At 69.9% G+C, this 57,366-nt stretch carries 46 protein-coding genes and 2 pseudogenes (2 of these 48 running past the window's edge); 27 read left to right on the top strand and 21 right to left on the bottom strand.

Annotated features, from left to right (window positions below):
* Positions 1 to 1,562, bottom strand: partial view of a phenylacetic acid degradation protein PaaN gene (paaN, locus tag OG734_RS22675; RefSeq protein ID WP_330289352.1) — the 5' portion only. Its footprint begins 145 nt before the window's first position; 1,562 of the gene's 1,707 nt are visible here — the first part of the coding sequence; its start codon is at positions 1,560 to 1,562; the stop codon falls past the left edge of the window.
* Between the two features lie 197 nt (positions 1,563 to 1,759).
* On the opposite strand from paaN, the gene OG734_RS22670 reads away from it, so the two are divergent.
* Both OG734_RS22670 and OG734_RS22665 read left to right on the top strand, forming a co-directional pair.
* Positions 1,760 to 3,274: a 3-hydroxyacyl-CoA dehydrogenase gene (locus OG734_RS22670; RefSeq protein ID WP_330289351.1), complete on the top strand. Its 1,515-nt coding sequence runs from the start codon at positions 1,760 to 1,762 to the stop codon at positions 3,272 to 3,274.
* On the top strand, positions 3,271 to 3,861 hold the full coding sequence (locus tag OG734_RS22665) for a TetR/AcrR family transcriptional regulator (RefSeq protein WP_330289350.1): 591 nt from the start codon (positions 3,271 to 3,273) through the stop codon (positions 3,859 to 3,861). The genes OG734_RS22670 and OG734_RS22665 overlap by 4 nt, the downstream gene beginning before the upstream one ends.
* 31 nt (positions 3,862 to 3,892) lie before the next feature.
* On the opposite strand, the gene OG734_RS22660 is transcribed toward OG734_RS22665, so the two are convergent.
* Entirely contained in the window at positions 3,893 to 4,393 is a 501-nt protein-coding gene (locus OG734_RS22660) for an Lrp/AsnC family transcriptional regulator (RefSeq protein WP_443064895.1), read from the bottom strand.
* A 175-nt stretch (positions 4,394 to 4,568) separates the two neighbouring features.
* Between OG734_RS22660 and pdhA (OG734_RS22655) the strand changes: the two genes are divergently transcribed.
* The 6 genes from pdhA (OG734_RS22655) (at position 4,569) to OG734_RS22630 (ending at position 11,656) form a co-directional block, all read left to right on the top strand.
* Positions 4,569 to 5,702: a pyruvate dehydrogenase (acetyl-transferring) E1 component subunit alpha gene (gene pdhA, locus OG734_RS22655; RefSeq protein WP_330289349.1), complete on the top strand. Its 1,134-nt coding sequence runs from the start codon at positions 4,569 to 4,571 to the stop codon at positions 5,700 to 5,702.
* A complete protein-coding gene (locus tag OG734_RS22650) occupies positions 5,702 to 6,706 on the top strand; it encodes an alpha-ketoacid dehydrogenase subunit beta (protein ID WP_330289348.1) in 1,005 nt (334 codons plus the stop codon). The genes pdhA (OG734_RS22655) and OG734_RS22650 overlap by 1 nt, the downstream gene beginning before the upstream one ends.
* On the top strand, positions 6,706 to 8,028 hold the full coding sequence (locus OG734_RS22645; protein ID WP_330289347.1) for a dihydrolipoamide acetyltransferase family protein: 1,323 nt from the start codon (positions 6,706 to 6,708) through the stop codon (positions 8,026 to 8,028). The genes OG734_RS22650 and OG734_RS22645 overlap by 1 nt, the downstream gene beginning before the upstream one ends.
* Before the next feature lie 55 nt (positions 8,029 to 8,083).
* Positions 8,084 to 9,016, top strand: coding sequence for an NTP transferase domain-containing protein (locus OG734_RS22640; protein WP_330289346.1), 933 nt, complete (start codon positions 8,084 to 8,086; stop codon positions 9,014 to 9,016).
* Entirely contained in the window at positions 9,013 to 10,479 is a 1,467-nt protein-coding gene (locus OG734_RS22635) for a molybdopterin molybdotransferase MoeA (protein WP_330289345.1), read from the top strand. The genes OG734_RS22640 and OG734_RS22635 overlap by 4 nt, the downstream gene beginning before the upstream one ends.
* 79 nt (positions 10,480 to 10,558) lie before the next feature.
* Positions 10,559 to 11,656: a potassium channel family protein gene (locus OG734_RS22630; RefSeq protein WP_330289344.1), complete on the top strand. Its 1,098-nt coding sequence runs from the start codon at positions 10,559 to 10,561 to the stop codon at positions 11,654 to 11,656.
* A 71-nt stretch (positions 11,657 to 11,727) separates the two neighbouring features.
* On the opposite strand, the gene OG734_RS22625 is transcribed toward OG734_RS22630, so the two are convergent.
* A complete protein-coding gene (locus OG734_RS22625; RefSeq protein WP_330289343.1) occupies positions 11,728 to 13,008 on the bottom strand; it encodes an RNA-guided endonuclease InsQ/TnpB family protein in 1,281 nt (426 codons plus the stop codon).
* A 24-nt stretch (positions 13,009 to 13,032) separates the two neighbouring features.
* Between OG734_RS22625 and tnpA the strand changes: the two are divergent.
* A pseudogene (gene tnpA / locus OG734_RS22620) lies at positions 13,033 to 13,385 on the top strand (IS200/IS605 family transposase); the annotation flags it as partial.
* A 172-nt stretch (positions 13,386 to 13,557) separates the two neighbouring features.
* Here the strand turns inward: tnpA and OG734_RS22615 are convergent.
* Positions 13,558 to 13,758 (bottom strand): annotated as a pseudogene (locus tag OG734_RS22615) (ABC transporter permease); the annotation flags it as partial.
* Between the two features lie 71 nt (positions 13,759 to 13,829).
* Between OG734_RS22615 and OG734_RS22610 the strand changes: the two are divergent.
* Positions 13,830 to 14,810, top strand: coding sequence for an NAD(P)H-quinone oxidoreductase (locus OG734_RS22610; protein WP_330289342.1), 981 nt, complete (start codon positions 13,830 to 13,832; stop codon positions 14,808 to 14,810).
* A 17-nt stretch (positions 14,811 to 14,827) separates the two neighbouring features.
* Here the strand turns inward: OG734_RS22610 and OG734_RS22605 are convergent, their stop codons facing one another.
* Positions 14,828 to 15,229 carry a hypothetical protein gene (locus tag OG734_RS22605; RefSeq protein ID WP_330289341.1) on the bottom strand — a complete coding sequence of 134 codons (402 nt, stop codon included), beginning with the start codon at positions 15,227 to 15,229 and terminating at the stop codon, positions 14,828 to 14,830.
* Positions 15,230 to 15,399: 170 nt separating this feature from the next.
* Between OG734_RS22605 and OG734_RS22600 the strand changes: the two genes are divergently transcribed.
* Positions 15,400 to 15,942: a bacterial proteasome activator family protein gene (locus OG734_RS22600; RefSeq protein WP_189149520.1), complete on the top strand. Its 543-nt coding sequence runs from the start codon at positions 15,400 to 15,402 to the stop codon at positions 15,940 to 15,942.
* A gap of 86 nt (positions 15,943 to 16,028) precedes the next feature.
* Here the strand turns inward: OG734_RS22600 and OG734_RS22595 are convergent, their stop codons facing one another.
* The gene (locus OG734_RS22595; protein WP_330289340.1) at positions 16,029 to 17,684 is read right to left on the bottom strand and encodes a protein kinase domain-containing protein; all 1,656 of its coding nucleotides are present in this window, start codon (positions 17,682 to 17,684) and stop codon (positions 16,029 to 16,031) included.
* Between the two features lie 347 nt (positions 17,685 to 18,031).
* On the opposite strand from OG734_RS22595, the gene OG734_RS22590 reads away from it, so the two are divergent.
* Complete coding sequence (locus OG734_RS22590) at positions 18,032 to 19,642, top strand: protein kinase domain-containing protein (protein WP_330293753.1); 1,611 nt, start codon at positions 18,032 to 18,034, stop codon at positions 19,640 to 19,642.
* A gap of 135 nt (positions 19,643 to 19,777) precedes the next feature.
* Here the strand turns inward: OG734_RS22590 and OG734_RS22585 are convergent, their stop codons facing one another.
* Positions 19,778 to 21,172 carry a phosphotransferase gene (locus tag OG734_RS22585; RefSeq protein ID WP_330289339.1) on the bottom strand — a complete coding sequence of 465 codons (1,395 nt, stop codon included), beginning with the start codon at positions 21,170 to 21,172 and terminating at the stop codon, positions 19,778 to 19,780.
* A gap of 125 nt (positions 21,173 to 21,297) precedes the next feature.
* Here OG734_RS22585 and OG734_RS22580 point away from each other — a divergent pair, with 125 nt between their 5' ends.
* The 4 genes from OG734_RS22580 (at position 21,298) to OG734_RS22565 (ending at position 25,545) form a co-directional block, all read left to right on the top strand.
* Positions 21,298 to 21,465: a hypothetical protein gene (locus OG734_RS22580; RefSeq protein ID WP_330289338.1), complete on the top strand. Its 168-nt coding sequence runs from the start codon at positions 21,298 to 21,300 to the stop codon at positions 21,463 to 21,465.
* A gap of 288 nt (positions 21,466 to 21,753) precedes the next feature.
* Positions 21,754 to 23,070 (top strand): pyruvate dehydrogenase (acetyl-transferring) E1 component subunit alpha, encoded by a 1,317-nt coding sequence (pdhA, locus tag OG734_RS22575; RefSeq protein WP_330289337.1) that lies wholly within the window; start codon positions 21,754 to 21,756, stop codon positions 23,068 to 23,070.
* A gap of 2 nt (positions 23,071 to 23,072) precedes the next feature.
* Positions 23,073 to 24,092, top strand: coding sequence for an alpha-ketoacid dehydrogenase subunit beta (locus OG734_RS22570; RefSeq protein ID WP_330289336.1), 1,020 nt, complete (start codon positions 23,073 to 23,075; stop codon positions 24,090 to 24,092).
* Positions 24,093 to 24,102: 10 nt separating this feature from the next.
* Positions 24,103 to 25,545, top strand: coding sequence for a dihydrolipoamide acetyltransferase family protein (locus OG734_RS22565; protein ID WP_330289335.1), 1,443 nt, complete (start codon positions 24,103 to 24,105; stop codon positions 25,543 to 25,545).
* Between the two features lie 86 nt (positions 25,546 to 25,631).
* Here OG734_RS22565 and OG734_RS22560 read toward each other — a convergent pair whose 3' ends face one another.
* A complete protein-coding gene (locus tag OG734_RS22560) occupies positions 25,632 to 26,537 on the bottom strand; it encodes a D-alanyl-D-alanine carboxypeptidase family protein (protein WP_330293752.1) in 906 nt (301 codons plus the stop codon).
* A gap of 312 nt (positions 26,538 to 26,849) precedes the next feature.
* Here OG734_RS22560 and OG734_RS22555 point away from each other — a divergent pair, with 312 nt between their 5' ends.
* Positions 26,850 to 27,512 carry a GntR family transcriptional regulator gene (locus OG734_RS22555; RefSeq protein ID WP_330289334.1) on the top strand — a complete coding sequence of 221 codons (663 nt, stop codon included), beginning with the start codon at positions 26,850 to 26,852 and terminating at the stop codon, positions 27,510 to 27,512.
* Entirely contained in the window at positions 27,509 to 28,882 is a 1,374-nt protein-coding gene (locus OG734_RS22550) for an MFS transporter (protein WP_330289333.1), read from the top strand. Before OG734_RS22555 ends, OG734_RS22550 begins: the two co-directional genes overlap by 4 nt.
* A 127-nt stretch (positions 28,883 to 29,009) precedes the next feature.
* On the opposite strand, the gene OG734_RS22545 is transcribed toward OG734_RS22550, so the two are convergent.
* A complete protein-coding gene (locus OG734_RS22545; RefSeq protein ID WP_330289332.1) occupies positions 29,010 to 29,834 on the bottom strand; it encodes a maleylpyruvate isomerase family mycothiol-dependent enzyme in 825 nt (274 codons plus the stop codon).
* Positions 29,835 to 30,092: 258 nt separating this feature from the next.
* Here OG734_RS22545 and OG734_RS22540 point away from each other — a divergent pair, with 258 nt between their 5' ends.
* On the top strand, positions 30,093 to 30,890 hold the full coding sequence (locus OG734_RS22540) for a carbon-nitrogen family hydrolase (protein ID WP_330289331.1): 798 nt from the start codon (positions 30,093 to 30,095) through the stop codon (positions 30,888 to 30,890).
* A 154-nt stretch (positions 30,891 to 31,044) separates the two neighbouring features.
* Here OG734_RS22540 and OG734_RS22535 read toward each other — a convergent pair whose 3' ends face one another.
* The 5 genes from OG734_RS22535 to OG734_RS22515 form a co-directional block, all read right to left on the bottom strand.
* Positions 31,045 to 31,530 carry an LURP-one-related/scramblase family protein gene (locus tag OG734_RS22535; RefSeq protein WP_330289330.1) on the bottom strand — a complete coding sequence of 162 codons (486 nt, stop codon included), beginning with the start codon at positions 31,528 to 31,530 and terminating at the stop codon, positions 31,045 to 31,047.
* A gap of 68 nt (positions 31,531 to 31,598) precedes the next feature.
* Positions 31,599 to 31,817: a DUF6458 family protein gene (locus tag OG734_RS22530; RefSeq protein ID WP_330289329.1), complete on the bottom strand. Its 219-nt coding sequence runs from the start codon at positions 31,815 to 31,817 to the stop codon at positions 31,599 to 31,601.
* A gap of 111 nt (positions 31,818 to 31,928) precedes the next feature.
* A complete protein-coding gene (locus OG734_RS22525) occupies positions 31,929 to 33,251 on the bottom strand; it encodes a M18 family aminopeptidase (RefSeq protein ID WP_330289328.1) in 1,323 nt (440 codons plus the stop codon).
* A gap of 226 nt (positions 33,252 to 33,477) precedes the next feature.
* A complete protein-coding gene (locus OG734_RS22520; RefSeq protein ID WP_330289327.1) occupies positions 33,478 to 35,304 on the bottom strand; it encodes an acyl-CoA dehydrogenase in 1,827 nt (608 codons plus the stop codon).
* Positions 35,305 to 35,467: 163 nt separating this feature from the next.
* Positions 35,468 to 36,337: an intradiol ring-cleavage dioxygenase gene (locus tag OG734_RS22515; RefSeq protein WP_330289326.1), complete on the bottom strand. Its 870-nt coding sequence runs from the start codon at positions 36,335 to 36,337 to the stop codon at positions 35,468 to 35,470.
* 230 nt (positions 36,338 to 36,567) lie between these two features.
* On the opposite strand from OG734_RS22515, the gene OG734_RS22510 reads away from it, so the two are divergent.
* From OG734_RS22510 to OG734_RS22500, 3 genes are all read left to right on the top strand, one after another.
* Entirely contained in the window at positions 36,568 to 37,038 is a 471-nt protein-coding gene (locus OG734_RS22510; RefSeq protein WP_330289325.1) for an SseB family protein, read from the top strand.
* A gap of 228 nt (positions 37,039 to 37,266) precedes the next feature.
* Positions 37,267 to 39,477 carry a YncE family protein gene (locus tag OG734_RS22505; protein ID WP_330289324.1) on the top strand — a complete coding sequence of 737 codons (2,211 nt, stop codon included), beginning with the start codon at positions 37,267 to 37,269 and terminating at the stop codon, positions 39,475 to 39,477.
* Between the two features lie 123 nt (positions 39,478 to 39,600).
* Complete coding sequence (locus tag OG734_RS22500; RefSeq protein ID WP_330289323.1) at positions 39,601 to 40,572, top strand: pirin family protein; 972 nt, start codon at positions 39,601 to 39,603, stop codon at positions 40,570 to 40,572.
* A 90-nt stretch (positions 40,573 to 40,662) separates the two neighbouring features.
* On the opposite strand, the gene OG734_RS22495 is transcribed toward OG734_RS22500, so the two are convergent.
* The 3 genes from OG734_RS22495 to OG734_RS22485 all read right to left on the bottom strand — a co-directional run bounded on the left by OG734_RS22495 (position 40,663) and on the right by OG734_RS22485 (position 45,215).
* A complete protein-coding gene (locus OG734_RS22495; RefSeq protein ID WP_330289322.1) occupies positions 40,663 to 41,559 on the bottom strand; it encodes a BRO-N domain-containing protein in 897 nt (298 codons plus the stop codon).
* Between the two features lie 73 nt (positions 41,560 to 41,632).
* A complete protein-coding gene (locus tag OG734_RS22490; protein WP_330289321.1) occupies positions 41,633 to 43,036 on the bottom strand; it encodes a cytochrome P450 in 1,404 nt (467 codons plus the stop codon).
* Positions 43,037 to 43,043: 7 nt separating this feature from the next.
* On the bottom strand, positions 43,044 to 45,215 hold the full coding sequence (locus tag OG734_RS22485; RefSeq protein ID WP_330289320.1) for an ATP-binding SpoIIE family protein phosphatase: 2,172 nt from the start codon (positions 45,213 to 45,215) through the stop codon (positions 43,044 to 43,046).
* A gap of 220 nt (positions 45,216 to 45,435) precedes the next feature.
* Between OG734_RS22485 and aspS the strand changes: the two genes are divergently transcribed.
* From aspS to OG734_RS22470, 3 genes are all read left to right on the top strand, one after another.
* On the top strand, positions 45,436 to 47,199 hold the full coding sequence (aspS, locus tag OG734_RS22480) for an aspartate--tRNA ligase (RefSeq protein WP_330289319.1): 1,764 nt from the start codon (positions 45,436 to 45,438) through the stop codon (positions 47,197 to 47,199).
* A gap of 216 nt (positions 47,200 to 47,415) precedes the next feature.
* Complete coding sequence (locus OG734_RS22475) at positions 47,416 to 48,315, top strand: intradiol ring-cleavage dioxygenase (RefSeq protein WP_443064894.1); 900 nt, start codon at positions 47,416 to 47,418, stop codon at positions 48,313 to 48,315.
* 148 nt (positions 48,316 to 48,463) lie between these two features.
* The gene (locus tag OG734_RS22470; RefSeq protein ID WP_330289317.1) at positions 48,464 to 49,456 is read left to right on the top strand and encodes an intradiol ring-cleavage dioxygenase; all 993 of its coding nucleotides are present in this window, start codon (positions 48,464 to 48,466) and stop codon (positions 49,454 to 49,456) included.
* A 92-nt stretch (positions 49,457 to 49,548) separates the two neighbouring features.
* Here the strand turns inward: OG734_RS22470 and OG734_RS22465 are convergent, their stop codons facing one another.
* Positions 49,549 to 49,914 carry a PH domain-containing protein gene (locus OG734_RS22465; protein WP_006373333.1) on the bottom strand — a complete coding sequence of 122 codons (366 nt, stop codon included), beginning with the start codon at positions 49,912 to 49,914 and terminating at the stop codon, positions 49,549 to 49,551.
* A gap of 231 nt (positions 49,915 to 50,145) precedes the next feature.
* Between OG734_RS22465 and OG734_RS22460 the strand changes: the two genes are divergently transcribed.
* Complete coding sequence (locus OG734_RS22460; RefSeq protein WP_330289316.1) at positions 50,146 to 50,631, top strand: hypothetical protein; 486 nt, start codon at positions 50,146 to 50,148, stop codon at positions 50,629 to 50,631.
* 15 nt (positions 50,632 to 50,646) lie between these two features.
* On the opposite strand, the gene metG is transcribed toward OG734_RS22460, so the two are convergent.
* Both metG and OG734_RS22450 read right to left on the bottom strand, forming a co-directional pair.
* Positions 50,647 to 52,365, bottom strand: a complete 1,719-nt coding sequence (metG, locus tag OG734_RS22455; RefSeq protein ID WP_330289315.1) for a methionine--tRNA ligase — start codon at positions 52,363 to 52,365, stop codon at positions 50,647 to 50,649.
* Positions 52,366 to 52,521: 156 nt separating this feature from the next.
* Positions 52,522 to 54,153 (bottom strand): VWA domain-containing protein, encoded by a 1,632-nt coding sequence (locus OG734_RS22450; protein ID WP_330289314.1) that lies wholly within the window; start codon positions 54,151 to 54,153, stop codon positions 52,522 to 52,524.
* Positions 54,154 to 54,486: 333 nt separating this feature from the next.
* On the opposite strand from OG734_RS22450, the gene OG734_RS22445 reads away from it, so the two are divergent.
* Positions 54,487 to 56,547 (top strand): PhoX family protein, encoded by a 2,061-nt coding sequence (locus tag OG734_RS22445; RefSeq protein WP_330289313.1) that lies wholly within the window; start codon positions 54,487 to 54,489, stop codon positions 56,545 to 56,547.
* Between the two features lie 18 nt (positions 56,548 to 56,565).
* Here OG734_RS22445 and OG734_RS22440 read toward each other — a convergent pair whose 3' ends face one another.
* On the bottom strand, positions 56,566 to 57,366 hold the 3' portion of the coding sequence (locus tag OG734_RS22440) for a LysR family transcriptional regulator (RefSeq protein WP_330289312.1). It continues 165 nt past the right edge of the window; 801 of the gene's 966 nt are visible here — the last part of the coding sequence; its start codon lies beyond the right edge, outside the window — the gene reads right to left on this strand; the stop codon is at positions 56,566 to 56,568.

Genomic DNA, 57,366 nt, shown 5'->3' with positions numbered 1-57,366 from the left:
AGGTTCAGCGACAACTGGGCGCACTCCTCCAGACAGGCCTCCTGGACGGCCTGTTCGAACTCCGTGTCGGTCGTGTACGCGCCGACCGTCATCGCGCCCTTGTCCCGGATCGTCCGTCGCAGCAGTTGCACCGCGTCGGCGGCCGAGTCGACCGCGACGGCGAAGGAGACCGGACCGAAGCACTCGCTCATGTAGGCGGCCTCGTCGTCCGCCCCGTCCCAATATTTCCGCGCGCCGTCGAGCTTCACGATGACGGGCGTACGGACCACCGCGTCCGGGAAGTCGGGGTTCACGATCTCCCGTGAGGCCAGGGCGACCTCGCCGAGTGCGGCCGCCGCCTCCAGCCGTGCCTTCACATCGGGGTTGACGATCGCGCCCAGCAGCCCGTTCGCGCGCGCGTCGTCGCCCAGGAGGCCGCCGACCGCGGCGGCGAGGTCGGTGACCACCTCGTCGTACGACTTGGGGCCCTCCTCCGTGCGGATGCCGTCGCGGGGGATGAGGAGGTTCTGCGGGGTGGTGCACATCTGGCCGCTGTACAGGGAGAGGGCGAAGGCGAGGTTCGACAGCATGCCCTTGTAGTTGCCGGTCGACTCCACGATCACCGTGTTGACGCCGGCCTTCTCCGTGTAGACCTGCGCCTGGCGGGCGTTGGCCTCCAGCCAGTCGCCGAACGACGTCGAGCCCGTGTAGTCGACGATGCGGATCTCCGGGCGGGTCGCCAGGGTCTTCGCGATGCCCTCGCCGGGGCGCTCGGCGGCCAGGGCCACCAGGTTCGGGTCGAAGCCGGCCTCCGCCAGGACCTCGCGCGCGACGCCGACCGTCAGCGCGAGCGGCAGCACCGCGCGCGGGTGGGGCTTCACGAGGACCGCGTTGCCCGTGGCCAGGGACGCGAACAGGCCCGGGTAGCCGTTCCACGTGGGGAACGTGTTGCAGCCGATGAGGAGTGCGATGCCGCGCGGGACCGGCGTGAACTCCTTCGTGAGGGCCAGTGGGTCGCGCTTGCCCTGGGGCTTGGTCCACTCCGCGGTGCCGGGGGTTCGGACCTGCTCCGCGTACGCGTACGCCACCGCTTCCAGGCCGCGGTCCTGGGCGTGCGGGCCCCCGGCCTGGAACGCCATCATGAAGGCCTGACCGCTGGTGTGCATGACCGCGTGCGCGAACTCGTGCGTCCGGCCGCTGATCCGCCTGAGGATCTCCAGACAGACCATCGCGCGGACCTCCGCGCCCGCGTCGCGCCAGACGCGCTGGCCGGCCTTCATGGCGGGCAGCAGCACGTCGACGTCCGCGTGCGGGTAGATGACGCCCAGCCCGATGCCGTACGGGGACACCTCGCCGCCCACCCAGTCGTCCGTGCCGGGCTGGTCCAGGTCGAGGCGGGTGTTCAGGACGGCGTCGAAGGCGGCCTTGCCGGCGGCCAGGCTCAGGCTGCCGTCCTCCCCGTAAGCCTTGGGGTGTTCGGGGTGCGGGGACCAGTACGCGCGCGTGCGGATCGCTTCCAGCGCCTGGTCGAGGGTGGGCCGGTGCTGGGCGATCAGCTGGTGCGCGGTGAGTTCGGCGGCCATCAGGGGACCAACTCCTCGTCTCAAGAGCACTTCGTTGAGCTCATGACCTGGGACACGAACTGGTGCATGAACCGGTACATGAACTGGGACATGACCTGGGCAGAAAAGGCACGACAGAGTTAGAGTAACCGAACGATCGGTCGGGACAAGGGGGTCCGCCGCATCTGTGGACAACCTCGTGCGGGAGGATCGCGCACATGACAGCACTCGACCTCAGCAGCCCCGTGGCCGTCGTCGGCACCGGCACCATGGGCCAGGGCATCGCCCAGGTCGCGCTGGTCGCCGGTCATCACGTACGGCTGTTCGATGCCGCGCCCGGGCGGGCCCAGGACGCCGTCGACGCGATCGGCGCGCGCCTCGACCGGCTCGTCGAGAAGGACCGGCTGACGGCGGCCGAGCGGGACGCGGCGCGGGGCCGGCTGCACGCCGCCGGGAGCCTCGCCGAACTCGCCGACTGCTCCCTCGTCATCGAGGCCGTCATCGAACAGCTCGACGTGAAGCAGGAGTTGATGCGTGCCCTGGAGGACGTGGTCGACGACGACTGTCTGCTCGCCACCAACACCTCCTCCCTGTCCGTCACCGCCATCGGGGGCGTTCTGCGCAACCCCGGGCGGTTCGTGGGTCTGCACTTCTTCAACCCGGCGCCGCTGCTCCCCCTCGTGGAGGTCGTCTCCGGCTTCGCCACCGACGTCACGTCGGCCACGCGCGCGTACGAGATGGCCCGCGCCTGGGGCAAGACCCCGGTCGCCTGCGCCGACACCCCCGGCTTCATCGTCAACCGCCTCGCCCGGCCCTTCTACGCGGAGGCCTTCGCGGCGTACGAGGCCCAGTCCGCCGACCCCGCCACCATCGACGCGGTGCTGCGCGAGTGCGGCGGGTTCAGAATGGGTGCCTTCGAACTGACCGACCTCATCGGGCAGGACGTCAACGAGGCCGTCACCCACTCCGTGTGGCAGGCCTTCTTCCAGGACGTGCGGTTCACGCCTTCGCTCGCCCAGCGGCGGCTCGTCGAGTCGGGCCGGCTCGGCCGCAAGACCGGGCAGGGCTGGTACGAGTACGGGGACGATGCCGAGCGAGCCGAACCGCACACCGCGGAGGAGGCCCAGGCGCCCGCGTACGTCGCCGCCGAGGGCGACCTGGGCCCCGCGTCCGACCTCCTCGCGTTGATCCGCGAGGCGGGCATTCCCGTCCGTGAGGACGAGGAGGACCACGGCACCCGGCTGGTACTGCCCAGCGGCGGTCAGCTGGTCCTCGCCGACGGGCAGACCAGCGTCGAGTTCCGTGACGTCGTCTACTTCGACCTTGCCCTCGACTACCGGCGGGCCACCCGCATCGCCGTGTCCGCCTCCCAGGACACCCAGCCGCAGACCCTCTCCGAGGCCATCGGCCTCTTCCAGGCGCTCGGCAAGGACGTCAGCGTCCTCGGGGACGCCCCTGGCATGATCGTCGCCCGTACGGTGGCCCGGATGATCGACCTCGCGCACGACGCCGTCGCCAAGGGCGTCGCCACCGAGGAGGACGTCGACACGGCGATGCGCCTCGGCGTCAACTACCCGCTCGGGCCCTTCGAGTGGAGCCGCAGGCTCGGCCGGAGCTGGGCGCACGAGATCCTCGACGAACTCCACCAGCGCGACCCGAGCGGACGGTACGCGCCGTCCCTCGCGCTCTACCGCCACGCGTACGCCACCGACAAGCGGGAGGGCACCCCATGACCACCGCCAAGCGCGACACGTACACCACGCAGACGCTGCTCCACGTCGCCGTCCAGGTGTTCAACGAGCGCGGCTACGACGGCACCTCCATGGAGCACCTCTCCAAGGCCGCGGGTATCTCCAAGTCGTCGATCTACCACCACGTCACCGGCAAGGAGGAGCTGCTGCGGCTGGCCGTCAACCGGGCGCTGGACGGGCTCTTCGGGATCCTCGACGAGGAGCACGCGCGCGTGGGGCCGGCCGCCGGACGGCTGGAGTACGTCGTACGGCGCATGGTCGAGGTGCTCATAGCCGAACTGCCGTACGTGACGCTGCTGCTGCGTGTGCGCGGCAACACCGACGCCGAGCGCCGGGCCCTGGAACGGCGGCGCGACTTCGACCACCAGGTCGCCGAGCTGCTCAAGGCGGCCGCTGCCGAGGGCGACATACGCGGTGACGTGGAGGTGCGGCTGGCGACGCGGCTCGTCTTCGGGATGATCAACTCGGTCGTGGAGTGGTACCGGCCGGACGGTCGAGGCATGGGCGAGCGGGAGGTCGCCGACGCGGTGGTGCGGCTGGTCTTCGGGGGGCTGCGCAAACCGGAGTGAGCCACCCCTTCGGGGTGACTCCGGGGGTGACTCAGGCCTGCGGTTCCAGGTCCTCCGCCTCGAAGACGAGCAGCGTGCGCGTGCTGAGCACCTCCGGGATCGCCTGGAGACGCATCAGCACCAGCTCGCGCAGCGCCTTGTTGTCGGGGGTGTGGACCAGCAGGAGTACGTCGAAGTCGCCGCCCACCAGGGCGATGTGGTCCGCCCCGGGGAGCTGCCTCAGCTGCTCGCGGACCGTGCGCCAGGAGTTCTGGACGATCTTCAGGGTGATGTACGCCGACGTGCCCTGCCCGGCGCGTTCGTGGTCCACGCGGGCGCCGAAACCGCGGATCACGCCGTCCTCGATGAGGCGGTTGATGCGCGCGTAGGCGTTGGCCCGCGAAACGTGCGCGCGTTCGGCCACGGACCGGATCGAGGCGCGGCCGTCCGCCTGGAGCATCTGCAGGATGTCCTGATCAATGGCGTCCAGCGGGCGCGGGGGCGGCAGGGCGCCGCCGCCTTCCGCGCGCTCGGCCATTTGTTCAGCTGCCATGTGCCCCCGCCTCCCTGCCATGGACGTACTGCATTCATCTCAGGCTGTGGAGAACCGTTTGTCCACAGCCTGACGGTGCCTGTAGCCAAAATGTGCCGACGACCGAACAATCGGTAGGTGAGGCGGGTCACATCCGTGGCGCGCCCGAAGCCGTCTCCCACGAGGAGGTGCCGTCATGACGGTGATGGAGCAGCGAGGTGCGTACCGCCCTACGCCGCCGCCCGCCTGGCAGCCCCGTACCGACCCCGCGCCGCTGCTGCCCGACGCGGCTCCGTACCGCGTCCTCGGCACCGAGGCGGCGGCGCAGGCGGATCCCGGGCTGTTGCGCCGGCTGTACGCGCAGCTGGTGCGCGGGCGCCGGTACAACGCGCAGGCCACCGCTCTCACCAAGCAGGGCCGGCTAGCCGTGTACCCCTCCAGCGTCGGCCAGGAGGCCTGCGAGGTGGCCGCCGCGCTCGTCCTGGAGGACCGCGACTGGCTCTTCCCCAGCTACCGGGACACGCTCGCCGTGGTCGCCCGGGGTGTGGACCCCGTACAGGCGCTGACGCTGCTGCGCGGTGACTGGCACACCGGCTACAACCCGCGTGAACACCGGGTGGCACCGCTGTGCACCCCGCTCGCGACGCAGCTGCCGCACGCCGTCGGGCTCGCGCACGCCGCCCGTCTCAAGGGCGACGACGTGGTCGCGCTGGCGATGGTCGGTGACGGCGGCACCAGTGAGGGCGACTTCCACGAGGCGCTGAACTTCGCCGCCGTGTGGCAGGCGCCGGTCGTCTTCCTGGTCCAGAACAACGGCTTCGCGATCTCCGTGCCCCTCGCCAAGCAGACCGCCGCCCCGTCGCTGGCCCACAAGGCCGTCGGCTACGGGATGCCGGGCCGCCTGGTCGACGGCAACGACGCGGTCGCCATGTACGACGTCCTGAGCGAGGCCGTACGCCACGCGCGCGCGGGTGGTGGTCCCACGCTCGTCGAGGCGGTGACCTATCGGGTGGAGGCGCACACCAACGCCGACGACGACAAGCGCTACCGGGCCGACTCCGAGGTCGCCGCCTGGCGCGAGCACGACCCGATCGACCTCCTGGAACAGGAGCTCACCGCGCGCGGGCTGCTCGACGAGGACGGCATCAGGGCCGCGCGCGACGACGCCGAGGCACTCGCCGCCGACCTGCGCGCCCGGATGAACCAGGACCCGGTGCTCGACCCCATGGACCTGTTCGCCCAGGTGTACGCCGAGCCCACCCCCCAACTGCGCGAGCAGCGGGCCCAGTTGCGGGCCGAGCTCGAGGCCGAGGCGGAGGGGTCGCACTGATGACCACCGTCGCCCTCAAACCCGCCACCATGGCGCAGGCCCTCACGCGCGCGATGCGCGACGCCATGGCCGCCGACCCCACCGTGCACGTCATGGGTGAGGACGTCGGCACCCTCGGCGGGGTCTTCCGGGTCACCGACGGGCTCGCCAAGGAGTTCGGCGAGGACCGCTGCACCGACACCCCGCTGGCCGAGGCCGGCATCCTCGGTGCGGCCGTCGGCATGGCCATGTACGGCCTGCGCCCGGTCGTCGAGATGCAGTTCGACGCGTTCGCCTATCCCGCGTTCGAGCAGCTGATCTCGCACGTCTCCCGGATGCGCAACCGCACGCGCGGGGCCATGCCCCTGCCGATCACCGTCCGGGTGCCCTATGGGGGCGGCATCGGCGGCGTCGAACACCACAGCGACTCCTCCGAGGCCTACTACATGGCGACCCCGGGCCTCCATGTCGTCACGCCCGCCACGGTCGCCGACGCGTACGGCCTGCTGCGGGCCGCCATCGCCTCCGACGACCCGGTGGTCTTCCTGGAGCCCAAGCGCCTGTACTGGTCGAAGGACTCCTGGAACCCGGACGAGCCGTCGGCCGTTGAACCGATAGGACGCGCGGTGGTGCGGCGCCCCGGCCGCAGCGCCACGCTCATCACGTACGGGCCGTCCCTGCCAGTCTGCCTGGAGGCGGCTCGGGCGGCGGAGGCGGAGGGCTGGGACCTGGAGGTCGTCGACCTGCGTTCCCTGGTCCCGTTCGACGACGAGACGGTGTGCGCCTCGGTACGCCGGACCGGGCGGGCCCTGGTCGTCCACGAGTCGGGCGGTTTCGGCGGCCCCGGCGGGGAGATCGCGGCCCGCGTCACGGAGCGCTGCTTCCATCATCTGGAGGCGCCGGTGCTGCGCGTCGCCGGATTTGACATCCCGTACCCGCCGCCGATGCTGGAGCGGCATCACCTGCCCGGCGTCGACCGTGTCCTGGACGCCGTGGGACGGCTGCAGTGGGAGGCGGAACGCTGATGGCACAGGTACTGGAGTTCAGGCTCCCCGACCTCGGCGAGGGACTCACCGGGGCGCTGATCGTGCGCTGGCTGGTCGAGGTCGGCGAGGTCGTCGCCGTCGACCAGCCGGTCGTCGAGGTCGAGACGGCCAAGGCGATGGTCGACGTGCCGTGTCCGTACGGCGGTGTCGTCACCGCCCGCTTCGGCGAGGAGGGCACCGAACTGCCCGTCGGGGCACCCCTGGTGACGGTCGCGGTCGGGACACCGGCCCACTCCGACCCGGCCGGTGACGCGGCCCAGGGCTCCGGCAACGTGCTGGTGGGGTACGGGACTTCCGAGGCGCCCGCGCGGCGGCGAAGGGTACAGCGGGAACAGACGGCGCCCGCCGCTCCGGTGGCCCTCAAGAGCACGGACGTGCAGGCCCCCGCCCCCGCCCGGGGCGACGGTCCCGTTCCGGTCATCTCGCCGCTCGTGCGCAGGCTCGCCCGCGAGAACGGCCTGGATCTGCGGGAGTTGGCGGGCTCCGGGCCCAACGGACTGATTCTGCGCGCCGACGTGGAGCGCGCCCTGTACGGCGGCGCCACGCGGACCGAGTCCCCGGCCCCGACCGCTGGTCCGGTGCCCGCGGCGCACCCCACCTCCGCCCCCACCGAGGGCACGCGTGTCCCTCTCAAGGGCATCCGTGGTGCCGTCGCCGACAAGCTCTCCCGCAGTCGGCGCGAGATCCCGGACGCGACCTGCTGGGTGGACGCCGACGCGACGGAACTGATGCACGCGCGCGTGCACATGAACGGCGGCGGGGGCCCGAAGATCTCCCTCCTCGCCCTGCTCGCCCGTATCTGCACGGCCGCCCTCGCCCGCTATCCCGACCTGAACTCCACGGTCGACCTGGAGGCCAGGGAGATCGTCCGGCTCGACCGCGTCCACCTCGGCTTCGCCGCCCAGACCGAACGCGGGCTCGTCGTCCCCGTCGTACGGGACGCGCACACCAGGAACGCCGAGGCCCTGAGTGCGGAGATCGCGCGGCTGACCGAAGCGGCCAGGGCCGGCACGCTCACGCCCGCCGAACTCACCGGCGGCACCTTCACGTTGAACAACTACGGCGTGTTCGGCGTCGACGGCTCCACGCCGATCATCAACCACCCCGAGGCGGCCATGCTCGGCGTCGGCCGGATCGTGCCCAAGCCGTGGGTGCATGAGGGCGAACTGGCGGTGCGCCAGGTCGTCCAGCTGTCGCTCACCTTCGACCACCGGGTGTGCGACGGCGGCACGGCGGGCGGTTTCCTGCGCTATGTGGCGGACTGTGTCGAACAACCGGCGGTGCTGCTGCGCACGCTGTGATCAGGGTGGCGCGCACAGATTCCCTGTGATCGGCGGCGGCCCGCATACTCGGAGGGTGACCGCCTACGAGCCCCAGCCCACAGGGACCCCCGGCGCCGACGGCTACGACGCCGTCGTGCTCGCGGGCGGGGCCGCCCGGCGGCTCGGCGGCGCAGACAAGCCCGGCGTACGGGTGGGCGGGCGCGCGCTGCTCGACCGGGTGCTCGCCGCCTGCGCCGACGCCGGCACCACCGTGGTCGTGGCCGGCCCCCGGCCCACCGCACGGCCCGTCACCTGGGCGCACGAGGACCCGCCGGGCGGCGGACCCGTCGCCGCGCTGGACGCGGGCCTGCGACACACCGACGCCGAGCACGTCGTCGTACTCTCCGCCGATCTCCCGTTCCTCGAACCGGCGACGGTACGACGGCTGCTCGGCGCCCTGCGGACGGGCGGCGCCGAGGGTGCGCTGCTCACCGACACCGGCGGCCGGGACCAGCCGCTCGTGGCCGCGTACCGGGTGTCCGCGCTGCGCCGGGAGCTGGGCGCGCTCACCCACGAACACGGCGGCCTCACCGGTCTGCCGCTGCGCCGGCTGACCGCCGCGCTGGAACTCACCCGTGTGTCCGACCCCGTCGCGTCCTTCGACTGCGACACCTGGGACGACATCGCCGCCGCCAGAGCACGCATCAGGGAGCATGGGCACGTGTTGGACGAATGGATTTCCGCAGCCAAGGACGAACTGGGCATCGACCTGGACGTCGACACCACCCTCCTCCTCGACCTCGCCCGCGACGCCGCGCACGGAGTGGCCAGGCCGGCCGCCCCGCTGACGACGTTCCTCGTCGGATACGCGGCGGGCCGGGCCGGGGGAGGCCCCGAGGTGGTCGCCGAGGCCACCCGCAAGGCCGTCGCCCTCGCGTTGCGCTGGGCCGACGAGGCCGCGGCAGCCGACGCCGAGTCCGGGGCGGGCAAATCCCCAGACAGCGCAGACAGCCCGGACGCCGGATGACCGCCCGCAGCGACCTGGACGACCTCGGCGCCGAGGAGGCGCTCGCCCTCGTGAACGAAGGCAACAACGGCGGTAAGCAGAGCGAGGGGCCGACCCCCGGGGGCGCCGGAGTACCGGCCCCCACAGGGGAGGGCGTCTACGACGTGGAGGCCGACCAGCCGGGCCGCAGCACCAGCGGAGACCTCACACCCACCCCGGCTCCCGCCACCGCACGCCCCCGGGCCACCCCCTGGCCCCAGGCCCGCGCCATCGCCGAGCGCGCCGCCCGCCAGGTTCCCCGTACCGCCTCGGCGCCCGTTTCCGTCCCCCTCGACGCCGCCCTCGGCCTGGTCCTCGCCGCCCCTCTCGCGGCCCTCACAGACCTCCCCTCCTTCGACACGTCCGCGATGGACGGCTGGGCGGTGGCGGGCCCCGGCCCCTGGGATGTGCGTGAGGCCGGTGTGCTCGCCGGGCACGCGCAGCCCGAGCCGCTCACCGACGGCGAAGCGGTACGGATCGCGACGGGCGCCCGCATCCCGCACGACACGACCGCCGTACTGCGCAGCGAGCACGGCCGCACCGACGACAAGGGCCGGCTGCACGCAACCCTCCCCCACTCTCGGCTTCGCTCGAGCGGGGGGACCCCCACGATGAGCCACGGCCAGGACATTCGTCCGCGCGGCCAGGAGTGCCGCTCCGGCGACCAGCTGCTGCCCACCGGCACCTTCGTGACCCCAGCGGTGCTCGGACTCGCGGCGGCCGCCGGGTACGACACCCTCGCCGCGATCCCTCGCCCCCGGGTCGAAGTCCTCGTCCTGGGCGACGAGTTGCTCACCGAGGGGCTGCCGCACGACGGTCTGATCCGGGACGCGCTCGGCCCGATGCTGCCGCCCTGGCTGCGCTCGCTCGGCGCCGACGTCATCGCCGTACGCAGGCTCGGGGACGACGCCGAGGCGCTCTACGAGGCACTGAGGAACTCCCCCGCCGAGATCGTCGTGACCACCGGAGGCACCGCCGCCGGACCTGTCGACCACGTCCACCCCACCCTGCGCCGCCTCGGCGCCGAGCTGCTCGTGAACGGCGTCCAGGTGCGCCCCGGGCATCCCATGCTGCTGGCCCGGTTGAAGGAGAACCAGCACCTCGTCGGGCTGCCCGGCAACCCGCTGGCCGCCGTCTCCGGGCTGCTCACCCTCGCCGAGCCCCTGCTGCGGACCCTCGCGGGACGGGCGGCGCCGGAGCCGTACACGCTGCCGCTCAAGGACGAGGTGCACGGGCATCCGCACGACACCCGGCTCGTTCCCGTCGTCCTACGCGGCGACCGTGCCGTGCCGCTGCACTACAACGGGCCGGCCATGCTGCGCGGTATCGCGGCGGCCGAGGCCCTCGCGGTTGTACCGCCCGGCGGTGCACGCGCCGGTCAGGAACTGGAACTGCTCGACCTGCCCTGGTCGGCAGCCGCCGAAGTCGGGGTGTGTTTCACGTGAAACATTCAGGCTGGAAGGGTCGGAAGGGTCGGAAGATCTCGAACAGTGCCCGCCGCAGTGTCAATGGAGGATGTTTCACGTGAAACTGCCGGGCCATGACGCCATCGCCCGCCAGGCGGACGAGCATCTGGTGACCCATCGGGTGAAACTTCCCCGGACCGTGGTGGAACGGCCGATCCGCCAGGTCGGCAAACGCGTCGCCATGGCCCTGCTGGTGCTGGTGGGGACCGCACTCATCGTCTTCGCCGACCATGACGGCTACAGCGACAACGCCGACGGATCCGTCAGCCTCCTCGACGCCTTCTACTACGCGACCGTCACCCTCTCCACCACCGGATACGGCGACATCGCGCCCGTCAGCGACGCCGCCCGGTTCACCAACATCTTCGTCATCACACCGCTGCGCGTGCTCTTCCTGATCATCCTGGTCGGCACGACTCTCGAAGTCCTCACGGAACGCACACGCGAGGAGTGGCGCCAGAACCGCTGGAGGGCGGCCTTGCGAGAGCACACCGTTGTCATCGGGTTCGGGACCAAGGGACGGTCGGCCGTACAGACCGTCTGTGTCACCGGGCTGAAGAAGGAACAGGTCGTGGTCGTCGACCCCAGTGCCAAGGCCGTGGACGCGGCCACCGCCGAGGGGTATGCCGGAGTGGTCGGCGACGCCACACGCAGCGACGTACTGCTGCGGGCCGAAGTGCAGAAGGCGCGGCAGATCATCATCGCCACCCAGCGCGACGACACGGCCGTCCTCGTCACCCTGACGGCCCGGCAGCTCAACCGCACGGCGAAGATCGTGGCCGCCGTGCGCGAGGAGGAGAACGCGCCGCTGCTCAAACAGTCCGGCGCCGATGCCGTCATCACGAGTGCGAGCGCGGCCGGGAGGCTGCTCGGGCTGTCCGTGCTCAGTCCCGCCGCCGGCATGGTCATGGAGGACCTCATCCAGCAGGGCAGCGGGCTCGACATCGTCGAACGACCGGTCATAAAGGCCGAGGTGGGCAAGGGGCCCCGAGAGACGGACGACCTCGTCGTGAGTGTCGTACGCGGGCATCGCGTGCTGGGATACGACGATCCGTCCATCGGGGAGCTTCAGGTGGCCGACCGGCTCATCACGATCATGCGGGCGACGCCGGGCGCGCATGTGGCGCCCGACATCCGTCCGATCCGTGACAACTGACGCCTGCTTTCTGCTTCCTGGCTACTTGCGGTTTTGAAGTGCTCTCCCGGCTGAAGCCGGGAGATTCCTGCTTACCTCGCGGTAGCGGGCTTGACGCGCTGCGCGCGCCTGACGACTGCCCTCCCGGCAGCCGGGATGAGCGCGAGGCCCGTCCGGTACAGGTGCAGGACGTTGCGGGCCGCGTTGTGGTCGGCGTTGCCCGACCAGCCGCAGTCCGGGTTCTTGCACACGAACACGGCCTGGGACTCCCGGCTGCCGGGCGTGGTGGAGCCGCACGCCGAGCAGCGTCGGGAGGTGCCGGGGGCAGGGACCTTGACCAAGGTGCCGCCGTGCTGGGCAGTCTTGTACGCCAGCATGGCGACCGTCCGACCCCATGCCTCCTGGCTGATGGAGCGGTTCAGCCCGGACTTCTGGGCGACGTTCTTCCCCGGCTCCTCGACGGTGCCCCTGGCGGACTTGACCATGTTCGTGATGGTGAGTGCTTCGACCACGACCGTGCCGTACTGCTTGGCGATGGCGGTGGTCGCCTGGTGCTGCCAGTCCAGGGCCCGGCGCTTGGCTTTCGCGCGCAGGCCTGCGATCTGGTCGTAGGTGCGGTGCAGCCGGCGGCTGGTGCGCTCGCCGGGCCTGCGATGCCGCTTACGCCGTGCGGCACGCTGCTCCAAGTGCAGGAGCCTGGCCTTCTCCTTGCCGGTCAGCCATGCGCCGTGCTCGTACGTTTCGCCGTCCGAAAGGGCGAGCGACACGGTGACGCCCACGTCGATGCCGACATCCGGCCCGGTGTGGGGCTCGGGCTTGACCTCCAGGGCCTGAACACGGAAGGCGAGGTGCCAGCCGAGCGCGTCCTTGACCAGCCGTGCCCCGGTGATCCGGTTCTCCGCGCCCGCACCCTTGCCGACCGGAAGGTCTTTGGTCCAGCGGAAGCGGACCCGGCCCACCTTGGGAATGTTGACCATGCCCCAGCGCCGGTGTACGCGGGTGATGTTCAGGTCCCGGCCCTGCGGAATGTCCACGGACATCACCGTGCGGATGCGGCCCTTGAAGTTCGGGGCGTCTGCGCGGCCCTCCCAGCAGTTCTTCCACGCCTGGAAGTACGTCTTGAGCACCGCTTGCGCCGCTTGGGCGGGCAGGACCGCAAGGAAGCCGATGTCCTGGCGGGCTTGCCGGATCGCGGCGTCCGCGTGTGCGAGAGTCCGCTCTTCCTTCGGCATCATCCGCCACCACGCGTGCAGCAGGTTCCACATCGTGCGGGCCGCGTGCGCCTGATCATCCGCTGCGCGAACCCCGGCAGGAGACAGCGCAAGCCGGGCACGGTGCCCGAACTGCCGCTTGACCAGGGTGTATTTACTCACAAGTCGAGAACCTAGCATTGGTTTATGTCACCGCGCTGGAACCCTCATCCCGATGTCAGAACCGGTCGCCATGTTGTCTACAACCTGCACGTTCACTTGGTTTTCGTCACCAAATACCGGCGGAACGCGTTCACCGACGCCATGCTGACCCGCACCGAAGAGATCATGCGGGAGGTCTGCGCCGACTTCGAGGCCGAGCTGAAAGAGTTCAACGGCGAACAGGACCACGTCCACCTGCCTGTCACTACCCGCCCAAAGTCCAGCTCTCCAAGCTGGTCAACTCCCTCAAGGGCGTCAGCTCCCGCAGGCTCCGCCAGGAATACGACAGCCACGTCCGCCGGTACCTGTGGGGCGGACACTTCTGGTCCGGTTCCTACTTCGCCGGATCGTGCGGCGGGGCACCCCTGACCGTTGTCAAGCAGTACATCGAGAACCAGCAGCGACCCACCTGACCGTCACCACGGACGCGCAGAGAACTCCGGCGCTTCGCGCCTCCGCACCAAGGATGCGCCTCACCCCCCGCCCTGAAGGACGGAGCACTGCGCAAGATCAGAGGTAGAGCCGCATCGTCACGGGGCCGAAGACCAGCACCAGCAGGCCCGCCCACCCCAGCGACCAGGCGATCTCGGCGGCCGGCCACTCGCCGACCATCAGCTCCCGTACCGCCGACGACACATGGGTGATCGGGCTGTTGTTGACGAAGGCCTGGAGCCAGCCGGGCATGGTGCTCGGGTCGACGAAGACGTTCGCTCTGTCCACGGTCTCTCCGTCGGACCGGGACCGCACCCCGATTTCGCCGGGGCGCGGAGTAGCGTCCCCTCATGCTTGCGATCACGATTCCCGAACCCGGAGGGCCCGAGGCGCTGGTGTGGGCCGAGGTCCCCGATCCCGTGCCCGGCGAGGGCGAGGTGCTGGTCGAGGTGGTGGCCGGCGCCGTCAACCGTGCCGACATCCTGCAACGCCAGGGCTTCTACAACCCGCCGCCCGGCGCCTCCCCGTACCCCGGACTGGAATGTTCCGGCCGGATCGCCGAGGTCGGGCCCGGAGTGTCCGGCTGGTCCGTCGGCGACGAGGTGTGCGCGCTGCTCGCGGGCGGCGGATACGCCCAGAAGGTGGCCGTGCCGGCCGGGCAGCTGCTGCCCGTGCCCGAAGGCATCGACCTGAAGCGGGCGGCGGCGCTGCCCGAGGTGGCCTGCACGGTCTGGTCGAACGTCTTCATGATCTCCCACCTCCGCTCCGGCGAGACCTTCCTCGTGCACGGCGGCTCCAGCGGCATCGGCACCATGGCCATCCAGCTCGCCAAGGCGCTCGGCGCCAGGGTCGCCGTGACGGCCGGGACGAAGGAGAAGCTCGACCGGTGCGCCGAGCTGGGCGCCGACATCCTCGTCAACTACCGCGAGCAGGACTTCGTCGAGGAGCTGAAGCAGGCCACCGGCGGCGCCGGTGCCGACGTAATCCTCGACAACATGGGCGCCAAGTACCTGGACCGCAACGTCCGCGCCCTCGCCGTCAACGGACGGCTCGCGATCATCGGTATGCAGGGCGGCGTCAAGGCCGAACTGAACATCGGCGCGCTCCTCACCAAGCGGGCCGCGATCAGCGCGACCTCGCTGCGCGCCCGTCCGCTCGCCGAGAAGACGGCGATCGTGGCCGCCGTGCGCGAACACGTCTGGCCGCTGCTCGACGCCGGTCATGTCCGGCCGGTCGTCGACCGCGAGTTCCCGATGAGCGACGCGGCGGCGGCCCACCGGCTGGTGGAGGAGAGCGGGCACGTGGGGAAGGTGCTGCTGGTCGTCCCGTAGCAGGGCGTCCTCACCGGTCACGTCCTGCGTACGCGCAGCCGCAGCGCCAGGAAGGCGAGGCCCAGGCCGAGGCCGATCAGGACCAGCCCGCTGCCGAGCGGCAGTATCCGCAGCACCGGCCCGGAGACCGTGCCGGGCCGGGCGGCGGGATCCCCCGGCTCGTCCGGGACGGAGGTGGGCTCGGGGACGGGGGCGGCCTCCTCGTACGCCGCCTCGTCGGGCGGCGCGGACTCCCGCCGCCCGGGGCGCTCCCGCCCCTCGCCCGCCAGGCTCCCGGCCCGGGAGGCGTCGGGGGCGGGCCGGGCGACGTGCGAGGCGTAGTACGGCGGTGTCGTGCCGTGCGGGGATGCGGCGAGCGTGGAGGCCGCGAGGGCCAGCAGGGTGCCGCAGGTACGCAGGGTGCGGAGCCATGGAGTCATGTCGGTGGCCTCCTCCTGCTGCGGAGTCGCCGGTCGCCGGTCACCCGGCCGGGATTCGACGGGATTCGACTGGACCAGCCTCACACGCACCCGCCTGTCCGGCATCCCGGACGGTGAGCCGGGCCGGACCCACCGGCCGACACCGCGGCTCGGTGGGAGAGAATGGCCACATGGAGATGCCGAGGAACGAAAGGTCGCCGGAGAACCCCCAGATCCTGGTCGTTGGCCAGGACGGGATGGCTCTCGGTGGTGGCGGTGACGACGACTCCCGCGAGATCCCGGTGACGGACATGGTGGAGCAGCCCGCCAAGGTCATGAGGATCGGCAGCATGATCAAGCAGTTGCTGGAGGAGGTGCGCGCGGCCCCTCTCGACGAGGCGAGCCGGGTCCGGCTCAAGGAGATCCACGCCAGCTCGGTGAAGGAGCTGGAGGACGGTCTGGCGCCGGAGCTGGTCGACGAGCTGGAGCGTCTGTCCCTGCCGTTCACGGACGAGGCGATTCCCAGCGACGCCGAACTGCGGATCGCGCAGGCCCAGTTGGTGGGCTGGCTGGAGGGCCTCTTCCACGGGATCCAGACCGCCCTGTTCGCCCAGCAGATGGCCGCACGGGCCCAGCTGGAGCAGATGCGCCGCGCGCTGCCCCCGGGTGTCGGCGGCCACGAGGGCGATGACGACCCGCGGACAGGTGGACGTACGGGCGGGCCGTACCTCTAGTCCGCCAGTCCGCCCCAGATCTCATGGAGTGGGGCCCGGTGGCCGACCGACCGGCTGCCGGGCCCCACTCCATGAACAACCGCTGATCAGGACGGCGGGTAGCCCGTCGACACCTTCAGCTCGATCACCGGCATGTCCTCCGGGTCGACGTCCTCGCCCGCGGAGGGGAACTGGTCCATGACCTGGTCCTTGCCGTACGTGTTCTCGGCGTAGGGCGTGGTCTTCATCCGCCAGCCGGCCGCCTGGAAACAGAGCTTGACCGAGGCCAGGTTCTTGTAGCGGAAGTCGGGCAGCTGGATCTTGTCCGGGTCGGTGTACGACTCCCGCGCCTCCGAGCACTCCTCCGCGTCGATCTTCTTGCTCAGGTCCGGCCCCTTGTAGCCCGTTCCCGAGCCCGTTCCCGTCGTCTGCGAGACCGAGGCGCTCGGGGTGCTGCCGCTGCCGGTCCCGCCGCCGTTGTCGGTGTCGTCCCCGCCCAGGTTCAGGGCGAGGATCAGCCCGCCGATGGCGGCGAGCGAGACAAGGATCGAGCCCACGATCACCAGGGTGTTGCTCTTCCGCCCCCCTCCGGAGGCAGGCGGGGGCGTGTGCTGCGGGGCGTACGGGCCGGGCGTCTGGTACGAGGCCTGCTGCGGATAGCCGTACGCCGGAGCCGGTGTCTGCGGGGGCGTGTGCACAGGCGCGTACGCCGGGGGCGGAGTGGGGCCGTAGGGATTCTGAGGGTGCGGGGTCGGCTGGTACGGGGTCTGTACGGGGCCCGGTGCGGGTGGGGTCGCCTGGTCGACCGGCGGGAACACCGCGGAGGCGACGCCCGCGCCGCTCGCCGTGGGGGCGCCAGGGACGATGTTCGGGGCGGCCGGGTGGAGGGAGGCGGCCACGCGCAGGCACTCGTCGCGCATGGCGACGGCGCTCGGGAAACGCTCGTTCGGGTTCTTCTTCAGCGCGCGGGCGACCAGCGCGTCCACCGCCGGGGGCAGTGCGCGGTTGACCGAGGAGGGGGCGACCGGCTGCTCCTGGACGTGCGCGTACGCGATCGCAAGCGGTGAGTCGGCGTTGAACGGCAGCCGTCCGGTGACCAGCTGGAACAGCATGATGCCGACCGAGTAGAGATCGGAGCGGGCGTCCACGGCCCGGCCCAGTGCCTGCTCCGGGGAGAGGTACTGCGGGGTGCCGACGACCATGCCGGTCTGCGTCATCGACGTGACGCCCGACTGCATGGCGCGGGCGATGCCGAAGTCCATGACCTTGACGACACCGCGCTTGGTCGTCATCACGTTGCCCGGCTTGATGTCGCGGTGGACCAGGCCCATCTCGTGGCTGATCTCCAGCGCCGCCAGCACGTCCGCGGTGATCTTCAGCGCCTTGTCGGCGGGCATCGCCCCGAACTGCCGTACGTCCGCGTCGAGCACGGAGCCGAGCGGCTGGCCCTCGACGTACTCCATGACGATGTACGGGGTCATGGTTCCCGCCACATCGTCCTCGCCGGTGTCGAAGACCGAGACGATGTTCGTGTGCGTGAGTTTGGCCACGGCCTGGGCCTCGCGGCGGAACCGTTCACGGAACGCCTGTTCACGGCCCAGTTCGGTGTGCAGCGTCTTGATCGCGACCTGCCGGTCCAGGACCGAGTCGTACGCGAGGTGCACCGAGGCCATGCCGCCCTCGCCGAGGAGGTCGCGCAGCTGGTAGCGCCCGCCGGCGAGCGCGTGCCCCGCATACCGGCCGTGTGCGCCGTCCTGGCTCATGTGTCAGCGTCCCCCGGGCTTCTCCGCAGCCGCACGTGATCGATTGGCTCGTTCCGGGTCAGTCTGCCGGAGGGCCCTGGCACGTCAAGCGCGGTGCCCGTTCCGTGACCGTACGGGTAGGAAGCGTCGCGGAAGCGTTACAGGGGTTGTACGGATGGGGTGCGGAATTTGCACGACGATACCCGCAACGGGTTTGATGGCCGGTCCGCCCGGGACCCGTACCCGGGCTTCTTCCGGAGCTCCTCCGGGATCGCCTCCCGGACCGGAGGCTTGCGCGGAGGCTGTAGCGTGGCCGACGGAGACCGTAACAACACCGCGCGCACCGCGGGCAGAAACGACGGCGAGGACTGATGGCACAGCAGCGCGCTCAGGGCCCGTCCGACCCCGAGGCGGCAGGCGGCGGTATGTCAGACGCGCCTGAGTTGTGGGGTAACGGCGGACTGGTCGGGGACGGCCGGTATCGGCTCACCCACAGACTTGGCCGGGGCGGTATGGCGGAGGTGTTCGCCGCCGAGGACGTGCGTCTGGGGCGGACCGTCGCGGTCAAACTGCTCCGCGCCGATCTCGCCGAGGACCCGATCTCCAAGGCCCGCTTCACACGCGAGGCCCAGTCCGTGGCCGGGCTCAACCACCACTCGATCGTCGCCGTGTACGACTCCGGCGAGGACACGCTGTCCAACGGCGGCTACACCGCGGGCGGCGCCCAGTCCGTCCCGTACATCGTGATGGAGATCGTCGAGGGGCGCACCATCCGCGACCTCCTCATCAACGCCGAGGCGCCGGGGCCCGAGCAGGCCCTGATCATCGTCTCCGGGGTGCTGGAAGCGCTTGCCTATTCGCATCAGCACGGCATCGTGCACCGCGACATCAAGCCCGCCAACGTGATCATCACGCACGGCGGCGCCGTCAAGGTCATGGACTTCGGCATCGCCCGCGCGCTGCACGGGGCGTCGACGACGATGACGCAGACCGGCATGGTCATGGGCACGCCCCAGTACCTCTCGCCGGAGCAGGCCCTCGGCAAGGCCGTCGACCACCGCTCCGACCTGTACGCCACCGGCTGTCTGCTGTACGAACTCCTCGCGCTGCGGCCCCCGTTCACCGGCGAGACCCCGCTGTCCGTGGTCTACCAGCATGTCCAGGACATTCCGGTGCCCCCGTCCCAGGTCTCGGACGGCGCGCCGCCGGAGCTCGACGGGCTCGTCATGCGTTCCCTCGCCAAGGAGCCGGACGACCGCTTCCAGACGGCCGAGGAGATGCGCGGGCTGATCCAGTACGGCCTGCAGATGCTGTACGACCAGGGCAGCCACACCGGCACCTGGAACACCGGGCCCGTCGACATGCACGACGGCCGGAACACCCCCTCGGGGGGCTTCGCGGGCACCGCGGTGATGAACCACCCGGGCGACCACGCCGGTACCACCCAGATTCCCCAGCAGATCCTGCCCGCCGGGTACGGCGGCGGGGACGAAGGCGGCTTCGAGGGACACGGCAACCGGGGCGGCGGCGGCCGGGGCAAGCTGTGGATACTGGCGTTCCTCGCCGTGATCGCCGTCACGGCGGGCGTCGCTCTCGCTCTTCAGGGCGGCAACAAACCGGGCGGCAGCCCCAGCACCACGGAGTCGCCGGCCACCTCGCAGTCCGCGACGACCAAGGCCCCCTCGGCGAGCCCGACCGACGAGGTCTCCGAGGAGCCGTCGAACACCGCCACGGACGACGGCACCGGCTCGGGTTCGGGGTCCTCGAATTGGACGCCCTCGTCCACACCGTCGTACACACCGTCCGTGACCCCGTCCAGCGAGCCGTCGCCCACCCCGTCGGACGTGGAGACGAGCGCGGAGCCCTCGGTGTCGGCGTCGCAGCCGTCGGAGGAGGCGACGCCGTCGGCGGACCCGACCGGCGACGGTGGTGGCGAGGAGGACAGCGGCGGTACGGAGGGCGGCGGGACCACCCCCTGACCCCCTGACCGGCCGACCGCCCCTTCGGGGGAACGAACCGTCGGCCGGTTGACGGAAAGCAGCCTCCACGCGCGCGTGCGGCCCGAAGAGGGCTTCACGCGCGCGTTCCGTTCGCCGGGTCGGCGTCGGTGGGCGTCAGTCCACGAACGCCTCGCACACCGCGTCGTACTCCCGTGTCCACCACACCGCGAGCGCCGAGGCGGCAGGGAACTGGGAGTCGGCTCGGGTGTCTCCCCGCTCGTAGTGCCAGCGCAGCATCCAGAAGTCGTTGAGGCGCTCCCACCACACCCGGTGCACGGCGGCGGCCAGCTCGGAGGGCGCGGCCCCCGCCGTGCGCCGGTACGCGCGCGCGTATGCCCGTGCCTTGGGCAGGTCGAGCGTGCCGGCGGGCCGTACGAAGAAGATCGCGGCGGCACGTACGGCCTCCTCCGCGCGGGGCCGTACACCGAGCCGGTCCCAGTCGACGATCGCGGCCGGTGCGTCCCCTTTGTAGAGCACGTTGAACGGGTGGAAGTCCCCGTGCACCCAGCCCACCGAGCCGCCCGGCGGGGGCCGCCGGTCCGCGTGCTGCTCCAGCAGCGCCCGTCGTTCCAGGAGCCGGTGGCGGGCCAGCTCGTCGAAGGCGTCGGTGGGGTGGTGGCGGCGGACGTGGGCCAGGAGGTCGTCGATGAGGGCGAAGGTGTCGGCGGGGTCGGCCGAGGGGGCGGGCAGGGGCTCGGCGGTGCTGTCGGGACCGGCAGGCTGTCGCTGTTCGGCGGGGTCGTGGGGGCGGCCGGGACGGTGAGGGTCGGCTGAGCGCGGGGGTTCGGCGAAGGTGCCGGGGGCGGGGGTCGTCGCGGAGGCTTCGGCAGGGGTGACAGTCCGGCTCCGGTCGGTGGACCCGCTCCGCCGGGCGGCGTCCCGGTGGTGGGCGACTCCGCCCGGTCGGCCGGCCTCTCCCCCTCGTCCGGCCTCTCGCCGCTGGGCGACCACGCCTGCGCCGCCTTGTTCGGGGGTCTGCGCCAGACCGGCGGTCGCCCCCTGCGGGGCGGCCCGGCCCGGTCCGGCGGCCTCGCGCCCGTCTCCGCCCGGCTCGCCCGGTGTTCGGCCCCGCGTCGGCATCACCTGTTCCAGGCTCGCGTGGACGACGCCCAGCAACGCGCCCAGCCGGCCGCACTGGACGCCGCTGAGCTGGCCGCCGTGGCGGTGGCGGCCGTCGATCCAGGGGTGCAGGGCGTAGGCGTGGCCGCCGACGACGGCGACCGTACGTCCGTCGCGGCCGGGCAGTGGCGGGGCCACCGGGACGCCGAGATCCGCGAGGCGCTGGGTCGCCCGGTGCTGACGGGCGATCGCGGCGGGGTCGGCGGTCTCGGGGTCGAAGTGGTGCTTCAGGAAGTAGTCGCCGCGGGTGGTGGCGAGCCGGTAGCCGCGGTTCAGCAGCCCTTGGTCGACGGGGGCGCAGGTCAGCGCGGACCCGGCGGAGTACTGGCGGAGGAGCGCGCCCAGAGGGGGCGCGTGGGACACAAGGGGTGGTACAGATGAGCGCGGCACGCGCCAGATGTTAGGGCACGAGCCGGGCGTGTGAGCGGGGCGCTTGTCGCAGGCAGTCACAGGTGACCGTGGGCGGTCATGGGCAGTCGGTTTCGATCGCGGAGAGCGCCTTATCGAACTTAGGTTTGATTCACAGAGGGCTGGACGCGCCCGCCACGATGCCGTCGAAGGGTGGGTGGCCGGAATCCTTCGTGGCCTCCCCGGCGGACGACTTCATGGTCATCGAGGAGAAATACGGTGATTTCTCGGCCTTCAGGCACCCGGACGGTCTCACATACCGGCTCTTCCCGTGAGCCGGGTGTGCGGGATAACGTGCCGTTGTTCCGGCCCCCTGCAAGGCTGTGACCAGGGCCCCTTCCCGACTTGCTCAATTTACTTGGATTTCCAAGCAAAATCGCAGGTCAGGGGGGTTTCATAGAAATATGACGCACTGGGTAACGTGAGCTTTGCGGGACGCTCGCCGGGGCGCCTGTCACGCCTGTTCCCGGCCGAGCGGCACCCACCCCGTGCACGGGTCTCGGGAACAGGTGACCGCACTGGTTACCCGGCAACCCCGGGGCCGGACCGACGGAGGAGTACACGTGACCGTGGAGAGCACTGCCGCGCGCAAACCGCGACGCAGCGCCGGAAGCAAGACCGGTACCACCCGCACCACCGCGCAGGGCGCCGACGCACCGGCCGTCGACGCACCAGCCACGGCCGCGCAGCCCGCCACTGCCACCGCGACCAAGGCCGCCGCCGCGAAGCGCGCCACCACCAAACGCGCCGCCACCAAGAAGCCGGCCCCGAAGCCGGCGGAGACGGCCGGGACGGGCGCCGACCCCAACCTCGTCCAGCTGCTGACCCCCGCGGGCAGGCGCGTCAAGAACGCCGCCTACGACCCGTACGTCGCCGCCCTCACCGCCGACGACCTGCGCGGCCTGTACCGGGACATGGTGCTGACCCGCCGGTTCGACGCCGAGGCCACCGCCCTCCAGCGTCAGGGCGAGCTGGGCCTGTGGGCCTCGCTGCTCGGCCAGGAGGCCGCCCAGATCGGCTCCGGCCGCGCCACCCGCCCCGACGACTATGTCTTCCCGACCTACCGCGAGCACGGCGTCGCCTGGTGCCGGGACATCGACCCGACCAACCTGCTCGGCATGTTCCGCGGGGTGAACCACGGCGGCTGGGACCCCAACAGCAACAACTTCCACCTCTACACGATCGTCATCGGCTCCCAGACCCTGCACGCGACCGGCTATGCCATGGGCGTGGCCAAGGACGGCGCCGACTCGGCGGTCATCGCGTACTTCGGGGACGGTGCCTCCAGCCAGGGCGACGTCGCCGAGTCCTTCACCTTCGCCTCGGTCTACAACGCCCCCGTGGTGTTCTTCTGCCAGAACAACCAGTGGGCCATCTCCGAGCCGACCGAGCGTCAGACCCGCGTCCCGCTCTACCAGCGCGCGCAGGGCTACGGCTTCCCCGGCGTTCGGGTGGACGGCAACGACGTGCTGGCCGTCCTCGCGGTGACGAAGTGGGCCCTGGAGCGGGCCCGCAACGGCGAGGGACCGACGCTCGTCGAGGCGTACACGTACCGCATGGGTGACCACACGACCTCCGACGACGCGACCCGCTACCGCCACGACGACGAGCGGGCGGCCTGGGCGGCCAAGGACCCGATCGCGCGCCTGCGCACGTACTTGGAAGCCTCAAACCACGCGGAAGAGGGATTTTTCGCGGAACTGGAGGCCGAGAGCGAGTCGTTGGGCAGGCGAGTACGCGAAGTGGTCCGTGCCATGCCGGACCCGGACCCCTTCGCGATCTTCGAGCACACCTATGCCGACGGGCATGCGCTCGTGGACGAGGAGCGGGCCCAGTTCGCCGCCTACCAGGCGTCGTTCACGGATGTGGAGGGGGCGTGACCATGGCGGCAGAGACTGTGACAGCGCAGACGTCGAAGGCTGTGACTTCCAAGAGCATGGCCCTCGCCAAGGCGATCAACGAATCGCTGCGCAAGGCGCTGGAGACGGACCCCAAGGTCCTGATCATGGGTGAGGACGTCGGCAAGCTCGGTGGTGTCTTCCGGGTCACCGACGGTCTGCAGAAGGACTTCGGCGAGGACCGGATCATCGACACCCCGCTCGCCGAGTCGGGCATCGTCGGTACGGCCATCGGCCTCGCCCTGCGCGGCTACCGCCCGGTGGTGGAGATCCAGTTCGACGGCTTCGTCTTCCCGGCGTACGACCAGATCGTCACCCAGCTCGCGAAGATGCACGCGCGTGCGTTGGGCAAGATCAAGCTCCCGATCGTCATCCGCATTCCGTACGGCGGGGGCATCGGCGCGGTCGAGCACCACTCGGAGTCCCCGGAGGCGCTCTTCGCGCACGTGGCGGGCCTCAAGGTGGTGTCCCCGGCCAACGCCTCGGACGCGTACTGGATGATGCAGCAGGCCATCCAGAGCAACGACCCGGTGATCTTCTTCGAGCCGAAGCGGCGCTATTGGGACAAGGCCGAGGTCGATTTCGAAGCCATTCCCGGCCCGCTCCACAAGGCCCAGGTGGTCCGCGAGGGCACCGACCTCACCCTCGCCGCCTACGGCCCGATGGTGAAGCTGTGCCTGGAGGTCGCGAACGCGGCGGCCGAGGAGGGCCGGTCCCTGGAGGTCCTCGACCTCCGGTCGGTCTCCCCGCTCGACTTCGACACCGTCCAGGCCTCGGTCGAGAAGACCCGCCGTCTGGTCGTCGTGCACGAGGCGCCGGTGTTCTTCGGCTCGGGCGCGGAGATCGCCGCCCGGATCACGGAGCGCTGCTTCTACCACCTGGAGGCCCCGGTGCTCAGGGTCGGCGGCTACCACGCCCCGTACCCGCCGGCGCGCCTCGAGGACGAGTACCTACCGAGCCTGGACCGGGTGCTCGACGCCGTCGACCGCTCGCTTGCGTACTGAGGAGAGGGACGTGACGACAATGACTGACGCGTCCGTTCGCGAGTTCACCATGCCCGACGTGGGCGAGGGACTCACCGAGGCCGAGATCCTCAAGTGGTACGTCCAGCCGGGCGACACGGTCACCGACGGCCAGGTGGTGTGCGAGGTCGAGACCGCCAAGGCGGCCGTCGAACTGCCCATCCCGTACGACGGGGTCGTGCGCTCACTCCACTTCCCCGAGGGCACGACGGTCGACGTGGGTACGTCGATCATCGCGGTGGACGTGACGGGCGGCGCCGGGGGTGCGCCTCCCGTGGAGGCCGAGAAGGCCACGGCTGCGGCGGCAGCACCCGCGAAGGCACCCGGGGAAGCGTCGGGGGAGGAGAAGCCGCAGGCCCGCCAGCCGGTCCTCGTCGGCTACGGCGTGGCCGTCTCCTCGACCAAGCGGCGCCCCCGCAAGGGCGCCGAGGTCCCGGCCCGGGAGGTCGCCGCGGCGGTCCAGCAGGAGCTGAACGGCCACAGTGATGTCATGGCCCTCGCCGGAGGGGCCACGGTGGCCTCCGCCCGCCCACTGGCGAAGCCGCCGGTGCGCAAGCTCGCCAAGGATCTCGGCATCGACCTCACGACGGTGACCCCGTCGGGCCCCGACGGCGTCATCACGCGCGAGGACGTGCACGCGGCGGTGGCACCGGCCGCCCCCGAGCCGGTGCGCGCGACGCCGGCCGCCCCCGCCGTACCGGCGCCGGTGACCACGTACGACGGCACGCGGGAGACGCGCGTCCCGGTCAGGGGCGTACGGAAGGCGACCGCGGCGGCGATGGTCGGCTCGGCGTTCACGGCGCCGCATGTCACGGAGTTCGTGACGGTGGACGTGACGCGCACGCTGAAGCTGGTGGAGGAGCTGAAGCGGGCCCCCGAGGACTACGGGATGACGGGGCTGCGGGTGAACCCGCTGCTCCTGATCGCCAAGGCCCTGCTGGTCGCGATCAGGCGTCACCCGGAGATCAACGCGTCCTGGGACGAGGCGAACCAGGAGATCGTGCTCAAGCACTACGTCAACCTGGGCATCGCGGCGGCCACTCCGCGTGGTCTGATCGTCCCGAACATCAAGGACGCCCACGAGAAGACGCTCCCGCAACTGGCGGCGGCACTCGGCGAGTTGGTGTCCACGGCACGGGACGGCAAGACCTCGCCCGGGGCCATGCAGGGCGGCACGGTGACGATCACGAACGTCGGCGTCTTCGGCGTCGACACGGGCACGCCGATCCTGCCGCCCGGTGAGTCCGCGATCCTCGCGGTCGGTGCGATCAGGCTCCAGCCGTGGGTCCACAAGGGCAAGGTGAAGCCCCGTCAGGTGACGACCCTGGCCCTCTCCTTCGACCACCGGCTGGTGGACGGGGAGTTGGGGTCCAAGGTGCTGGCGGACGTGGCGGCGATCCTGGAGCAGCCGAAGAAGCTCATCACCTGGGCGTAGCCCATCACCCTGGCGTAAGAGAGTGACCGCATGAGGAAGGGGGCCCACCGGAGTGGGCCCCCTTCGTCATGCGTGCGTGCCGGGTGTCAGCCCAGGCGCGCGAAGCCGTAGTTCATCAGCTTCTTCGCGTCCGCCGTGCGGTTGGCGACCGACGAGGAGGCGAGGACCGTGCCGATGACCGTCTTGCCGTTGCGGGTCGCGGCGAAGACCAGGCAGTACTTGGCCTGCGGGCCGGAGCCGGTCTTGATGCCGATGGTGCCGGCGTAGCCGTTCATCAGCGGCTTGTTGGTGTTCTCCCACGCCATCCAACGGGTGCCACCGTTCGAGGTGGTGACCTTCTCCTTGAAGTCCTTCGTCCTCACAATCGCGCGGAAGGCGCCGGTCTTCATGGCGTTGCTGGCGAGCTTCGTCAGGTCGCGCGGGGTCGAGTAGTTCGCCCCGTTGCCGATGCCGTCGAAGCTGTCGAACTTCGTGTTCGTCATGCCGAGGCTCCGGGCCGTGGCGTTCATCTTGCCGATGAACGACTTCACCCGGAGGGCACGCGTCGAGCCGGTGCCGAACTTGTCCGCGAGCGCGTACGCCGCGTCGCAGCCCGACGGCAGCATCAACCCGTACAGCAGCTGGCGGACGGTGACCTTGTCACCGACGATCAGCCGGGCCGAGGAGGCGTTGTTGGCGACGATGTAGTCGCTGTACGCCTTCTGGATCGTGACCTTGGTGTTGAGGTTCAGGTTCGGCTGTGCCAGCACGACCTTCGCCGTCATTATCTTCGTGGTGGAACCGGTGGACAGCTTGGTGTCGGCGGCCTTGCCGTACAGCGTCGTGCTGTTGGCGTTGTTCATCAGATAGCCGCCCTTGGCGACGATCGTCGGAACGGCCACAGCGGCCTGCGCGGGCGCCGCGGTGAGCGCTCCGGTCGCGAGCACAGCGCCGGTGGTGACCACGACAGCTGCGGCTCTGCGGAAACGGATGCCCTGGATGCCGGTTATCAACTTCAATACCCCGATTGCGTCTGAATCGTCCGAATGCCACTGGAGAGCGGCCGAGTTGGCCGAGTCGGCGTAAACGCCGCTCTCATGTGACTCGTAACTAGCACAGTTGGTTGTGCGCGTGCTGAGGCGGGTTCCCCGATTTTCCCTTTCCGAGGGACGCCGTATGGCGCTGCGTGGTTCCCGCGACCCTTCCTGGGATTGAACTGCTGTCCGTGCGGCGACGTCACGCCCCGAGCGGGGATCGGTCCACGGGATCGGTCCATATGGCGGACGGCCGCCCTCATGCGTACGTGATGTATCTATGATGTCGCCATGAGCAGCCTGGCCGTGCCGCACGTGAAGCAACCTCCCGCCGCCGACCGCGTCTACACCCACGTCAAAGAGGGTGTCCTGGACCGCCGTTACGAAGGCGGGACCCTGCTCACCGAAGGTGAACTGGCCGAGGCCGTCGGGGTGTCGCGCACGCCGGTGCGCGAGGCGCTGCTGCGCCTGGAGGCCGAGGGGCTGATCAAGCTCTACCCGAAGAAGGGCGCGCTCGTCCTGCCCGTCTCCGCACAGGAGATCGCGGACGTCGTCGAGACCCGGCAACTGGTCGAGGAGCACACCATCCGCAAGGCGGTGCCCGCCTCGCCGCAGCTCATCGCCCGGCTCACCGAACTGCTCGAACGACAGCGCGAGCAGGCCGCCGCCGGGGACCTCGCGGGCGCGGCCGTGACCGACCGCTGCTTCCACGCCGAGATAGTCCGCAGCGGAGGCAACGAGATCCTCTCCAGGCTGTACGACCAACTGCGCGACCGGCAGCTGAGGATGGGCGTCGCCGTCATGCACGCCCACCCCGACCGCATCACCAAGACGCTCACCGAGCACCGGGAGATCCTCGACGCGCTGCGCTCGGGCGACGCGGAGGCGGCGGTCGCGATCGTGCACCGGCACGTCAGCTGGTTCTCCAACCTGGCGCGGGGTGAGGTCCGATGAGCCGCGAGGGTGCTGTGAAGGGCGGTTCAGGTTCAGCGTCCGGTTCAGGCCCCGGTTCGCTGCCCGGCGATCCTCCCCCAGAGGGGGGACCCCCAGGTGGGCGCCGCGCCGTCCTTGTCTGGTCCGTGGGTGTTTCGGTCTACTTCGTCGCCGTCATCTTCCGTACGTCCCTGGGGGTGGCGGGACTCGACGCCGCCGACCGTTTCCACGTGGGCGCGTCCGCGCTGTCCACCTTCTCGATCCTCCAGCTCCTCGTCTACTCGGGCATGCAGATACCGGTCGGGCTGCTCGTCGACCGGCTCGGCACGAAAAAGGTGCTGACCATCGGGGTGGTGCTGTTCACGGCCGGGCAGCTGGGGTTCGCGTTCTCCCCCTCGTACGGCACCGCCCTCGCCTCCCGCGCGCTGCTCGGGTGCGGCGACGCGATGACGTTCATCAGTGTGCTGCGGCTGGGTTCCCGGTGGTTCCCGGCGCGGCGCGGGCCGATGATCGCGCAGCTGGCGGGGCTGGCCGGGATGGCGGGCAACCTCGTCTCGACGCTCGTCCTGGCCCGGCTGCTGCACGGCGTCGGGTGGACGGCGGCCTTCGCGGGCAGCGCGGTCGCGGGCGTGGTCGTGCTGGTGCTGATGCTCCTGTTCCTCAGGGATCACCCGGACGGGCACGAGCCGGAGCCGTTCCCGCATCAGGGGGCCGCGTACGTGCGCCGGCAGATCGCCGCTTCGTGGCGTGAGCCCGGGACGCGGCTCGGTCTGTGGGTGCACTTCACCACCCAGTTCCCGGCGATGGTGTTCCTGCTGCTGTGGGGCCTGCCGTTCCTCGTCGAGGCGCAGGGCCTTACGCGGGCCACGGCGGGGGAGCTGCTGACGCTGGTCGTGCTGTCGAACATGGTGATCGGCCTGGTGTACGGCCAGATCGTCGCCCGGCACCACACGGCGCGGCTGCCGCTGGCGCTGGGCACGGTGGGCATCACGGCGGTGATGTGGGCGGTGACGCTCGCCTACCCGGCGGTGGCCGGCATCGAACACGACCCGATGTGGCTGCTGGTGCTGCTGTGCACGGTGCTGGGGGCCTGCGGGCCCGCCTCGATGCTCGGCTTCGACTTCGCCCGGCCCGCCAATCCGCCCGAGCGTCAGGGGACGGCCTCCGGGATCACCAACATGGGCGGGTTCGTCGCCTCGATGACGACGCTGTTCGCGGTCGGCGTGGTGCTGGACGCGACCGGGGACAACTACACCGTCGCGTTCTCGTTCGTGTTCCTGTTGCAAGGGGTTGGCGTCAGCCAGATCCTGCGGTTGCGGAAGCGGGCGGCGCGGCGGGAGTCGGAGCGGTTGGTTGTGAGCAGGGTTTCTACAGTGCACGTTCCGGTGTAGGTGCCGGGTGTTGGTGTGGGCGTCTCTGGGGGCTGCCGCCCCCAGGCCCCCGCTTCGGCCCTGAAGGGGCCTCGTCCTCAAACGCCGGACGGGCTGGGAATACCCGGCCCGGGGCTGAAAAATGCAGCTACGGCGTCACGGCGAAGTGGCGCAGGATCGCCGCCGTGAGGCCCGGGTCGCCCTCTGCCTTGATGCGGTCGGCTGCCGCCTCCGGGGTCACCCGGCCGCAGGCCAGGCGGACGAAGGTCTCCCAGTCGAGGGCGAAGGTGGCGGCGGGGCCGAGGGCCGGGGCGGTTTCGAGGGTGCCGCGGCCGTTGATGTCGATGCGGATCGTGCGCAGGAACTCGATGGGACCGTGCACGTCCAGGACGATCGCCGAACTGCGCGGCGCCCCCGCGTCCTTGGCGACGGCCTTCGGCAGCCTGCTGAGCAGCACGTCCCGCACGATGTGGGCGCCGGGCGAGTCCAGGTTGCCGGGCCGGCCGAGGGCGGTACGCAGGTCCTGCTCGTGCACCCACACGTCGAACGCCCGGGTGAGCATGGCGTCCTTGAGGGCGGTCTCCTGGCCGTGGAGGCCGCGGATCTTCGCGTCCGGTTCCCGTGACTCGTTGCGCATCTGGCGGTTGCGGCGGATGACCGTGTACTCCAGCTCGGACGTCATCTCGGGGGCCGTGTGGTGCCGCCGTACGTCGACCTGCATCTCCATGTAGCGCTGCTGCTCGTTGGTGACGTGGTAGAGGTCGCGCGGGAGCGTGTGGATGGGGCGCGGGTCGCCGAGCATCTCGCACTCCATGCCGATGACATGGGAGACCACGTCACGGACCGACCAGCCCGGGCACGGGGTCCGGCGGTTCCACTCGCCCTCCACGAGCGGTGACACCAGCTCGGTTATCGCTTCGATGGAGTGGGTCCAGGCGTCGGCGTAGGGCTGGAGAGTGGGATGCAGACTCACGGAACGGGACCCCTCGGGCGGTCGGTACGCGGGCAGTGGTGACGGCGGATGACGGCGGGTGTCGACGGCGTTGTCGGCGGTGGTGGCAGTGGCGGCAGCGGCGGTATGTCGTTTCGTAGGGTACGAAGGCGCGGGCGGGATAGCTGTCAGCGGGTGTCTTGGAACGTTAAGTTACGCTGCTGTGAGGCACCCCGGCAGTGCTTTCGTGTGACGATCGTAGGCCCGTGTGAACGGCTCGAATGTCAGGACGGTGGTAGTGTGCGCGCCTCGCTCATTCAGATCGGTGTAGATGAGGGCGAATCGGTCGAATCGCGTCGGCGGCGTGTGGCCTCGCTGGTGCGGGCCGAGGCCGGTGCGGACCTCGTCGTTCTGCCCGAGCTGTGGACGACGGGGGCTTTCGCGTACGAGCAGTTCGCGACGGAGGCCGAGCCGCTGGACGGTCCGACGTACGAGGCGATGGCGAAGGCGGCGAGCGACGCGGGCGTGTGGCTGCACGCGGGCTCGATCCCGGAACGGGATCCTGAGGGTCCCCTGTACAACACCTCCCTCGTCTTCTCCCCCGCCGGTGACCTGGCCGCCGCCTATCGCAAGATCCACCGCTTCGGCTTCGACAAGGGCGAGGCCGTGCTGATGGGGGCGGGGGCGGAACTGGTGACCGTTTCCCTGCCCGAGACGACAGTTGGCGTCGCCACCTGCTACGACCTCCGTTTCCCCGAGCTCTTCCGCGGTCTTGTCGACGCGGGTGCCGAGACGCTCGTCGTCTCGGCGGGGTGGCCGGAGCGGCGGCGCTCCCACTGGACGTTGCTGGCTCAGGCGCGGGCGGTCGAGAACCAGGCGTACGTCCTTGCGTGTGGAACGGCCGGGACACATGCGGGGGTTCCGCAGGCCGGTCACTCGATCGTGGTTGATCCGTGGGGTGAGGTGCTGGGGGAGGCGGGTGCGGGCGAGGAGATTCTGCGGGTCGAGTTCGAGCCCGCGAAGGTGGGGGAGACGCGGGAGGTGTTCCCGGCGCTGAAGGACAGGGTGCTGGGGGTAGCGGTACCGCGTCGCGGCTGACGTGGTGCCGGGGCGGCCGTGGGGTGTTTCGCCCCGCCGCCCCTACCCGTCCCCCATCCCGAACCTGGGGGCTGCGCCCCCAGACCCCCGCTTACGGCCCTGAACGGGCCTTGTCCTCAAACTCCCCCAGAGGGGGGACCCCAGACGGGCTGAACTAACCCTCCTTCTCCGCCAGGTGGATCACGCAGACCGCCACCGCGATCAGGAGCGCCGAATCCGCGTCGTCACGTACGACATCCACCCCGTACGTCTCCCGGACGTGGAGCCAGCGGCGCGAGATCTGGGCGAGGAGTTCGCCGTCGTAGTCGACCGCGAACTCCCGGTCGAGGATCTTGCCGCTGACGTCCAGTTCCGTGCCGTCCACCAGCGACACCAGGTAGTGGTTGCGCAGCAGCGAGAGGCGTTTGCGTCTGATCGTCGCCAACGGGTTGCCGTCCCGTTCGATCACCATCGTGTCCCGCAGTGCGAGCATCTTCTTGTGGATGTCGATCAGCACCCGCCCCTGCGTGTCCTTCAGCTCGAAGGTGTCCCGCAGCCGCATCGCCTTGCCGTCGACCAGGTACACCTTGTTGCCGTGCTGGTCCTCGATCCAGTAGTCGTCGCCGATGCCGAGCAGCCGGTCGCGTACGAGGAATCTCATGTACTCACCGCTTCCCCGCCACCGCGTCCCAAACGCCGCCGATACGCCGATGGGCGCAGTACAGCCGGTCAGCCGTGGTGCCGGTCCTCGTCGATCACGGTCGTCGAGGGCGGTATCAGTACCCGCCGGCGTCGCGCGACGCTGCGGAACGTGAGGGCGCCGATCAGCCCGACGATCATCAGGATGACGCCGACCAGGTCGAGGTTGACCCCCTCCATCTCCCAGTCGGTCGCGAACGTGAGGATGGCTCCCACGGCGATGAGGATGATGCATCCGCCGAGGCTCATGAGTGTTGCCTCCCTGTCCGGGTCCGGTCGTTTCCGGTCGTTCCGGGGTTTCCGGTTGGTCCGGTCGCTTCCGGGTGCCCGGACGTGGGACAGGTATGCGCGGCTGCGCAACTACCCTTCCAGGAACGCCACCAGCGCGTTGGCGAGCAGGTGGGGGTCGTCTGCGCCGCACAACTCCCGCGCGCTGTGCATCGACAGGATCGCCACGCCGATGTCGACCGTCTTGATGCCGTGCCTCGCGGCGGTGATCGGGCCGATCGTCGTGCCGCAGGGCATGGAGTTGTTGGAGACGAAGTTCTGGAACGGGACGTCGGCCTTGTCGCAGGCCGCGACCCACACCGCGCGGCCCGAACCGTCCGTGGCGTAGCGGTTGTTGACGTTGACCTTGAGGATGGGGCCGCCGTTGACACGTGGGTGGTGCGTCGGGTCGTGGCGCTCCGCGTAGTTGGGGTGGACGGCGTGGCCCGTGTCGGAAGAGAGACAGACGGTGCCCGCGAACGCCCTTGCCCGGTCCTCGTACGATCCGCCCCGCGCGAACACCGAACGCTCCAGCACGCTGCCGAGCAGCGGGCCGTCCGCGCCCGTGTCGCTCTGCGAGCCGTTCTCCTCGTGGTCGAAGGCGGCGAGGACCGGGATGTACGGAAGCTCGTCGGAGCTTGTGGCCACGGCCGCCAGTGCCGCCGTGGCGGCGTGTACGGACAGGAGGTTGTCCATGCGCGGGCCGGCGACCAGCTCCCGGTCGCGGCCCAGGTAGGCGGGCGGTTCGACGGAGTGGACCATCAGGTCCCAGCCGGTGACCTCGCCCGGCGCCAGCCCGGACTCCTGTTCGAGGAAGGCGATCAGGTCCCCCTCGCGGACGTCGTCCGACAGGCCCCAGATCGGCTGCAGATGGCGCTGCTTGTCGAGCTTCAGCCCGTCGGTGTTCACGGCACGGTCGAGATGGATGGCGAGCTGGGGGACTCGCAGAAGGGGCCGGTCGATGTTCACCAGACGCGACGTGCCGTCCCGGAGGGTGAGGCGGCCGGCCAGCCCCAGGTCGCGGTCGAGCCAGGAGTTGAGCAGCGGTCCGCCGTAGATCTCCACGGCGACCTGGCGCCAGCCGTGTCCCCCGAGGTCCGGCACCGGCTTGACACGCAGGTTGGGGGAGTCGGTGTGGGCGCCGACGATCCGGAACGGGGTGTGCGGCGCGGCGTCCTCGGGGACGTACCAGGCCACGATCGCGCCGCCGCGCAGCACGTACTTGCCGCCGCTCCCCGCGGCGGAAGCCGCTGATGTCTCCGCGTCCCAGGCGTCCGTCTCGGCGACCTGGCGGAAGCCGGCCTTCTCCAGTCGCTGGGCGGTGTTCGCCACAGCGTGGTACGGCGACGGACTCGCCGCCAGGAAGGACATCAGGTCGTCGGTGAGGCCGCGGTCGAAGCGGTGGGGTGCGCTCATGGGGTTCACCTTAACGACGTAATAGCGCCCGCTCCCTGGGATGGTGAGCGGGCTCTCGTAACGGGGCTGTGAAGGCCGGACAGGCCCTGCTCGGGAGTCAGTTTCCGGACACCGGGCGGACCGTGGGGATGTGTCCCGGTTCAGCAGGACGGCGGCCCGCCCCGAGAGTGAACCCGGGTCCGGGCCGCCGTGCTTGGCCTGCCGCTCTTCCTCGTACCGAAGTGCCTTAGAAGGCCGCCTCGTCCAGCTCCATCACGTCGAGGTCCACGCCGGCCGCGAGCTTGCGGGCGCCGGTGACGCCCGGGAGGACGTTGGCCGCGAAGAACTTCGCCGCCGCGATCTTGCCCTGGTAGAACGGGACGTCCTTCGCGGATGCGGTCGCCAGCTTCTCGGCGGCCACGGCGGCCCCCTTGAGGAGCAGGTAGCCGACGACGACGTCGCCCGAAGCCATCAGCAGGCGGGTGGTGTTGAGGCCCACCTTGTAGATGTTCTTGACGTCCTGCTCGGTCGCCGCGAGGTCCGTCAGCATCAGGCCGACGATCGCCTCCAGCTCGACGGCAGCCTTGGCGAGCTGCTCGCGCGCCACCGCCAGGTCCTCGCCGCCCGTGCCCGGCGCGAGGAACTTCTTGATGTCCTCGGCGAGGGAGTTGAGGGCCGCGCCCTGGTTGCGGACGATCTTCCGGAAGAAGAAGTCCTGGCCCTGGATCGCGGTCGTGCCCTCGTACAGGGTGTCGATCTTGGCGTCGCGGATGTACTGCTCGATCGGGTACTCCTGGAGGAACCCGGAGCCGCCGAAGGTCTGGAGCGACTGGGCGAGCTGCTCGTAGCCCTTCTCGGAGCCGTAGCCCTTCACGATCGGGAGCAGGAGGTCGTTGAGGGCCTCCAGCGAGGCGGTGTCCTCGCCCGCCGCCTCCTTGACCTGGATCTCGTCCTGGACGGAGGCCGTGTAGAGCACCAGGGCGCGCATGCCCTCGGCGTACGCCTTCTGCGTGATCAGCGAGCGGCGGACGTCCGGGTGGTGCGTGATGGTGACCTTGGGCGCCGTCTTGTCCATGAAGTTGGCGAGATCCGGACCCTGGACGCGCTCCTTGGCGTACTCCAGGGCGTTGAGGTAGCCGGTCGACAGCGTCGAGATGGCCTTCGTGCCGACCATCATGCGGGCGAACTCGATGATCCGGAACATCTGGCGGATGCCGTCGTGCTTGTCGCCGATCAGCCAGCCCTTGGCCGGGTGCTGGTCGCCGAAGGTCATCTCGCAGGTGTTGGAGGCCTTGAGGCCCATCTTGTGCTCGACGTTCGTCGCGTACACGCCGTTGCGCTCGCCGAGTTCGCCGGTCTCGAAGTCGAAGAGGTACTTCGGTACGAGGAAGAGGGACAGGCCCTTGGTGCCGGGGCCGTGGCCCTCCGGCCGCGCGAGGACGTAGTGGAGGATGTTCTCCTCCATGTCGTGCTCACCGGAGGTGATGAACCGCTTCACGCCCTCGATGTGCCAGGAGCCGTCCTCCTGCTGGACCGCCTTGGTACGGCCGGCGCCCACGTCCGAGCCGGCGTCCGGCTCGGTGAGGACCATGGTGGAGCCCCAGGTCCTGTCGACCGCGATCTGGGCGATCTTCTTCTGTACGTCGTTGCCCTCGTCGTAGAGGATGCCGGCGAACGCCGGGCCGGAGGCGTACATCCACACGGCCGGGTTCGAGCCGAGCAGCAGCTCCGCGTACGCCCAGATCAGGGAGCGCGGGGAGGTGGTGCCGCCGATCTCCTCGGGCAGGCCGAGGCGCCAGTACTCCGACTCCATGAAGGCCTTGTAGCTCTTCTTGAAGGACGCCGGTACGGGCGCGGTGTTCGTCGCGGGGTCGAAGACCGGCGGGGTGCGGTCGCCGTCGACGAAGGACTCCGCCAGCTCGTTCTCCGCGAGGCGCGTCATCTCTTCGAGGATGCTCTTGGCGGTGTCCGCGTCCATCTCCGCGAACGGACCCGTGCCGTACAGCTTGTCGCGCCCGAGGACCTCGAAGAGGTTGAACTCGATGTCGCGGAGATTCGACTTGTAGTGCCCCATGGCGACTGCTCCGTAGAGAGATCGGCGAGGCACTGGCTCCTCGCGCCTAATTCGCATACCAACTAGTAGCTACCTTCCACGATGATGCTACCCGTCGGTAATAAGGCGCAACCCCTACCGGTCAGGTGTGACGCGTAACGCGCCGGAGATCTTCCCAAATGGTCTAGACCGGAACGGTGAGGGTGGCCGTGTAGCCCTTGTCCGCGCTGCCTTCCATGGCGGCCAGCTGGTGGTCGTAGCCGTCGCTGAAGATCATGTCGGAGTCCAGGGAGAGTTCCCCGAGGTTCTCCACGCTCCGGCTGTAGCCGTCCGTCGCGTACACCGTGTCGCAGACGTCCTTCGGGAACGCCAGCTGCGAGGTGTTCGTTATCGACGTGGCCGCGGTCGCGTCCTCCAGGCTGCCGTATACCTCGAAGTGGATGTGCGGCCAGCGGCCCGTGTAGCAGCCCGGGAAGATGCTCGTGAAGGTGACCTGGCCCTTGTCGTCCGTCTCCTGGACGCCCCGGAGGTAGTTCTCGTCGGTGACTCCCTCCGTATAGAGGGAGTAGTCGCCCGCGCGGTCGCAGTGCCACAGGTAGACGGCCGCGCCGGCCTTGGGGGTCCCGCAGCCGGACGCCGCGTCGACGATGGTGAGCGTGACGGTCAGCGGCACCCCCTCGGCCGTACCGCCCGCCGAGTTCCCGAAGCTGGACCTGATGTCGCCGCGGACGACTCCGCTCTCCTTCAGCACGTTCACCCCGTTCGAACCGTCGGCCGGGTAGGGGCCGGCGGTCTCGTTCGGGATGGTCGCGCACTCGGAGGCCGACGAGGAGGCGGCCGTGTCGCTGGACGGGGTGCCGGAGGCGGCGGCAGATGAGGACGCGGGGTCGTCGTCGGCGGTGCAGCCCACCAGTGGCACCAGGCTCGCGCCGGCCAGCAGCCGGATCATCCGGCGGCGCGCGAGGACGGGGAAGTCGTAGGACAGGCCCCTGTCGTGCTCGTGCGTCTCGTGATCCTCGTGGTCACCGTGGTCGTGCTGCCCGTGTCCGCTCATGGCCGTCTCCCTCTGTCCGTGCTGTGCCTGGGCCGTGCCCGCCGGTGATTGCCCGGGCTTTGCCGCCGCATGATGGTTTCTTTGTCGAGGCCAACCGTATGAGTGTCCGCTGTGCGAAACCGGCACCGTACCTGTGAGCTTCCGGTGGAGTGCTCGGCCGCGGAGGGCGCGAACAGGGGGACCGGACCGGCCCGCCCCGCTTCCGCCGCGCTCTCGGTACTCTTGCGCCCATGTACGGCTATGACCAGAACGCCGCTGGGGCGCAGCAGCAGCAGTACGCCCAGCCGCAGCAGCAGATGCCGGGCGGGTACGGCCAGCAGCCGCCGCTGTACCCCGAGCCGTCCCCGCCGTCCCTCGCGGACGCGGTGCGCGCTTTCACGACGGGCTCGATGTCGGCCGAGGACTTCCAGCAGGTCTTCGCCACGTCGAAGGTGTACTGCCCGCGCGGCGACAACCCCGGATTCCTGGCGCTGCACAACACCCAGCAGCCGGTGATCCCGATGTTCACCTCCCTGAAGGAGCTGCGCCGCTACGCCGGCAAGGAGTCCAAGTACTTCGTGATCACCGGCGCGGAGGTCATCGACCTGCTGCCCACCGGCTACGGCTTCGTCGTGGACATGGAGGGTGAGCACCGCATGGTGTTCGACGCGAAGGCGGTCGAGCAGATGGTGGAGTTCGCGATGCGCAGGATGTACGGCTGACGGCCGGCCTCCGCTTTTCCCGCCTTCCGCCCTCCCTCCCCGGGCGCCGAAAATCCCCTCTCCCGCGCTGGAAATCCCCGCTGCGATTGTCACAGGCATGCCATAGGGTTCCTTCTGGCAGCCGCGCCCCACTGGCTACCGCTTCGGCGGTGGCGTTTGGGTGTCGCGCGGCGCTCTCAGCTCCCGGTGTGACTCCGGGTTCTCTTGTGGGGGTTCATCACTGTGCGTATGCGCAGCACTTCGACCGCGACGGCACTCGCCGTCCTCTTCAGCTCGGTGGCTCTGAGCGTCGCGACCACCGGTACGGCCTCGGCGGCCGTCGCCACCGTGCTTTCGCCCGGCGGCATGGTCGCGGACTCGACCCTGAAGCGGGTCTTCGTCGGCGACACCGGCAACGGCCGGGTAGTGGCGGCGAACTACTCGGGCACCGTCGTCGACAGCGTCAACGGCCTCGGTTCGATCAGCGACCTGGCGCTGTCCGACGACGGACACACCCTGTACGCGGCCCTGCCCGCCCGGAACCAGATCGTGGCCCTCGACCCGGCCACTCTGAACATCAAGGCCCGCTACTCGATTCCCACCGACACCGGCCCGCGCCACCTCGCCTTCGCCGGCGGCAAGCTCTGGTTCAGCTACGGCGACCAGTGGGACGGCAACCTGGGCTCGATCGACCCGACGGCGAGCGAGAACCCGGACCCGACACCGGTTCCGACCGAGCCCACGCCGGAGCCGACCGAGCCGCCGTCGGAACCGCCGACGTCGCCCGCACCGGACCCGTCAGACCCGAGCACGGAGCCGACCGCCGAGCCCACGACGGAGCCGTCGGCCGACCCTTCGGCCGAGTCCCCCTCCCCCTCCCCGGAGACCTCCGCGGACTCCTCGGCCGGCGCGTCGTCCGACTCCTCCGCCGAGAACTCCGCCGAGACCTCGACGACAGTGACGGGCCGGGCCGCGACCGCGGCCGCAGTCGGCCAGGTGTCGATGGACCAGTTCCCCGGGGACACCATCGGCATGTGGGGCCAGGCGATGCTCGACGCGAGCACGTCGGCGCCCGGCCTGCTGGCCGTCGGTGAGACCGGCCTTTCCACGTCCTCGATGGCCGTCGTGGACGTCTCCGGACCGACGCCCCGGCTGACCGCCTGGCACAACGGCGACTACTCGCTCAACGACGGCCTCGGCGACATCGACCTCGTCCCCGGCGCCCGGCAGGTACTGGCCGACGGCACGGACCGGGACGCCTACGCGAACGGGACGTTCACCAAGGCGGGCGCCTATCCGGGCGGCCAGCGCGCCGACATCGCCCCCAACGGCCTGGTGGCCCAGGTCAACGGCACCAAGGTGGCGGTCTACCGGCCGAACGCCACGAGGCCGCTGCGTACGTACTCGACCGGCGCGTACGGCACCGGTGACCTGGTCTGGGCGCCGGACGCCTCCCGGATCTTCGCCCTGGTCGGGAACGGCAACGGGTACACCCTCAAGGCGCTCACCGAGCCGACGAAGAACGTCCCCACCCTGACGGTGAACGCTCCGACGAAGGCGACCCGCGCCAAGAAGCTCACGGTGTCCGGCAAGCTGTCGGCGTCCGTCGCACTGCCGGCCGGCGTCAAGCTGAAGGTCACCCGTACCGACATGGAGGCCCCGAACGGCAGGACGCTGCCGTCGGTCGCGGTGAAGTCGAACGGCACCTACTCGTTCACGGACTACCCGCCGGCCGGCGGCACGGTCACCTACAAGGTGGCGTACGCGGGCGACGCCGCGCACGTCGCGGCCAGCGCCTCCGACAAGGTCGCGGTCTCCCGTACGGCGCCGACGCTGACCCTGAACAACAACAAGAAGCTCTACAACTACGGCACCGACGTCCGGTTCACCGCGCACCTGGGCAGCACGTACAAGAACCGTACGGTCGAGATCTGGGTCGACCCGTACGGCACCGACAAGCCGAAGAAGCTGATCAGGTCGGCCCGGGTCAACTCGGCCGGGAACCTCGCGGTGACCGTGGACATGACCCGCGACACGGCCATCACCGCGGTCTACAAGGGTGACGCGCGCTTCGCGCCGAAGTCGGCCAAGGTCACGGCGTACGCGCGGGTGCGTATCTCCACGGCCGTGTCCCGGCACTACAAGACGGCCAAGATCGGCTCGACCTCGTACTACTGGTTCCACAAGAACACCAGCCCGCTGCTGACGACCTCGATGCCCTACTTCCCGGGCCGCGAGCAGCGCTTCGACCTGCAGGTCTTCTTCGAGGGCGCGTGGTACTCCCTGGACTCGCAGTACTTCGGGATCGACAGGAACGGCAAGTCGGCCGTGGAACTCGGGGCGCCCGGTGAGTCCGGCATCCGGGCCCGGATGCGGTCGGTCTACGTCGACGGCGCCTCCGGCGACAACGTGAACACGACGACGTTCGGTGGTTGGAAGTACCTGTACTTCAGTAACTAGCAGTAACTGGCCGATCCTGGATCGGCTGCGAAGGCCCGGAGGGAATGCCCTCCGGGCCTTCTCTGTTAGGGGTAGCAGGAAGTTCAATAATCAACTAAACTGGCCGCACAAGGAGGTCCCGACATGCCTGCAGTGACCGTCGAGAACCCGCTGACCCTGCCCCGTGTGGCCGCGTCGGCCGACGCCGTGGCGCGTCCCGTGCTCACCGTGACGACCGCGCCGAGCGGTTTCGAGGGTGAGGGCTTCCCAGTGCGCCGGGCGTTCGCCGGGATCGCCTACAAGCACCTCGACCCGTTCATCATGATGGATCAGATGGGTGAGGTGGAGTACGCGCCGGGCGAGCCCAAGGGAACGCCCTGGCACCCCCACCGCGGCTTCGAGACCGTCACCTACATCATGGACGGGATCTTCGACCACCAGGACTCGCAGGGCGGCGGCGGCACCATCACCAACGGGGACACCCAGTGGATGACGGCGGGCTCGGGCCTGCTGCACATCGAGGCGCCCCCGGAGTCGCTCGTCATGTCCGGCGGCCTCTTCCACGGCATCCAGCTGTGGGTGAACCTCCCGGCCAAGGACAAGATGATGGCGCCGCGCTATCAGGACATCCGCGGCGGCCAGGTCCAGCTCCTCACGTCCCACGACGGCGGCGCGCTGCTGCGCGTCATCGCCGGTGAGCTGGACGGCCACGAGGGTCCCGGTATCACCCACACCCCGATCAGCCTGGTCCACGCCACGCTGGCCCCGGGCGCGGAGGTCACCCTCCCCTGGCGGGAGGACTTCAACGGCCTGGCGTACGTCCTCGCGGGCCGCGGCAGCGTCGGCGTGGACCGGCGCCCGGTCCACAAGGGTCAGACGGCGGTCTTCGGTGCGGGCTCGTCCCTGACCGTCCGCGCGGACGAACTGCAGGACGCGAACAGCCCGGACCTGGAGGTCGTCCTCCTCGGCGGACAGCCGATCCGTGAGCCGATGGCCCACTATGGCCCGTTCGTGATGAACACGAGGGCGGAGCTTGAGCAGGCGTTCGAGGACTTCCAGAAGGGCCGGCTGGGAACTGTCCCGGCGGTGCATGGAATGTCGGAGGGTGGCCTGTAGGCCGTAGAAAAATTCAGTACTGTACGACCAGGCCCGAAGCCGCAACCTCGTATTGCGGCTTCGGGCCTGTCTTTCTTGGGGGCTACTGGGCTACGGCAGCACGTAGAACGGAGTGTCGTCCGGAGCGCGGCCCACCTGGCGTACGCAGCCCTGCTCGGACAGCAGCTCCAGGCTGTGGCGGACGCGGTCCGGGGAGAGCCCGGTGTGGACGGAGATCTCCTCCACGCTGTAGTTGGCGCCGCCGTGCAGCAGGGCCGGGGCCAGGTGGGCGGCGACCGTGTGGACGTCCTCGGTGACGGCGAGGTTCCTGGACTTCCAGTTGGACAGGAGCTGTTGGGGTGTCAGCTCCGGGGCCTCGACCTGGCGGGTGCGGTCGCCTGTGCGGCGGAGGGTCCGGGTGATGTCGCGGAGCAGGTCGGCGATCACGTTCTGCTTGTTGTCGATCTGGCGCAGCGCTTCGTCCTGCCGGTCGACGCGTTCTTCGAGACGGACGAGGGCGTCGGCGAGTTGTTGGGGGACGGCGTAGGCGGTGACGGTGGTCGGGGTGGGTTGCAGGGCGGCGGTTTCGAGGGAGTAGGAGCCGTCGCGCTGGATGGTGGCGATGACTTCCGAGACCCAGGACTTGAAGGGCTGGGACTCGGGCTTGGTGCAGCCGTTGACCAAGCGGATCAGGCCCTGGAGATCGATGAGGTTCATGTCTCGTCGCCACTCCCGACCTGCGGGAACGCTGAGACCGTAACCTCCAGTTACGGTCTCAAGAATCTCTCGGTGCTCTTCGGAGACATGGTCCGACAGAGTCTTCCGAGAGTTGGCGTACCCCAACTCCCTGCAGACGTCCGCCGCGGGAAACCAGTGCGTCCCGTCCGGCATCGTCAGCCTCCGCACCCGCGCCCCTGTGGCCGCGTACACGAAGTCGTTGATGTCGATCGCGTCCTGCCGCTGTGCCGTCGACTCGTCCGACGGCCTGTCGTTGTTCTGCTCGTACATCGAGCATCACCTCCGCCTCGGAATGTAGGCAGGTGGAGGCGAAACTCGTGTTCATAGCAACGATGTTCATCCTTTAGTGGAGGGGCGCCCTCGCCCTTACCCCCACCCGAGCCTCCCCCACCGCCTGCAATGTCACCGCCGCCGTCACCGGGACGTCCGTGTCCGGGGTCTCGAGGTCGTACTCGCGCAGCAGTACCGCCAGGGCCAGGACCGACTCCAGCATCGAGAAGTGGCGGCCGATGCACGCGCGGGGGCCGCCGCCGAACGGGAGCCAGGCGTAGCGGTGGCGGGCGGTCTCCTGGTCGGGGGTGAAGCGGTCCGGGTCGAATCGGTCGGGGGTGTCCCAGTGGGCCGGGTGGCGGTGGGTGACCCAGGGCGAGATGAGGATGTCCGCGCCCGCCGGGATGAGGTGGCCGTCGATCTCCGTCTCCGCCACCGCCCGCCTGCCCATCAGGGGAGCGGCCGGATACAGGCGCATCGTCTCCTTCAGGACCCTGGTCAGGTACGGGAGTCGGTCCATGGTCGCCGCCGTGTACGGCTCCCCTGACGGCAGCGCGTCGACTTCTTCCTGGGCCCGTGCTCTCACCTCGGGGTGGCGGGCCAGGAGGTGGAGGGCGAAGGCCAGTGACGTCGCCGTCGTTTCGTGGCCTGCGAGGAGGAACACCAGGACCTGGTCGCGGAGTTCGGTGGCGTCGAGGCTGCCGTCCTCCTCGTTCTGAGCTTGGGAGAGGAGGGAGAGGAGGTCCTCGGTGGCCTCGCCGGCTGCTTCGCTCCCCTTGCTCCGGCGTGCCGCGATCATGCTGTCGCAGACCTCGTACACCGCCGAAGTCGCCGCCTCCGCCCGCCTGTTGGACGGCGTGGGCCAGGTGCGCGGGAGCCTGAGCGGGGAGTAGGCCCGCCCGGTGATGTACGCGCTGATGACCGGGAAGTTTGCGTGGATGACATCCACCGCGGCTTCGACATCCGCGCCGAACAGGACACGGGCGACCGTACGCAGCGCCAGCCGGTCCATCTCCCGTACGACGTCCACGTCGGGCCTGTTCCGCCAGCGTTCCGCTGTCGCCTCGGCCTCGCTGGTGATCGTCGCGGCGTAACCGTCGACCCGTTTCTTGGTGAACAGGGGCTGGATCAGGCGCCGTTGGCGGAGGTAGACGTCGTCCTGGCTGGTCAGGAGGCCGTTGCCCCCGGTCTGGCGTATCTCCTCGTAGAAGACGTTGTCCTTGCGGAAGTTGCCGGCCTGCGTGGCCAGGACCTGCTGGGCGCCCTCGGGGGAGAAAACGCAGTACATGACCGTACGGAGGCCCGGCGGGCCTGCTGTTACGCGGACCACGTCGCCGTACTCCCGCTGGGCGCGGACGAAGGTGCCGAGCGGGTCCCTGCGCAGGTCGAGGGCCGAGCCCAGCAGGGGGTGGCCGGTGGGGCCGGGGGCGGGAGTGGCGGCGGGTGCGGTGCTGTGAGCGGTGCGCGTGACAGCCATGGTCATATCATCCGCTTTTTTGGGCGCCCGAGGGTGGCCTTTCCTCCTTCTCGTGGTTCCTCTCGTACAGCTCGAACCAGATGCTCTTGCCCTCGCCCCGCGGGTCCACCCCCCACGCGTCCGCGAGCATCTCGATGAGCATCAACCCCCGGCCCGACGAGGCCAGTTCGCCCGGGCGGCGTTTGTGCGGGAGGTCGTCGCTCACGTCCGTGACCTCGACGCGGATACGGCGCGCGCCGGGGTCGCCCGTGACCTCGGCGACGACCAGGGCGTCGGCGTCCGTGTGGACCAAGACGTTGGTGGCCGTCTCGGAGATCAGGAGGACCGCCGAGTCGACCTGGTCGGCGCAGGGCCAGTCGTGGAGCTGTTCTCTGAGTTGCTGGCGGGCCACGGCGACGCGCTCGGGTTCCGCCTGGGCGATGGTCAGCATGGTGCGGCGGACGGTGGGGCGGGTCGCCGGTGGCAGGGTGCCGTCGGTGGCGCGTTCGCCCGGGCGGCTCAGGAGGAGCAGCGCTATGTCGTCCTCGCGGCGGTCGGCCAGCGGGCCCGTGGTGTGGTGGGAGGAGGGGCCGTGCACGGCCTGGACCAGGGCGTCGGCCAGTTCCTCCAGGCCGTCGTCCTTGATGTCCCCCTTGTGTTCCTCCAGCGTCGTACGGATGCGCTGCCAGCCCGTCTCCAGGTCGTGGCCGCCGGTCTCGATCAGGCCGTCGGTGCACAGGAGCATGGTCTCGCCGGGTTCGAGGGCGAGGAGGGTGGTGGGGTAGTCGGCGTCCGGGTCGATGCCCAGGGGCAGGCCGCCCGCGGTCGGGCGGGTCAGTACCGTGCCGTCCGCCATGCGGATCGCCGGGTCGGGGTGGCCGGCGCGGGCGATCTCCAGGACCCCGGTCGCCGGGTCGACCTCGACGTACAGACAGGTCGCGAAGCGCAGGTCGCCGCTGCCCTGGTCATTGGTGATGCCGTGCAGGAAGCGGGAAGCGCGGGAGAGGACGGCGTCGGGGCGGTGGCCCTCGGAGGCGTAGGCGCGCAGCGCTATGCGGAGCTGTCCCATCAGACCGGCGGCGCGGACGTCGTGGCCTTGGACGTCGCCGATGACCAGGGCGAACCGTCCGCGGCCGGGCAGCGGAATCATGTCGTACCAGTCGCCGCCGACCTGGAGACCGCCGCCGGTCGGTATATAGCGGGCGGCGACCTCCATGCCGGGTATCTCGGGGCCGAGAGTCGGCAGCATGGAGCGTTGCAGGCCGTCCGTGAGTTCCCGTTCCGATTCCGCCACGCCCGCCCTCGACAGGGCCTGGGCGAGCATGCGGGCGACCGTCGTCAGGACCGAGCGTTCGTCGGGGGTGAAACTGACCGGGTAGGCGAAGCCCGCCATCCAGGCGCCCATCGTGCGGCCCGCGACGATCAGCGGCAGGAACGCCCACGACTGGCGGTCGAACACCTGGGCAAGCGGCCAGGCGGTCGGGTAGCGGACCTTGTAGGACTCGGGGGAGGAGAGATAGACGGCCCGGCCGGTGCGGACCACCTCGGCTGCCGGGTAGTCGGTCTCCAGGGGCATGTGGGAGAAGGGGCGCTCGTCGCCGGGGCGCTGGCCGTGGTGGCCGATGACGGTGAGGCGGTCGCCCTGGACGCCGAAGACGGCCAGGCCGTCCGGTGAGAAGCCCGGCATCGACAGGCCGGCCGCGACCCGCAGCACCTCCTCCGTCGACCGGGCCTCGGCGAGCGCCCGGCCCGCGTCCAGCAGGAACGCCTCGCGGGAGCGGCGCCAGTCACCGGTGACGGGGGTGCGCGCGGCGGCTCCCGGCGGGGGCTCGGTGACCTCCTGAAGGGTGCCGATCACGTCGTACGCCTTGCGGTCGAGGTCGAAGGTCGGCTTCGCGCGGCTGCGTGCGGTACGGATGACCCGGCCCTGCTCGTCCATGACCCGGACCCGGACCTCGGCGATGCTGTCCTCGGCGACGGCGAGCTGGATGACGCCGGCGATCTCGTTCCAGTCGACCGGGTGGAGTCGGGCCCGGGTCGCGGCCTCCGTGAGTGTGGTCGGCTCGGCGGGCAGACCGAGCAGGCGGGCCGCCTCGGAGTCGAGTGTGACCAGTTGTGTTGCTGTGTCCCAGTGCCACAGGCCGGTTGCGAGGGCGACCAGGACGTCCCCCACGGCGGGCAGGGGCTCACCAGTGCGCATTGACCTACTTTATGGAGAGGTGATCGCAGCGTGCCACCCAAGCTGTACAGGGCACCCTGTGGAGCACCCAGTGGACGAGCGGTACAGGCTACGCGTGCGAACAATTGCGGGGAAGCGGTCTCGGGGCGGCCGGTACCCTGGGTCTGTGTTTCACGTGAAACATGTGAGAGCGCGAAACACACACCCCGATCCCCGATCCGCGAAGGCTGGATGAACGACGATGCATCGGTACAGGTCCCACACCTGCGGCGAGCTCCGCGCCTCTGACGTCGGCAGCGACGTCCGGCTGAGCGGCTGGCTGCACAATCGGCGCGACCTGGGCGGCATCCTCTTCATCGACCTGCGCGATCACTACGGCATCACGCAGCTCGTCGCCCGCCCCGGTACGCCCGCCTACGAGGCCCTCGACAAGGTTTCCAAGGAGTCGACGGTCCGCATCGACGGCAAGGTCGTCTCGCGTGGCGCGGAGAACATCAACTCCGACCTGCCCACCGGTGAGATCGAGGTCGAGGTCGGAGAGGTGGAGCTGCTCGGCGCCGCCCAGCCGCTGCCCTTCACGATCAACACCGAGGACGGGGTCAACGAGGAGCGGCGCCTGGAGTACCGCTTCCTTGACCTGCGCCGCGAGCGCATGCACCGCAACATCATGCTGCGTACGGCCATCATCTCGGCGATCCGGCACAAGATGACCGCGCTGGGCTTCAACGAGATGGCCACGCCGATCCTGACGGCGACCTCCCCGGAGGGTGCCCGCGACTTCGTCGTGCCGTCCCGCCTCAACCCGGGCAGGTTCTACGCGCTGCCGCAGGCCCCGCAGCAGTTCAAGCAGCTGCTGATGATCTCCGGGTTCGACCGCTACTTCCAGATCGCGCCCTGTTTCCGTGACGAGGACGCGCGCGCGGACCGTTCGCCGGGCGAGTTCTACCAGCTCGACGTCGAGATGAGCTTCGTCGAGCAGGAGGACGTCTTCCAGCCGATCGAGCGGCTGATGACCGAGCTGTTCACCGAGTTCGGCAAGGGCCGTGAGGTCACCTCCCCCTTCCCGCGCATCCCGTTCCGCGAGGCGATGCTGAAGTACGGCTCCGACAAGCCGGACCTGCGCGCCCAGCTGGAGCTGGTCGACATCACCGACGTCTTCGAGGGCTCGGAGTTCAAGGCCTTCGCCGGCAAGCACGTACGCGCCCTGCCGGTGCCGGACGTCGCTGGTCAGACGCGGAAGTTCTTCGACCAGCTCGGTGACTTCGCCGTCACGCTGGGCGCGAAGGGCCTGGCCTGGGTGCGGGTCACGGAGGACGGTTCGCTGTCCGGGCCGATCGCGAAGTTCCTCACCGAGGAGAGCGTCGCCGAGCTGACCAAGCGGCTGTCCCTGTCGGCCGGTCACGCCGTGTTCTTCGGCGCGGGCGAGTTCGACGAGGTCTCGAAGATCATGGGTGCGGTGCGGGTCGAGGCCGCCAAGCGTGCCGGGCACTTCGAGGAGAACGTCTTCCGGTTCTGCTGGATCGTCGACTTCCCGATGTTCGAGAAGGACGAGGACACCGGCAAGATCGACTTCTCGCACAACCCGTTCTCGATGCCTCAGGGCGGCATGGAGGCTCTGGAGACCCAGGACCCGCTGGACATCCTGGCCTGGCAGTACGACATCGTCTGCAATGGTACGGAGCTGTCGTCCGGCGCGATCCGCAACCACGAGCCCGACATCATGCTGAAGGCGTTCGGCATCGCGGGCTACGACGAGGAGACGGTCGAGCGCGAGTTCGCCGGCATGCTCCGCGCGTTCCGCTTCGGCGCCCCTCCGCACGGCGGGATCGCGCCCGGCGTCGACCGTATCGTCATGCTCCTCGCGGACGAGCCGAACATTCGCGAGACGATCGCGTTCCCGCTCAACGGCAACGCCCAGGACCTGATGATGGGCGCGCCGACGGAGCTGGAGGAGGCACGGCTTCGGGAGCTGCACATTTCGGTGCGGAAGCCGCAGCCGAAGTAAAGCGTCAGCAATGTAAGAAAAAGGGGAACCTCGGCCCCGGTGGGTATTTCACGCGGTATTTCGCGTGGTGGTTCGTGTGGGTGGCTCGGAATCGGCGGCGATTCCGGGCCATTCTCATGTGGTGCTCAGGAAACAGGGGAAATCACAGCTCATTGACAGGTTGCGTTCATAATCTCCGGGGCCATGACTGATACCCCCCAACAAGAATTACGGGAATTGACGCGTCGCCGTGTCGTCGTCGCCGGTGGCGCGACGGCTGTGACGGCCACGGCGGTGGCTCTGGGCGCCGGGCTGGCGTCGGCGCAGGGAACACCGGAGGGCAAGGGTGCCCACGGCCCCGGGAGCACGCCCTCCGGCACCCCCTCCGGCACGCCCGAGGCCTGCTATCTACTGACCACGGAGACCACCGAGGGCCCGTACTACATCGACGCCGACAAGCTCCGCCAGGACGTCACCGAGGACGAGGAGGGCATCCCCCTCACCCTCAGGCTCAAGGTGATCGACGCCGAGACCTGCAAGCCGGTGCGGAACGCGGCCGTCGACATCTGGCACTGCACGGCGCTCGGCATCTACTCCGGCTACGAGGCCATGGGCAACGGCAGTGGCGGTGGCGGTGGTGGTGGCACTCCGCCGTCCGGCGCGCCGACGGGCGTACCCACAGGTCCGCCTCCTACAGGCGGTCCCGGCGGGCCGGGCGGCCACCAGGAGCCGACCGACGAGGAGCGCTATCTGCGCGGTACGTGGAAGACGGACCGGCATGGTTACGTCACCTTCCGGACGGTGTTCCCGGGCTGGTACCGGGGGCGCTGCGTCCACATCCACGTCAAGGTGCACGTGGACGGCACCTGGACCGACGCCGGCTACGAGGGCGGGCACACCTGCCACACGGGTCAGCTGTTCTTCGACGAGGAGTCGGTGCTGCTCTCGGCGGAGGTGGCGCCGTACTCGACGAACACAGCCCCTCGTACGACCCTCGACGAGGACGGGATCTACCCGGACAACGGTACCGAGGGCGGCCTGCTGCGGCTGCGGTACAAGAAGCGGGACATCGGGCGCGGGGTTCTCGCCGAACTGACGATGGGCGTGGCGCCGGACGAGACGCACGACACCAATTAAACAAGGGAAGGCTTGCCTGATTCATGCACCAGGGGGCGGGAAATGGGCAACTGTTTTCCGCCCCTTTCGCATCGACGCACGGAAAGGCAAAGGAAAGCACAGTCCTTTCCCATGGTCCTGACAGGCGTCTTACCTAAGTTCCAGACCCATGACAGACAACCAAGGGCCGAAGCACAAAAGGGATCTGACACGTCGCAAGGTCGTCGTCACCGGCGCCGGAGCGGTCGCCGCGGTGGGCGTCGCGGGCGGACTCGCGGCGGGCGCGTTCGCGGGTGAGACGGGGAAGGGCAAGAAGACCCCCGCCCCCAAGGCCTCCGGCAGCAGCTCGGAGGTCTGCTACACGCTCACGTCGGAGACCACCGAAGGTCCGTACTACATCGACGCGGACAAGCTCCGCCAGGACATCACCGAGGACAAGGAAGGCATCCCGCTGACCCTGAGCCTGAGGGTGATCGACTCCGAGACGTGCAAGCCGATCGTCGACGCGGCTGTCGACATCTGGCACTGCGACGCCCTGGGCCTGTACTCCGGCTACGAGAGCGCCTCCACCGGTGGCGGGGGCGGTGCCCCGACGGACGCCCCCTCGGGCACCCCGACGGGTGAACCACCGACCGGCGCGCCCTCCGGCGGCCCGGGTGGTGGCGCCGGCCACCAGGAGCCCACCGACGACAAGCGCTACCTGCGCGGCACCTGGAAGACCGACCGGCAGGGCAGGGTCACCTTCAAGTCGGTCTTCCCGGGCTGGTACCAGGGCCGCTGCGTCCACATCCACACGAAGGTGCACGTGGACGGCACCTGGACGGCCGCCGGCTACGAGGGCGGCACCACCTGCCACACCGGCCAGTTCTTCCTCGACGAGGAGTCCGTGCTGCTCTCCGCCGAGGTCGAGCCGTACTCGACGTCGACGACCGAGCGCACGACGCTCACCGAGGACACGATCTACGACCAGAGCGGCACCGCGGGCGGTCTGCTCAAGCTGAAGTACAACAAGAAGAACATCGCGAAGGGCGTCATCGGCTCCATCACGATGGGCGTCGACCCCGAGGCGACGCACGACGGCACAGACAGCGCGGTGCAGCCGGGCGCGTCCGAGACCGCGCCGGCGACGGACACGGCTTCGCCCTCCGCTTCCGCGAGCTGACGGACGTACGGCCCGCGAAGGACTGCGACGGCCCGGAACCTCTCCCCCAGGTTCCGGGCCTGCGTCGTGTCCCGCTACTTCGCCTACTTCGCCTACTTCGCCACGAACTGCGTCAGGATCGCCTGGACCTCATAGATGTCGACGCCCTTCGTGAACGTCTTCTGGACCGGGGTCGCGGAACCCGAGATCCAGATCTTGAGCTCGGCATCGAGGTCGAAGGTGCCCGCGGTCTCCACCGCGAAGTGGGTGATGCTGCGGTACGGGACCGAGTGGTACTCGACCTTCTTGCCGGTGATGCCCTGCTTGTCGACGAGGAGGAGCCGGCGGTCGGTGAACAGGATGGTGTCGCGGATCAGCTGGTACGCGGCGTGGACCTGCTCGTTCTGGCCGAGCAGCCGGGCGTAGTCCTGCTGTGCGGCGGCCGGATCGACGGTGTGCGCGTTGCCGAAAAGTGCCATGGTTCTACTCCCCCGGTTGACTGCACATGATCTTCGCCCTGTATATCGCCTGAAACAGGGCATGCCTAGAGGAGGGGGAGCCTCCGCAGGTGCATGGGAGGTTCGCAGGCAGCGCACAGACTTCTCGTCGGGAGGGCACAGTGGCGGGGCGTTTCATGGGAACTGTCGCAGTGGGGTAACCGGATACCCGGACCTCACGGCATGTTCCGCTCACGTTCGCTGGAGGAAGTCATGGGAATCGTCGTTCCGCTCACGCTGCTGCTGACCGTCGGAGCGGTGGTTTCTGTCGTCCTTCTGCGCAGGCAGGCGGGGGTGCCCACGGCTGCGTCCGGCTTGGCCGGGCTGGACGCAGAGGTCGAGGCCAACCGATGGGTCGTGCGGCTCGGGGGGAGTCTGTCCGGTCTTCGGCCGGGGGCCGACGAAGCCGCCGCGCAGGCGTTGGCGGAGGCGGCCGGACGGCATCGCACGGCCCGGGGTCAACTGGCCGACGCCCGCACCCCCGCCGAGTACGCGCTCGCGAGGCAGACCGCGGTGGAGGGGCTCCAGTACGTCAGTGCCGCCCGCAGCGCCCTCGGGCTCGAGTCCGGCCCGCCGGGCGCCGACGCCGACCCGAACGACCCGAACGACCCGAACGACCCGAACGACCCGAACGACCCGAACGACAGAACCGCCCGTCGACTCCGGGGAGTTGACGGGCGGTTCGGGGTTACCGCGTGACGCTGGGGCCGGCGTCTACTCGGGTGCGCCGCCGAAGCGCTCCTTGTACGTCTCCAGGTCCTCGTCCGTCAGCTTCGCGAACAGCACCGGCGGGACGGTGAACGCGGTGCCCGCGGGGACGGCGGACAGGGACTTCGCCTCGTCGACCGTGACCCACGTCTGTGTGTCGTTGTGGAGCGCGAACGCCGCGCGCATTGTCGCCGCCGTCATCGGGATGAAGGGTTCCGAGACCACCGAGTAGAGGTGGATGAGGTTCATCGCCGTACGGAGGGTCAGGGCCGCGCCGTCCTGGTCGGTCTTGATCTCCAGCCAGGGGGCCTTCTCCTCCAGGTAGGAGTTGCCCGCCGACCAGAGTGCGCGCAGCGCTGCCGCCGCCTTGCGGAACTGGAGCGCCTCCAGCTGGCTCTCGTACTCCGCGAGCAGCTCGGCGATCTGCTCGCCCAGCTTCGCCTCCGCCTCGCCGGCCGCCGCACCCGCAGGGACCTCGTCGCCGAAGCGCTTCTTCGAGAAGGAGAGGACGCGGTTGACGAAGTTGCCGAGCGTGTCCGCCAGGTCCTTGTTCACCGTGGCGGTGAAGTGCTCCCAGGTGAAGGAGGAGTCGTCGGACTCGGGGGCATTGGCGATCAGGAAGTAGCGCCAGTAGTCGGCCGGCAGGATGGCGAGGGCCTGGTCGGTGAAGACGCCACGCTTCTGGGACGTGGAGAACTTTCCGCCGTAGTACGTCAGCCAGTTGAAGGCCTTGACGACATCGACCTTCTTCCACGGTTCACGGACACCGAGTTCCGTGGCCGGGAACATCACCGTGTGGAAGGGGACGTTGTCCTTGGCCATGAACTCCGTGTAGCGGACCGGGTTGTCGCCGGCGTCGGCCTCGTACCACCAGGACTTCCAGTCCCCGCCGGTGGCGTCCGCCCACTCCTTCGTCGCGCCGATGTACTCGATCGGGGCGTCGAACCAGACGTAGAAGACCTTGCCCTCCGCCGCCAGCTCCGGCCAGGTGTCCGCCGGGACCGGGACGCCCCAGTCCAGGTCGCGGGTGATCGCGCGGTCGTGCAGGCCCTCGGTGAGCCACTTGCGGGCGATGGAGGAGGCGAGGTGGGGCCACTGGCTCTCGTGGGCGGTCACCCACTCCTCGACCTCGTGCTGGAGCTTCGACTGGAGGAGGAAGAGGTGCTTGGTCTCACGGACCTCCAGGTCCGTCGAGCCCGAGATGGCGGACCTGGGGTCGATCAGGTCGGTCGGGTCGAGGACCCGGGTGCAGTTCTCGCACTGGTCGCCGCGGGCCTTGTCGTAGCCGCAGTGGGGGCAGGTGCCCTCGACGTAGCGGTCCGGGAGGAAGCGGCCGTCGGTGGGGCTGTACACCTGGCGGATCGCGCGCTCTTCGATGAAGCCGTTCTCGCCCAGGCGGCGGGCGAAGTGCTGGGTGATCTCCACGTTCTGCGGGGAGGAACTCCGCCCGAAGTAGTCGAAGGCCAGGCCGAAGCCGTCGTACACCGCCTTCTGCGCGTCGTGGGCCTGTGCGCAGAAGTCCGCTACAGGGATGCCCTGCTCCTTCGCGGCCAGCTCGGCCGGGGTGCCGTGTTCGTCCGTCGCGCAGATGTAGAGGACGTCGTGGCCGCGCTGGCGGAGATAGCGGGAGTAGACGTCCGCCGGGAGCATGGACCCCACCATGTTGCCCAGGTGCTTGATCCCGTTGATGTACGGAAGGGCGCTGGTGATGAGGTGTCGAGCCATTGCGGGCTGCTCCCAAGTAGCTACATGGAGTGACGGTATTGGTGTCTTTGGACCGTCTACGAACCTTGAAATCGTAGCCGACTGGTATGGGGCGCCCGCCTCCCGTTTTTGCTGGGGGGAGGCGGGCGGGGTGGTGCGGCGGGGTTCTCTTTTTGTTTACGGGCGCCAGTTCGCCAGTACGCCCTCGTACAGCTCCGTGTCCGTCAGCTCGCGCGGGGTCGGGCCCGCGTGGAAGAAGGACGTGTTGGCCGTCTTCAGCTTGCGGAGGTAGTCGAAGGCCTTGTTCTCCGGCTCGCCGAACGCGATGAACGAGAAGAAGAGGGCCGGGTGCTTTGCCGCCGCGTCCGTGAGGGACTGGGTGGCGGGGGTCTTGGCGTCCGGGGCGCCGTCCGTCTGGAAGACGATGAGGGCGGGGTGCTCGGTGCCGGACTTCTCGTAGTGCGTGACGATCTCCTCCACGGCTGCGTGGTAGCTCGTACGGCCCATGCGGCCGAGGGAGGCGTGGAGTTCGTCGATCTTGTTGTCGTGGTCGGGGAGGGTGAGCTCGCCGGTGCCGTCCAGCTCGGTGGAGAAGAAGACGACGTGGACGGTCGCCTCCGGGTCGAGGTGGGCGGCGAGGGCGAGGGTCTGCTCGCCGAGGGCCTGGGCGGAGCCGTCCTTGTAGTACGGGCGCATGGACGCGGAGCGGTCCAGTACGAGGTAGACCTTGGCTTGGGTGTTGGTGAGGTTGAGGGTGGTGAGGGTGGTGGCGGCGGAGTTGTATGCGGTGAGGAGGGTTGCGGGTACGGCCTCGGCTTCGCCTTCGGCCGTATCGGTTTTCCCACCCGCACCACCCGTGACGCCATCGTCTTCGGGTGCGGGTGGCCCCTGTGGGGCTTCCTCTGCGTCGGCGGCTGCCGGTTCCAGGTCCTGAGAATCGGGCTCCGGCTCAGGCTCAGGCGCAGACTGCGGCTCCGGTTCCGGGGTCACCTCGGCCACCGGTTCGGCCTCGGGAGTCGGCTCCTCTGCGGCGGGCTCGACCTCGACCTCGGGCTCGGCAACCGCTTCGGCTTCCGGCTCCGGTTCCGTTTCCGGGGCGGCCTCAGTCACCTCGGCCACCGGCTCCGGTTCCGGGGTTACCTCGGGCTCCGGTGTCGCCTCGACGACGGGCTCCGGTTCCGGCTCGGGCTCCGGTGTCGCCTCGGCGACCGGTTCAGCCTCCGGCGTCGTCTCGACGACCGGCTCTGGCTCGGTTTCTGCCTCGGCCTCGGCGACCGGTTCCGGCTTGGCTTCGGTTTCTGCCTCGGCCACCGGCTCGGGCTTGGCCTCCGGCTCTGCCTCGGCCGCCGCTTCCGCCTTGGCTTCGGTCTCTGCCTCCGCCTCTGCCTCCGCCACCGGCTCCGGCTTGGCCTCTGCCTCTGCCTCGGCCACCGGTTCCGGCTTGGCCTCCTCCGCGGCCTCGGTCTTCGTGTCGGCCTCGACCTCGGTCGCCGGCTCCGACGCCGGAGCCAACGCCTCGGCCACGGGCTCAGCCGCCGGAGCCGATGGCTCGTCCACCGGCCTTGACGGCTTGGGGACCGTTACGTTGTCGAAGGCTGCCGAGACCAGGTCGTCCACGACCGAGGGGGCCTCTGTGGGCTTTGGTGTCGGGGACTGGGTCAGGGTCGGTTCCGGGGACGGTGCCGGAATCTTCGGCTCGGTGGCCTCCTGCTGAGGAGCCGACTCCGCCTCCCGCGCGGGCGCCGCCTCGGCGTCACGCCCCTTGCGTGACTTGCCGAACGCGTTCCGCAGGAGAGTGAGAATGCCCATTTGCGCAACCCTTCACGTGAGTTGTAGCCGTCAATCCCTGGCCAGGACGGACACGTAAGGTTAGCGGGCCGTACTGGCGATCTTGGGCAGGGTCTTTCATACGAACCCGACGGTCGTCAAGGGTGCCACTCCGCCAACCTCGCGCCCCGCCCCCCAGCAGGTATCGGCCGAGCTGCAGGCGGGTCCCGTGCGCATCTTCCCCGCAGCCCAACACCCTTACCGCTCCCATGGGTTCACTACTCGTTCATCCGGCGTCCCCGCCCTCGCACCCCCGTCCCCCTAGCGTCGCGCTGACACCAAAGGTACGTATAGGGAAGTTCAGGGGAGAGTAAAGTGCGCAAGCTGCTGCCGTTGATCGGATCGTCATCCGGATCGCATCCTGGCGGGCGGTCCGCGATGACCTGCCGTTTCCGGTGTGGTGACGCCTGCTTCCACGAGGTTCCCAACACCAGCGCCAACGAATACGTCGGCGATGTGATCGCCGGCGCCCTCAGCCGCCGTTCCGTGATGCGCGCCGCCGCGGTCGTCACCGTTGCCACCGCGGCCGGTACGGCCGTGAACGTCGTCGGCGCCCAGGGTGCCGAAGCGGCCACCGCGGCCTCCCACCCCTCCCACTCCTCCGTGCCGCGTGGCCTGCGCTTCAGCCCTGTCGCGCCCAACACCGCCGACGCCGTGACCGTCCCCGGCGGGTATGGCCAGAACGTCGTCATCCGCTGGGGTGAGCCCATACTCCGTGGCGCCCCCGCCTTCGACCCGGAGAAGCAGACCGCCGCCGCTCAGGCCGGCCAGTTCGGGTACAACAACGACTTCCTCGCGCTGCTCCCCCTTCACGGGAACCAGAAGCTCCTGGTCGCCAACCACGAGTACACCGACGAGATCCTGATGTTCCGCGGCTACGACCCCGCCAACCCCACCCGCGAGCAGGTCGAGATCGCCTGGGCCGCGCACGGGCTGTCCGCCGTCGTGGTCGAGGGCGACCGGCGTACCGGCAAGCTCACTCCCGTACCCCGCCACCCGCTCAACCGGCGGGTCACCGCCACCACCGAGTTCCGGATCACGGGACCGGCCGCCGGGTCCGATCTCCTCAAGACCTCCACCGACCGGACCGGGCGGAAGGCTCTCGGCACGCTCAACAACTGCTCCGGGGGCACCACGCCGTGGGGGACGACCCTGCACGGCGAGGAGAACTTCAACCAGTACTTCGCCAACGCCTCCCGCGACACCGACAAGCGGTACGGCATCGGAACCGGCGCCACCGAGCGCAAGTGGGAGCGCTTCGACAAGCGGTTCGACATCGCGCAGGAGCCCAACGAGGTCCACCGGTTCGGGTATGTCGTCGAGTTCGATCCGTACGACCCCTCCTCCACGCCCCGCAAGCACACCGCCCTCGGACGCTTCAAGCACGAGGCCGCCACCATCCGGCTGACCTCCGACGGGCGTCCCGTCGTCTACACGGGTGACGACGAGCGCTTCGACTACTTCTACAAGTTCGTCGGTAGTAAGCGGATGCGCCATGGGGACTCGCGGTCCGTCCGGGAGCACAATCTCTCCCTTCTCGACGAGGGCACGCTGTACGTCGCCAAGCTCACCGGGGACTCCCCCGCCATCGAGATCGACGGGAGCGGGAAGCTGCCCGCCGACGGTGAGTTCGACGGCAGCGGTACGTGGATCCCGCTGGCGACCGCCACCGCCAAGGGCGCCGTCTCGCACGTCGACGGCATGAGCGCGGAGGAGGTCTTCGTCTTTACGCGGCTCGCCGGGGACAAGGTCGGCGCCACCAAGATGGACCGGCCCGAGGACATCGAGCCCAACCCGGTCACCGGCAAGGTCTATGTCGCCCTCACCAACAACATCAACCGGGGGAAGGCCGGCTTCGCCGCCACCGACGAGGCCAACCCGCGCAACTCCAACAAGCACGGGCAGGTGCTTGAGCTGACCGAGCGGTGGAACCGGGCCGAGAGCACCTCGTTCGCCTGGTCGCTCTTCCTCGTCGCCGGTGACCCGAACGACCCCGCCACCTACTTCGCGGGCTTCCCGAAGGACAAGGTCAGCCCGATCTCCTGCCCGGACAACGTCGCCTTCGACCGCCACGGCAATCTGTGGATCTCCACCGACGGCGCCCAACTCGGCTCCCACGACGGCCTGTTCGGGGTCGCCACCAAGGGTGCTCGGCGCGGTGAGCTCAAGCAGTTCCTGACCGTGCCGACCGGCGCCGAGACCTGCGGTCCGGTCATCGGGGAGCGGCAGGTGCTCGTCGCCGTGCAGCACCCGGGCGAGATCGACGGTGCCTCGGTGGAGAAGCCCGCCAGCACCTGGCCCGACGGACCGGGAAAGATCGTCCGCCCGGCGGTCGTCGCCGTGTGGCGTACGGACGGTTGCGACATCGGCGTCTGAGCTCACTTGGCAGGCGGCTTACGGGAGGGCTGGGACCGGGGTTTTCGCATCACTCTGTTCCAGCCACTCCCGGTACGCCGGTGCCTGCCGCGCCACCTCCTCGTACGCCTCCGCCAGCGCCGGATGCACCCCGTCGAGATCCGTCTCCGTACGGGCCGCCAGCAGCAGCCGTACGCCGAGCGGGTCGCCGTGCAGTCGGCGCACCGCCATCTCGGGGCGGGGCAGGCAGGTCGCCTGGCAGACGGTGACGACCTCGCCGGTTGCCACCAGCGAGGCCGTGGTGTGGTAATCGCCGTGCAGGACACGGGGGTTGAGGCCGGCGGCGCGCAGCATGCGCAGTACGGCGTCGAATTCGCCGTCGACCGTCTCGTCCACCATCCAGCGGTCGTCGGCCAGCTCGGAGAGGTGGACCACCGGTCTCGCGGTGGCGGGATGGTCGGCGGGCAGGGACACGAACTGGGGTTCCCTGTCGACCAGTACGCGCAGGCGCAGGCCGTCGGGGACTCTGAGCGGGCAGCCCTCGACCTCGTGCACGAACGCCACGTCCAGTTGGCCGTCGGCGACCATGCGCAGCAGCGCGTTCGCGGAGACGTCCATGCGGAGGGTCGGTTCCTGCTGGTGCTGGTGCTGGTGCTGGTGCTGGTGCTGGCGTAGGCGGCGCAGCCAGCCGGAGAGGGCCCGGCTGGCCGTCGAGCCGATGCGCAGCTGGGGTCCGTCCATCGCGGCGACCCTCGCCTCCGTGACCAGCGAGCGCATCTCCGCCACCAGGGGACGGGCCCGGCTCAGTACGACCCGGCCGAGCGGCGTCGGGCGGCAGCC

This window comes from Streptomyces sp. NBC_00576 (genome assembly GCF_036345175.1).
GTDB lineage: Bacteria > Actinomycetota > Actinomycetes > Streptomycetales > Streptomycetaceae > Streptomyces.
The sequence above is the reverse complement of the archived record's forward strand: the minus strand, read 5'-3'. Positions and strand labels throughout refer to the sequence as shown.

What these genes read in the sequence shown, in the direction of transcription:
- OG734_RS22650 (WP_330289348.1), top strand. Translation starts at nt 5,702, where the DNA reads ATGACCACCGTCGCCCTCAAACCCGCCACCATGGCGCAGGCCCTCACG.
- OG734_RS22610 (WP_330289342.1), top strand. Translation starts at nt 13,830, where the DNA reads ATGCTTGCGATCACGATTCCCGAACCCGGAGGGCCCGAGGCGCTGGTG.
- OG734_RS22600 (WP_189149520.1), top strand. Translation starts at nt 15,400, where the DNA reads ATGGAGATGCCGAGGAACGAAAGGTCGCCGGAGAACCCCCAGATCCTG.
- OG734_RS22670 (WP_330289351.1), top strand. Translation starts at nt 1,760, where the DNA reads ATGACAGCACTCGACCTCAGCAGCCCCGTGGCCGTCGTCGGCACCGGC.
- OG734_RS22665 (WP_330289350.1), top strand. Translation starts at nt 3,271, where the DNA reads ATGACCACCGCCAAGCGCGACACGTACACCACGCAGACGCTGCTCCAC.
- OG734_RS22550 (WP_330289333.1), top strand. Translation starts at nt 27,509, where the DNA reads ATGAGCCGCGAGGGTGCTGTGAAGGGCGGTTCAGGTTCAGCGTCCGGT.
- OG734_RS22500 (WP_330289323.1), top strand. Translation starts at nt 39,601, where the DNA reads ATGCCTGCAGTGACCGTCGAGAACCCGCTGACCCTGCCCCGTGTGGCC.
- pdhA (WP_330289349.1), top strand. Translation starts at nt 4,569, where the DNA reads ATGACGGTGATGGAGCAGCGAGGTGCGTACCGCCCTACGCCGCCGCCC.
- OG734_RS22570 (WP_330289336.1), top strand. Translation starts at nt 23,073, where the DNA reads ATGGCGGCAGAGACTGTGACAGCGCAGACGTCGAAGGCTGTGACTTCC.
- OG734_RS22450 (WP_330289314.1), bottom strand. Translation starts at nt 54,153, where the DNA reads ATGGGCATTCTCACTCTCCTGCGGAACGCGTTCGGCAAGTCACGCAAG.
- OG734_RS22605 (WP_330289341.1), bottom strand. Translation starts at nt 15,229, where the DNA reads ATGACTCCATGGCTCCGCACCCTGCGTACCTGCGGCACCCTGCTGGCC.
- OG734_RS22495 (WP_330289322.1), bottom strand. Translation starts at nt 41,559, where the DNA reads ATGTACGAGCAGAACAACGACAGGCCGTCGGACGAGTCGACGGCACAG.
- OG734_RS22490 (WP_330289321.1), bottom strand. Translation starts at nt 43,036, where the DNA reads ATGGCTGTCACGCGCACCGCTCACAGCACCGCACCCGCCGCCACTCCC.
- OG734_RS22530 (WP_330289329.1), bottom strand. Translation starts at nt 31,817, where the DNA reads ATGAGCCTCGGCGGATGCATCATCCTCATCGCCGTGGGAGCCATCCTC.
- OG734_RS22470 (WP_330289317.1), top strand. Translation starts at nt 48,464, where the DNA reads ATGACAGACAACCAAGGGCCGAAGCACAAAAGGGATCTGACACGTCGC.
- OG734_RS22535 (WP_330289330.1), bottom strand. Translation starts at nt 31,530, where the DNA reads ATGAGATTCCTCGTACGCGACCGGCTGCTCGGCATCGGCGACGACTAC.
- OG734_RS22515 (WP_330289326.1), bottom strand. Translation starts at nt 36,337, where the DNA reads ATGAGCGGACACGGGCAGCACGACCACGGTGACCACGAGGATCACGAG.
- OG734_RS22635 (WP_330289345.1), top strand. Translation starts at nt 9,013, where the DNA reads ATGACCGCCCGCAGCGACCTGGACGACCTCGGCGCCGAGGAGGCGCTC.
- OG734_RS22595 (WP_330289340.1), bottom strand. Translation starts at nt 17,684, where the DNA reads ATGAGCCAGGACGGCGCACACGGCCGGTATGCGGGGCACGCGCTCGCC.
- OG734_RS22505 (WP_330289324.1), top strand. Translation starts at nt 37,267, where the DNA reads ATGCGCAGCACTTCGACCGCGACGGCACTCGCCGTCCTCTTCAGCTCG.
- OG734_RS22485 (WP_330289320.1), bottom strand. Translation starts at nt 45,215, where the DNA reads ATGCGCACTGGTGAGCCCCTGCCCGCCGTGGGGGACGTCCTGGTCGCC.
- OG734_RS22645 (WP_330289347.1), top strand. Translation starts at nt 6,706, where the DNA reads ATGGCACAGGTACTGGAGTTCAGGCTCCCCGACCTCGGCGAGGGACTC.
- OG734_RS22555 (WP_330289334.1), top strand. Translation starts at nt 26,850, where the DNA reads ATGAGCAGCCTGGCCGTGCCGCACGTGAAGCAACCTCCCGCCGCCGAC.
- OG734_RS22660 (WP_443064895.1), bottom strand. Translation starts at nt 4,393, where the DNA reads ATGGCAGCTGAACAAATGGCCGAGCGCGCGGAAGGCGGCGGCGCCCTG.
- aspS (WP_330289319.1), top strand. Translation starts at nt 45,436, where the DNA reads ATGCATCGGTACAGGTCCCACACCTGCGGCGAGCTCCGCGCCTCTGAC.
- OG734_RS22465 (WP_006373333.1), bottom strand. Translation starts at nt 49,914, where the DNA reads ATGGCACTTTTCGGCAACGCGCACACCGTCGATCCGGCCGCCGCACAG.
- OG734_RS22460 (WP_330289316.1), top strand. Translation starts at nt 50,146, where the DNA reads ATGGGAATCGTCGTTCCGCTCACGCTGCTGCTGACCGTCGGAGCGGTG.
- metG (WP_330289315.1), bottom strand. Translation starts at nt 52,365, where the DNA reads ATGGCTCGACACCTCATCACCAGCGCCCTTCCGTACATCAACGGGATC.
- OG734_RS22510 (WP_330289325.1), top strand. Translation starts at nt 36,568, where the DNA reads ATGTACGGCTATGACCAGAACGCCGCTGGGGCGCAGCAGCAGCAGTAC.
- OG734_RS22525 (WP_330289328.1), bottom strand. Translation starts at nt 33,251, where the DNA reads ATGAGCGCACCCCACCGCTTCGACCGCGGCCTCACCGACGACCTGATG.
- OG734_RS22520 (WP_330289327.1), bottom strand. Translation starts at nt 35,304, where the DNA reads ATGGGGCACTACAAGTCGAATCTCCGCGACATCGAGTTCAACCTCTTC.